Below are 50,911 nucleotides of genomic sequence, written 5' to 3'. Positions count from 1 at the left end.
TCGACAGGATCGTCGAACGCTTTGACCAACTCGCGAAGAAATGGTCCCCGCGGCTCGGCAAGCCCAAAGCACCCAAGCCCACTCCCTGAGCACGGACACCCGTCCGCGGCCTACGCCGGATGGTTACTGTTCATCACTGCCAGTGGCCGCTGGGATTACTATTACGTGCTGACCTCGGTGGCCTTGCTGTCGATTGCGGCGGCCGGGGTCTGGCTGACCTTCTATATTGGCCGGATCAATATCGGTCAGGGGGCCTATGCGCTGACGGGGGGCTATGTCTCGGCAGTGCTGATCACCCAGACCGGTGTCAGCTTCTGGCTGAGCCTGCCGCTGGCGGGTCTGTTCTGCGCGGTGGTTGCGGTGCTGATCGGCCTGCCGATCCTGCGGCTGCGTGGCGTTTACTTCGCCATGGTGACCCTGGTTCTGACCGAAGTCGCACGGCTGACGGCGCTTGCTTTGCCGGTCACCAACGGGGCGAAAGGCATCACCTCAATTCCGATGCCCGGAGAGGTTTCGCTGTTTGGCCTGACGGTTATTCCCGATTTTGCCACGCTGCAGAATCCAAAGCTGGCCTTTTATCTGCTGGCGGCAGGGCTGATGGTGCTGACCTATCTGGTGCTCTGGCGGATCGTAAACTCCCGTCTTGGTCATCTGTGCCGCAGCCTGCAGCAGAATGAGGAGCTCTCGGCCTCTATCGGCGTGAATACGGCGATGCTGCGGGTGATGGCCTATGCGATTTCCTCGTTCTTCGGCGGCATTTCGGGCGCGGTGTTTGTCGCGATCTCGCAGTCTATCTACCCCTCCTCCTTTGTGGTCCAGGACAGCGTGAACTTCATGCTTTACTGCTTCCTCGGCGGGCTGGGCTATGTCTTTGGCCCGATGCTGGGCACGCTGCTGCTCTATTTCGGCTGGGATCTGCTCTCAGCGGCGGGGCAATATCAGCTGCTGATCTATTCGGGCAGCATGATTGCGCTGATGCTCTGGCTGCCGAACGGTCTCTTGTCTTTGCTGGATCGTCGGGAGGGCCGCAAATGACCCCGGTACTTGAAGTCAGAGAGGTTACCAAAAGATATGGCGGGCTGGTGGCCAATAATGCCGTCAGTTTCAGCGTGGCCGAGCGTGAGATCCTTTCGGTTATCGGACCAAACGGCGCCGGAAAATCAACGCTGTTCAAGCAGATTGCCGGTTTTGTTGCCCCAAGCAGCGGCGAGGTTTTGTTCCGCGGGCAGCTGATATCGGGCATGAGCCCGCATAAAGTGGCCCGGCTGGGCGTGGTGCGGACCTTCCAGGAAACCACCATCTTCCGCTCGATGACGGTGCGGGAGAATGTCATCGTCTCGCATCACCTGCGGTCGCGCGCCAGTCTGCTGGGCTATTTCTTCGGCTCGCGCCTTGCCCGCTCCGATGAAGAGGAATTTGCGCGTTCGGCCGATGAGATTATTGATTTTCTTGGGTTGCAGGCGATCCGCAATGAACTGGCCTCTAATCTGCCGCAGGGCCATCTGCGCGCGCTTGGAATGGCGATCGGCCTGGCAACCAGCCCGGCGGTGATCCTGCTGGACGAGCCTTTCGCCGGGATGAACCATGAGGAAACCATGCGGATGGTGGCGCTGGTGCGCCGGCTGCGCGATGAGCGTGGCATGACCGTACTGCTGGTTGAACATGACATTCCGGCGGTGATGAAAATTTCAGACCGCATCGTCTGTATCAATTTCGGCGAGAAGATCGCCGAAGGTACGCCTGCCGAAATTCAGGCCGATCCGCATGTGATCGAGGCCTATCTCGGCTCTGAAGATGCAGCGATCGGGATGTGATGCCATGAGTAAAATGCTGAGCTTCGACAATGTCGAACTGTATTACGACCATGTCTACGCCCTTAAAGGCGTATCTGTGGAGCTGCATGAGGGCGAGATTGTCGCGCTGATCGGGGCCAACGGGGCAGGGAAATCCTCAATCCTGCGCGCCATAACCGGTTTGCAGAAAATCCGCTCGGGTTCGATCACCTATCTGGGCGAGCGGCTGGACGTCAGCCCGGCGGCGGCAATTGTGCGCCGTGGCATTGCCATGGTGCCCGAGGGGCGCCGGGTCTTTCCGCTGATGTCGGTGCGTGACAATCTGATGATGGGGGCCTTTACCCGCAGCGATAAAGCCGGAATTGCGCGTAGTCTGGAAAGCATCCTGACCCGTTTTCCGCGTCTGCGCGAAAGATACAGCCAGCAGGCCAGCACCCTTTCGGGGGTGAACAGCAGATGATGGTGATCGGTCGCGCGCTGATGGCACAGCCGAAACTGCTGCTGCTGGATGAGCCTTCGCTGGGGATCGCGCCCAAACTGGTACAGGATATTGCCCGCGCTATCGTCGCCATCAGCCGCGATGAGGGGGTCTCAGTGCTGCTGGTCGAGCAGAACAGCCGGATGGCGATGTCGATCTCAAACCGCACCTACGCATTGTCGACCGGGCAGATCGTCCTGTCAGGCCTGTCGCGTGATCTGCTCAATGATGAACGTGTCAAAGCGGCCTATCTCGGAGGGGAAGTCTGATCACTATGCGTATCCTTGTGCTGAACCCCAATACCACCGCGTCCATGACGGAAAAAATTGCCGCCGCCGCGCGTGAGGCTGCCGGGCCCGATACCGAAATCATCGCCCGCAATCCCCGCAATGGCCCGGCCTCAATTGAGGGCTATTATGACGAGGCGATGAGCCTTGCCGGATTGCTGGAGGTGATCCGGGCCACGCCCGAGGCGGATGCTGTTGTGCTTGCCTGTTTTGACGATACCGGGCTGGATGCGGCCCGCTGTCTGACGGATCGCCCGGTGATCGGCATTGGCGAGGCGGGGTTTCATATGGCCTCAATGCTGTCGAATAAATTCTCGGTGGTGACAACGCTGGCGCGTTCGGTTCCGGCGCTTGAGCATAATCTGCATCGGTATGGATTATGGTCGCGCTGTGCGCGGATCCGCTCTTCCGGAGTGGCAGTGCTGGAACTGGAAGATCCTGCATCTGATGCCAGTGCCCGTATCAATGAACAGATCCGGCTTGCAATCCTGGAGGACCGGGCCGAAGCTATTGTGCTCGGCTGTGCCGGCATGACGGATCTGGCGGCACGGCTGACGCGCGAGCATGGACTTCCGGTACTGGACGGGGTGGCCTGTGCTGTCACACTTGCGCAATCAATGCACCGGCTGCAGCTGCGGACCTCTCGTCTGGGTGGCTATGCCCCCGTGCCTGAACATAAGCGCGTATTTCCACTTTAATGCGGCGATTATGGCCTGACGATATCAGGCCCTGCGGTGGATCGGGGCAGATTTTTGATCTGTCCTGATCCATCGAAAGAGGGGTGGGGAAGACTGAAAATTCTGCCTGTGCCCCCCCCTGTTTTGCAGAGATTTTCGCAGGTCCTGAAACCAGGCGAACTCTGCCGTGCCTATCCGGATTTGTAAATTTACCTGAAGCAGGTGATGAAATTTCCCTAGCGTAAGCCGGATTCTGCGTGGAATTTTTTGACGGCTTTTTGGTGATTCTTTGATGGTTACGGGAAGAATATATAGTGATTCTTTCATCGTGAATTATCCCGGATTTGTCGATTCGAATGACCGGTTTTGCTATGTATGGGGCAAAGAGGCCTTTCGTGTGTCAACCATGAGTTGATATAAAATTGTAATATATGAATGCTCAATGATAAAAACTGGTCAGCATGGATCATTAGGGGATCCTGTCTGGCTATGACTTATTCATCTGAATCTTAACTGTTTTATCTGGTTTACTGTTACGACAGTATCTTTGGTGAACCCTGGGTCAATTCATTATTGGTTCCATAATATATTTACGGGATGTTTGTTTTGTGATAGCTTTAAAAATATCAATAAAATCAACGGCTTGATAATGTATTTTCCAGGGAGTCAAATGATTCCCGGGGTTTGATTTTCTTTTTTAACTGACGGCAGATCTGAATCCTGTGCCTCTGGCACCGGGATGTCCTGATATTGTCCTTTGTTCTGAGTTGCGAGTGAATGTAGTAGAAGGTGGTGGAATGTCTGGTAAAAAGTGGCGCAGGTTTAACGGGGCATGTCTGGTTTTTACCGGTTTCCTGCTTGCCTCAGCATTTCCCTCCTCTGCGCAGGTACAGCGCAGAATTGTTAACAGCAGTTTTGAGCAACCTCAGCTGAGATCACCGGGTACGCCTGAAGAGGGTTGCACAAGTTTTGCCGGTTCATCCGCCTTCCCTGGCTGGGAGACCACGCATCCCACGGGCAATCCCGACGGCTCCTGTGCAAGCAGACCGGGTGTCGGAGGGCCACTGCTTGAAGTATGGCGGACAGTGGCACCTGGTTTCACCGGTACACGATATCCCCCGTCCAATCTAAATCAGGCTGCAGATGGGCGTCAGTTCAGTGAGCTGAATGCCCATTCTCCCTCCCGGCTTTATCAGAATGTCTGTCTTCTGAGGGGCGAGACATTCACCTGGCGCTTCAGTCACCATTCGCGCACTGACGGACCCACGATCCAGCAGGCGAATTTTGAAATTGCGCCGAGGCCAGGTGGTCCATTCACGCTTCTGGGAAGCTCGAGGCGCGCCAACACCAATCAGAGCTGGAATAACGTTACCGGCAGATATACCCATAATGGGGCATCCGCTGTCTGGACGATCGGCTTCCGGGCTGTAAATGAAGGGGGTGCTGGTAATTTCCTTGATGCGATCCAGATCAATCTTCTGCCTCTGGTTGAATTTACGATTCCGGCAACATCTTCTCTGGAAAGAAACGGCAACGCCTCTCTGGCTAGGCTGAATCTGGTTGGTGATCTCGCCAGCCCGATGCCCGTTACGCTCAGGGTGGTCGGTGGGACTGCAACGCTTGGCGTGGATTATACAACACCAAGCGGTACCAATCAGTTCACGGTCAATATTCCGGCAGGAAGATATAGTGGAACCGGTAATATCGCGACCGGAATTAACATCATCAATGAAGCCCTGCTGGAAACAGGCGAAACCATCATTCTTGAGATTGTTCCTAATACCGGGCGCTACAATATTGCCAATACCAGGACCTGTGGGGCAAATCCGACCTCGCGCACGACTCATACAATTGTGGATGATGAAGCCGAAATCTTCATTTTAAAGGCTCTGCCCAATGGCCGTATGGCACCGCGTGACCAGTTTACGCTGAGCATCATCAATGCCAATGGGGGTGTGTTATCGCGTGTCAACACCACCGGTGCCAATAACCAGGTAGCGGGTCAGGCCCGCACGGTGCTGGGAAACCTTCCGGTTGACGGCACGGGCCGCCGTTATCAGATCTCTGAGGTGATGGCACCTGGCAGTACCAGCCCGCTTGCAGCCTATGGCTCGCAGCTCAGCTGCACGAACAGTAAGAATGGCTCTGCCACGCCAATGCCGTCAGGCCGGATGACGGCCGCCGGGCTGGTGCCGCGGGCAGGCGATCGGATCCGCTGCACATTCACCAACAGCTTCACAGCTGTCACTATCGTTCAGGCGCTGAAAACCGGCAGGTTTAACGACCGCAATGGCAATGGTCTGAGCGACCCCGGTGAGACCATCACCTATGTCTACCGGGTGCTGAATGCCGGCAATGTGACGCTGAATCAGGTCAGTGTTGCGGAATCCCGTGCCGTCTTTACCGGTTCCGGTGTACTGCCCGTTCCGGTCTGGGCGTCGAGCACGCGCGGCTCGGCTGCAGGATCCCTGCTGCCCGGCGAAGAGGCAACCTATACCGCGACTTATCAGCTGACCCAGCAGGATATTGACGCTGGTTCGGTCCACAATCAGATCCTGGCCCGGGGCGTAAGCTTCAACAGGCCAGCGGTCACCGATCTGTCTCACCCCACAAATCGCATCGCTGATGCCCCGACCGTGGTGCGATTGGCGGTTGCACGGCGCCTCGCGGTGGATAAACGTGCCAATGTCACCAAAATGAGTGCCCCTGGCCGGATCAGTTACCGCATCGATGTCACGAACACCGGCAATGTCGGTTTCCCTCAGGCGGGTGTTGTGGTCGGCGATACGGTGAGCACTCCGACCGGCCAGGTCGAGCTGCGCCCGGTGCTGCAAAACCCGAATACCGGCGATGTGAATCGCAATGGCCGTCTCGATCCCAGGGAGAGCTGGATCTACACCGCCTTTTATGATGTCACCCAGGCGGATTTCGATGCCGGGGATGAGGTTATCAATACCGCCCGTGCCGGAGTACCGAATGGCCCCAATCAGGTGCCGCCGGTCGTAAGCCGCGAAGTGCCGGTCGCCCTGGTGACGGAACCGGGTCTGGCGGTGGAGAAACGTGCCGATGTCACCGAAATGCGTGCCCCTGGCCGGATCAGCTATCAGATCGATGTCACGAACACCGGCAATGACAGTTTCCCTCAGGCGGGTGTTGTGGTCGGCGATACGGTGAGCACTCCGACCGGCCAGGTCGAGCTGACCCCGGAACTGGAGAGCCCGAATACCGGCGATGTGAATGGCGATGGCCGCCTCGATCCCGGGGAGACCTGGATCTACACCACCTTCTATGATGTCACTCAGGCGGATATCGATGCCGGGGATGAGGTTATCAATATCGCCCGTGCCGGAGTGCCCGAGGGTCCGAAGCCGGTGCCGCCGGTCGAAAGCCCCGAAGTGCCGGTCGCGCTGGTGACGGAACCGGGTCTGGCGGTTGAGAAACGTGCCGATGTCACCGAAATGCGTGGCCCTGGCCGGATCAGCTATCAGATCGATGTCGCGAACACCGGCAATGTCAGCTTCCCTCAGGCGGGTGTTGTGGTCGGCGATACGGTGACCACTCCGACCGGTCCGGTCGAGCTGACCCCGGAACTGGAGAGCCCGAATACCGGCGATGTGAATGGCAATGGCCGCCTCGATCCGAGGGAGACCTGGATCTACACCGCCTTTTATGATGTCACCCAGGCGGATATCGATGCCGGGGATGAGGTGATCAATATCGCCCGTGCCGGAGTGCCGGAGGGTCCGAAGCCGGTGCCGCCGGTCGAAAGCCCCGAAGTGCCGGTCACGCTGGTGACGGAACCGGGTCTGGCGGTTGAGAAACGTGCCGATGTCACCGAAATGCGTGCCCCTGGCCGGATCAGCTATCAGATCGATGTCGCGAACACCGGCAATGTCAGCTTCCCTCAGGCGGGTGTTGTGGTCGGCGATACGGTGACCACTCCGACCGGTCCGGTCGAGCTGACCCCGGAACTGGAGAGCCCGAATACCGGCGATGTGAATGGCAATGGCCGTCTCGATCCCAGGGAGACCTGGATCTACACCACCTTCTATGATGTCACTCAGGCGGATATCGATGCCGGGGATGAGGTGATCAATATCGCCCGTGCCGGAGTGCCCGAGGGTCCGAAGCCGGTGCCGCCGGTCGAAAGCCCCGAAGTGCCGGTCACCCTGGTGCCGGAGCCGGGTCTGGCAGTGGATAAACGCGCCGATGTCACCGAAATCCGTGGCCCTGGCCGGATCAGCTATCAGATCGATGTCGGGAACACGGGCAATGTCAGCTTCGCGGGAGAAGAGGTCGTGGTCAGCGATACGCTGAGCACCCCGAATGGCCCGGTCGAGCTGACCCCGGAACTGGAGAGCCCGAATACCGGCGATGTGAATGGCAATGGCCGTCTCGATCCCAGGGAGACCTGGATCTACACCACCTTCTATGATGTCACCCAGGCGGATATTGATGCCGGGGGCGAGATCACCAATACCGCCCGTGCCGGAGTGCCGGATGGCACGAACCCGGTGCCGCCGGTCGTAAGCCCCGAAGTGCCGGTCACCCTGGTGCCGGAGCCGGGTCTGGCAGTGGATAAACGCGCCGATGTCACTGAAATCCGTGGCCCTGGCCGGATCAGCTACCAGATCGATGTCGAGAACACCGGCAATGTCAGCTTCGCGGGAGAAGAGGTCGTGGTCAGCGATACGCTGAGCACCCCGAATGGCCCGGTCGAGCTGACCCCGGAGCTGCAATCTCCCAACAGTGGCGATGTGAATGGCAACGGCCGCCTCGATCCGAGGGAGACCTGGATCTACACCGCCTTCTATGATGTCACCCAGGCGGATATTGATGCCGGGGGCGAGATCACCAATACCGCCCGTGCCGGAGTGCCGGATGGCACGAACCCGGTGCCGCCGGTCGTAAGCCCCGAAGTGCCGGTCACCCTGGTGCCGGAGCCGGGTGAGTTTGTCATCGAAAAATTCGCGGATGTTCAGACTGCACTGGTCGGAGATCTGATCCCGTACCGTATTGTGATCCGCAATCTGGGCGGACGCAGGGCGCAGGTGCGGGTCACCGACAGCCTGCCCGTGGGCTTTGTCTACCGCATCGGCACGGCGCGGCTGGACGGAGAGCCTGTATCGCCGGAGGTGACTGGCCGCAGTGTTGTCCTTGACGATGTCAGCATTGCGGGGGGGCAAAGCCGTGAACTGGTGCTGCAGGTTCTGGTCAGCTCTTCGGTGCGCCCGGGCAAGCATACCAACTGGGCGCGGCTGACGGATCCGCGGACCGGCGAGGAACTGGCACCCCCTGCTCCGGCAGTGGTGCGGGTGCTGGCCGATGCGGTGATGCAATGTTCGACCGTGCTGGGCCGGGTGTTTAACGATACCGATCAGAACGGCCATATGAGCCGCGCCGAAGAGGAACGTGGTCTGCCGAATGTACGGCTGATCGCCCCCAATGGCCTGAGCATCCTCACCGATGAATATGGCCGCTTTAATGTGCCCTGTGCGGCCATGCCGCAGGCGATCGGTTCGAACTTCATGCTCCGGCTGGATGAGCGGACCCTGCCTTCGGGCTATCGCCTGACCACGGAAAACCCCCGTGTGGTGCGACTGACCCAGGGCATGATCACCCGGATGGACTTCGGGGCCAATCTGGCACCGCTGGTGCGCATTGACCTCGCAGCCGGGGGCTTTGTGAGCGGGCCCGATGGCACCAGCCTCAAGCCCGAGCTGCAGGCGGGCCTGCAGAAACTGGTCGCGCAGATCCGCAAGCAGGTGGTGATGCTGCGTATCACCTATCAGCTGGCGGACGACGAGCCTGCACCTGTGGCCCGCCACAGGATCAGGCTGGTGGAGAAGGTCCTGCGACAGATGTGGCGCGCCACGGGCCATTCCAAGCTGAACATCGAGACACGGATTGAACGGACGGGAGTGCGGCAATGAGTTTTGTTCTTAGAGATCTGGTTTCGCTTGATCTTCTGCGCCGGACGCGTCGGTTTGTGCTGGCCGGAACGGTCACCTCATATGAGATTTTCCTGCCTTCTGCAGCGCTTGCAGAAGTCTGTCGGGCGGATGGTCTTAATTATGCGGGTGATTGTGTTCACTCTGATGCCGGGACGGTGGTCACGGGTCCGGTCGCGCCGAATGTCGATATCGGCCAGGCCCCCGATCTTGGCGAGACCGGCTTTTCGATTTCAATCGAAGGGATTGGGGGCAGCAGTGATGCGGCACCGACAACAATCGCAGGCGTCACTGCCGGACCGGACCGGCTGCGCCAGATGGACCGCCTGCTGGAGCTGGCCGGGGTTGATCTGACCTATGACGGGCTGGGCGGCAGGCCGCGCCTCGCGATTGCAACCCAGGATCTGCGCGAAGGCTTTGTTGCGGGCGAAACGGTGACTTTCCGCGCCTCCTCAAACTATCCGGGCTGGATTGCTGCGGCAGAGGTGGTGATCACCGATCTGCGCGGGCGCAGTATTGCCAGAGTGCCGATTGCGGCCAATGGCACCGGGATGTGGCAGATGCCTGCAGCCACCAATATGCCGGAAGATCACGGCGAGTATCTGTATTTCCTGCGCGTCTCTGATGCCGAGGGGCGCCGTGATGAGACAAAGAGCCTGGCCCTGAAACGCCTGGCCCGGGCGGAGGCGCCGGATCTCAGCGGGCCGGTCATCGCTGCGGGTGAGGGCAATGATATGACGGCGCAGCGCGGCATTCCGGTGCGGGGCGGTGCTATCACCGTTTCCGGACGATCGGGCAGCGGGCAGCCGGTCACCGTACTCGGCGAACGGGTTCCGGTGGATCGCAATGGTAGCTTTGTCATCCAGCGCATCCTGCCGCCGGGAACCCATGCCGTGGCGATTTCGATCGACGGGCGCCAGCTCAGCCGCTCGGTGACAGTCGAGCGATCGGAATGGTTCGGAACCGGGATCATCGATCTGACACTTGGCCGGCAGGAGGGCGAGACCTGGCGGCTTGGCCGGATCGCCGGATTTGCCCAGGGGATCCTGGCCGATGGCACCCGGATCACAGCTTCTGTTGATACACGCGAGGAAGAGCTGCGCGACCTCTTCCGCAATTTCGGCCGCAAACATCCCGATCAGGTGCTGCGCGAGATTCAGGCCGAGGATGTGTTTGCCACCTTTGGCGATGACAGTCAGATGACAGATCTGGCGCCCAGTTCGGGTAAGTTTTTCCTGCGCGCCGAAAGGGATAACAGCCATCTGCAATGGGGGGATTTCAAGCCGCGCGAAAGCACCGGCCTCAGCGTGCGCAGTGATCGCGCCCTTTATGGTCTTTCCGGTGAATACCGCTCGCCGGGGATCACCGGCGAGGGCGAGAGCCGGCTGCGCATCACCGGCTTTGCCGCCCAGGCCGACAGCCTGATGCAGCGCGATGTGATGCGCGCCACCGGCGGCAGCGCCTATTTCCTGTCACGCCAGGATCTGCTGGTCGACAGTGAAACCGTCTTTGTCCAGGTGGTGTCACGGACCACCGGGCTGGTGGTCGAGACCCGGGTCCTGACCGAAGGACGGGATTACCGCATCAACCCGGTACAGGGGGTGATCATTCTGAATGCGCCACTGTCTTCCGGCATGGCGGGCGACGGGCTGATCCGCGACAATCCGCTGGGCGATTATGATGTCAATCTGGTGGCGCAATATGAATATGTGCCGACAGTCGGCGATGTCGATGGATATACGGCGGGCGCGCGCAGCGAGGTCTGGGCGAATGATCAGCTGCGGTTCGGGGCTTCGGTGATCCGCGAAACCTCGGGTCTGGCCGATAATACCCTCGCCGGGGCCGATATTCTGTGGCGGCAGGGCGAAAACCGCGAGCTGCTGATCGAATATGCGGTCAGCGAGGGGCCGGGCTTTGGCTCAAGCTTCTCGCTGAATGGCGGGCTGGATCTCGAGCCCACCGATCCCAGCTATGGATTGCCGGGGCTACGGGCCGGGTCTTTGCGGGTTGCCGGCAGAACCGATCTTGGCTTTGCCGGGATGAAGGGGGAAATCGCCGGTTTCTATGACCGCAAGGAAAAGGGCTTTTCCTCGCCCGATCAGGACTTTGGCTATGATCAGCAGGCGATGGGGCTTTCGGGGCGGCTGGCCATCTCGGCCCGGACCGATCTGACCTTTGGCGGCGAGGCCCTGAAACGCGATGACGGTCTGCGTGAAGAGGTTGCGCGGATCGGGCTTGTACATCGCTATGATGCGGTCTGGTTGCTGGAGTGGGAGGTGGCGCATGACCGGCGTGTCGCCGGTACCGCGCAATATGACGATCAGGGGCGCCGGATTGATGCGGCGCTGCGCCTGACCTGGCGCCGCGATGAGGCACTTTCGGCCTGGGTCTTTGGTCAGGCCACAGTGGCGCGCGATGGCAGCCGCCAGCGCAATGACCGGCTTGGGGTTGGGGCGCAGCTGCAGCTCAGTGAAAAGCTTGATGTGCTTGGGGAGGTCTCGCATGGCAGCCTCGGCGGGGCGGGCAGACTGGAGCTGAACTACCGGCCCAATGCCGATACTTCCACCACAATCGGCTACCGGCTCGATCCGTTGCGCCGCTTTGACACCACCGATTTCAGTGGCCGCGACCGGGGCAGTCTGGTGTTTGGCACCACGTCAAAGATCAATAACAGCTGGAGTTATACTTCGGAAACCAATTACAGCGCTTTTGGCACCCGGCCTGCCCTGACCTCGGGCTATGGGGTGAGCTATACCCCCTCGGAGCGCTGGAATTATGATGCCATGTTCCAGTATGGCGGCAGCCGCGAAAGCGATGGCAGCCAGCTCGACCGGCGCGGTGTCTCGCTGGGTCTGGCCTATAAGGGCGGAGAAACGGTGGCGGCCCGGCTGCGCGGTGAATGGCGCCAGGAGGAGTCTGACCGGCCGGAGAATGAGCTGGACCGCGACACCTGGCTGCTGAGCGGTGCCTATGAATATGCGCTGTCGCCGGACTGGCGTTTCCTCAGCTCGGTGGATGCGGTGTTTTCTGAAAGCGACCAGTCCTCGTTCCGCGACGGGCGCTATGTCGAGGCCCGGCTGGGCTATGCCTGGCGGCCGGCAAACGACGACCGGGTGAATGCGCTGCTCAGCTACAGCTATCTCTATGACCTGCCCGGGGCCGATCAGGTGAATATTGACGGTGATATCAATGGGGCCCGGCAAAAGAGCCATATTCTGAATGCTGCGATCAACTGGCAGCTCAATCCGAGCTGGACCCTGGGCGCGAAATATGGCTACCGCCTGCGCGAAAGCGCAGAGCGCGGCAGCGATAATTTCGTCACCAGCGAGGCGCATCTGCTGGTGCTGCGGGCCGATTATCATATCGTGCACAACTGGGACGTTATGATGGAAGTCCGCAACTTTTATGCTCCGCGCTCAGATACCACAGAACAGGCAGCCCTTCTGGGAGTCTACCGGCTGTTCGGCGACAATCTGCGGGTTGGCGGCGGATATCTCTGGGGCGAGGTTGATGATGATCTGCGCAAAGTCGAGGCGCCTAATAAAGGCTTCTTCCTCAATATAACCACGCAGTTCTGAGCGGGGCAGCAAAGATGCAGGCGGCGGCTCGCCTGCATCTGGCGGATCGGGTGAAGGACAAAGCCACCGGGCCCGACAGGGTCGGTTCTTTTTCCCGCCCGCCTGACAGTGCCGGGGCGGGCGGAGCTGTCTCGCACTGGCGCAGGAGGAAATATCCGGCTGATTAACCCGGGCTGCGTTGCAGCCCGGGTTTCTCGCGTATTCTGTCAGCTTTCGCCGGGCTGGGCTGCAGCCGCCAGGGACCTGACTTCTGCAATCATGCTGATGAGGCTATGGGCACCAAAGCCGATGCAGAGCGCGCTCAGGCTGCAGGCAGAGCGGGAGCGGGCAGCCCGGCGAAGGGCTGCCCGTGACGATTTCTCAGACCGAGGGTGCCAGAGCGGGGCGGGTTTTCTGCCAGATCCAGTCGAGCAGGACCATCACCACAAGCGAGGCTCCGGTCAGCGGGAAGATCACGCCGCCAATGCCCAGAATGGCGAACAAGCCACAAAACACCTTGCGGTCTGATGGCAGGGGCGGCACCCCAAGACGGCCAGAGGGGCGGCGTTTCCACCACATCACCGCCGCCGAAACCGCAAGGAACACGATCCCAAGGCAGGCCAGCAACAGCAGGATCTGGTTCAGTAAACCGAATGACTGGCCCATATGGGTGTTGATGCCGAATTCCAGCCAGCGCCCCAGCGGGCCGTAATCGCCATAGCTCATATCGATCAGCGGCCGGCCCGAATACTGATCGAGATGGACCACCCTTTGCTGGCTCAGATCGTCAGGATAGACCGAGCCGGAATAGACCCCGGTTGCCGTTTGCGGCAGGGCGACCGAAAAGCCCCGGTGCAGTCCGAGCCTGGTAAAGCTGTCAACCGCCGCATCGAGGCCAATGGGCGTCATACCGGGCGCTGGCGCTGCGGTTTGTGGGATCCGGGCCTGTTCAAGCGACCAGGAAGTTTTGGCAATATGGTCGAGATGCTCGTCCGACATTGGCACTTCGGTCCGAAGACCTGCAGGATAGCCGAAATTGCTGCCATTCGCCCATTCATTGACCTTTGCTCCCCAGACCGATGACCATGGCATGCCCGTCACGGCCAGAAAGACGATGAAGCCAGCGGTGAAAATACCGGTCACGGCATGGCTGTCGCGCCAGAAAACCCGTCTTCTGACCGGGCCGCGCACGGAAAGAACGCCCTCTCTGCGCCCTCTGGGCCACCACAGCCAGATCCCGGTCAGGACCAGCAGGATCGACCAGCCGCCCACGATTTCGATCATCATACGCGGTGTTGCGCCAAAATATCTGAAGGAATGCAGATAGCGCAGGGTCCAGGAAAAAGTGCTGCGGTCCGGGCGGGCCTCCAGTACTGCTCCGGTATACTGATTGACATAGACGGCCATGCGCCCGCCGCTGTCGGGCTGCACGGTCACCTCGGTGGACAGGGTGTCATCCGCCGGATCAGTATATTTTATCGCTCGCCCGGGCTGAGCAGACAAAGCCGCCGCAATGATCTCAGAAGGTGCCAGCCGGTGGGTGGCAACGGGGTCAATCTGCATAAAACCGGCATGTACAAACCGGTCGACTTCATCTTTGAAAAGGTAGATCGCGCCGGTGACGGACAAAGTGATCATGAAGGGCAGGATCAGCAGGCCTGCGTAAAAATGCCAGCGCCAGACGGCACGATAGAGATCAGAGGCCTGCGCATGCCGGGCGACGGCCTTCGGGAGCGCTGCCCCGTTGGTTTCAGTGGACATTGGGATCTTTCGTTCTGATGTTTCAGGTTTTGAAAACGTCAGAACCAGTGCGGAGGCCCCGTCGCAGGGGGCAGGCCGGTCGCATCGGCCATGCGCAGAACCGTGTCGAAATGGTGCGGTGCAGTGACACTATAGCCCGTGATCCTGGCCGGAAGGGATGATGCGAGCGGCGCATCGGCCGCCGGATGCGATCCGGCCCAGACGCAATGCACCGGATCACTGTCTTTGGGCTGTCTGTCACCTGCATCTGGGACAGGTTCCATGGTGACCGGATCGAATGCGATTTCGGTCATGGTTCCGCCGGAGCAGATGACCAGCATGACAGCGCCATCTGCCGCAGCAACAGGCATCACGCCCTTTGCAATCAGCGATGTGCCCATGAAAGGAAGCAGCATCACCCACATAAGGATCAAACGCAGTTTTTGTCGGAAGCCCGGTCCCATGCTGTCCAGCTACAGTTTTGCTGCCTGCCCCACAACTGCGGCAAATCGTTCTGCCTGGCTGAGGAAGAAAGGGCGCTCATGGCCCCTCTCGCCCTGCGGCAGAGCGGGGCAGGGCGAGAGGGGCCTGCCGCTCTGCCGCAGGGCAGGTGCTTTTCGCCCTGTCCGGCTCTTGATCCACCCAGAATATTGCAGTCGGGCCGTGCGGGCTGGCCCCGGTTCTGATCGGCCTTCTGTGCGGCCGGTGCTGCGGGGAAGGTCCGGGTCGGGCGCGTCTTTTACGCTGCCCCCTCTGTGAGGCGGGGCTGATCCGCGGCTAAGGAGGGGGGACAGAGCTGGCAGATCGCCTCGTGATGGCTGAGGAAGACCTCGCCCGAGAGCTGATCGACAAAGGCGGTGCGCTTCAGTCTGTCCATCACCGGGCCCTTCACCTCGGAAAGATGAAAGCGGATACTGGCGGCCCGGAGACGGCGATTGATCTCTTCAAGGCTTGCCAGCGCGCTGCTGTCGATGCGGTTCACCGCGGGGCACATCAGCACGACATGGCGCAGCCCGGGGCGCCCGGCGGTCAGGGCGGCTACCCGGTCCTCGAGAAAGCGGGCATTGGCGAACCACAGACTTTCATCAACGCGCAGTGACAGGACGCCTGGGCAGGTGCTGACCTGGTGGCGCTCTATATTGCGATAATGTTCGGTGCCCGGCACCTGGCCGACCACCGCCGAATGCGGCCGTGTCGTCTGCCACAGATGCAGAAACAGCGAAAGCGCGACGCCGGTGGTAATGCCCGGCTCTACCCCATAGCCAAGGGTGACAAGGATCGTGGTCAGCATGGCTGCGAAATCGCCGCGCGAATAGCGCCAGACCCGCCTCAGCGCCGGGAGGTCCACCAGCGAGAGCACCGCGATAAGAATGGTCGCGGCGAGGGTGGCCCGGGGCAGATCCGCCAGCAGCGGGGTGAGGAAAAGCGTTGCCAGCGTCAGGCCGCAGGCGGCAAAGACCCCGGCGGCCTGGGTTCTGGCGCCTGCATCAGCATTGACAACCGAGCGTGCAAAGCCGCCGGTCACCGGAAATCCCGAGGTGAAAGCGGCAGCTATATTGGCGGCGCCAAGCCCCATAAGCTCCTGATCCGGTTCAATCCTTTGCTGGTGCTTTGCGGCCAGCGTGCTGGCGACCGAGACCGATTCCACAAAGCCCACCAGCGAGATCAGGCAGGCGGCCGGTGCGAGCGCGAGCACAAGGGCGGGGGCAAAGGGGGGCAGGCCGGGGACGGGCAGGCCCGGGGGGATGGCACCGGTCAGGGCAAGCCCCTGTGCTCCGGGGCCGAGCAGACGCGCGGCCAGAATGGTGCCAAGAATGGCTAAAACCGGCGCGGCCCGGGCACATGCCGCGGCCAGTGCGGGTGACAGGCCAGCGCAAAGCAGCCATGCGCGCAGCCGGCTGCGCGACAGCCAGAGGAAACCGAGCACGGCCAGGCTCATGACCAGGGTCAGGGCATGGATCTCGCTGGCCCGCGCACAAAGCGAGGCCAGGATTTCAGGCAAAGTGTCGCCACCGCCGCCGACCCCGAGCAGATGGCGCAGCTGCCCTGCCGCGATCAGCAGACCCGAGGCGGTGATAAAGCCCGAAATCACCGGACGGCTGAGGAAATTGGCCAGAAATCCCAGCCGCAACAGCCCCATGATGATCAGAGCTGCGCCCGAGAGCGCCGCAAGGGTCAGCGCTGCCGCAGGGGCATCAGCAAGCCCCGCCTCGACCACCGGCGCCACAGCCGAGGCCGTCATCAGCGAGACAATGGCAACCGGGCCGATAGCCAGAACTCTGGAGGATCCGAAACAGGCATAGGCCAGCAGCGGTACAATCGAGGCATAGAGCCCTGTTTCCGGCGGCAGCCCCGCCAGCATGGCATAGGCGAGGCTTTGCGGGATCAGCATGATCGTCACGATCACCGCCGCCAGCAGATCCGCGCTCAGATCCGCGCGGTTATAGCCCCGGATCCAGGCGAAGAGGGGCGGCAGCAGGGGCGCCCGTTGCCCCGGGCTCACCAGGGCGCTTTCAGCAGATCGAGCGGGATCTTCAGATAGCTTCTGCCATCGGCTTCCGGCTCGGGCAGGCGGCCCGCGCTGATATTCACCTGCAGCGCATGCAGGATCAGCTTGGGCATGGGCAATGTCGCATCGCGGGCCTCGCGGGCGGCGACATAGTCCGCTTCGGTCAGATATTTCGAAATATGGCTGTTGGTGCTGCGCTGCGCCGCCACGGTCGATTCCCAGGCGGGTGCCCTGCCGCCCTGGCAATAATCATGGCCGGTAAAGATCCGGGTCTCATCGGGCAAAGCGAGAATGGCCTGGATAGAGCTCCAGAGCGCTTTCGCCGAACCGCCGGGGAAATCTGCCCGCGCCGTGCCGCTGTCGGGCATGAATAAAGTGTCATGCACAAAGGCGGCATCGCCGATCAGATAGGTGACCGAGGCCAGGGTATGGCCCGGTGAAAACATCACCCGGGCCGGGATCGTGCCGAGCATGAACCTGTCGCCGTCGGCGTAGAGCCTGTCCCATTGCGAGCCATCCGCCGCAAAGCCGCTCAGGTTGTAAAACCCTTTCCACAGCCGCTGCACCCCGACCACCTCTGCCCCGATACCCGTCGGTACGCCGGTTTTGCGTTTCAGGTAATCGGCGGCAGAGAAATGGTCGGCATGGGGATGGGTGTCGAGGATCTGCGTCAGCCGGTAGCCTTCGGCGGCGATGAAAGCCAGAAGGCGGTCGGCTTCTGTGGTCGCGGTCGCGCCGGATTTCTCATCATAATCGAGTACCGGGTCGATGATGAGGCAGTCTTTCGTCACCGGATCGGCGACCACATATTGCACAGAGCCAGTGCGGCTTTCGTAGAAAGCGGTGACGGTCGGGATGCTCATCGGGCGGACTTTCGCGGGATCTTGTGCCGGGCTGCGGCAGGTAAATTCAGAGATGTAGCCTCACAGGCTGGCCTCGCGCGCCCCGGGGGCTGATGTCTCAGCGGGTCCGGGGCGCGCGGCTGGCTGGATCAGGCGAGCTGCTTTTTCTCGATCAGTTCGATGATCAGCCCCTCTTCCGGGGTGCGGAAATAGACGATCCGCGAGCCGGTATTCGGGCCCTGGTCGATGACGATGATCTCGCCGACCTGATCCATCGGCCAGGCCCGGACCTTGTTCAGCATGTCATCCATATCGCTGACATTCATCGCCATATGCAGCGAGCCGAGATCGACCGGGCGCATCCGGTAATCCTTGCGGTCATCCGGTTTTGAATAGCACAAAAGCTCGATACTGGTCGTGCCGTTGCGCATATAAACGATCTCGACCTCGGTGCCGGGCACACCGATCACGGCCGAGATGACGGCCGGATCGCGCGGCGCGCGCGAAAAGGTCTCAAAGCCGAACAGATCGCGGAACATTGCCTCGGCCCGGTCGAGGTCTTTAACGGTGATGCCGGTATGATTGACGGTAACGGTCATGGGGGGTCCTCTTCGGGAGTTCAGCGCCCGCCGCTGACAGCGACGGAGGTTCCGGTGACATAGCTTGCCGCATCCGACAGCAGCCAGGTGATGACCGAAGCGGTCTCTTCGGCCGAGCCGATCCGGCCCAGGGGCACGTTGGATTTCAGCCGTTCGGCCCGGCTGGCATCGCCGGCGCTTTCGTGGATTTCGGTGGCAATCAGCCCTGGCCGCACTGCATTGACGCGGATCTGATCGGGACCAAGTTCTTTTGACAGGCCAATGGTCAGCGTCTCGACCGCGCCTTTTGAGGCGCCGTAATCCAGAAATTCACCGGCTCCGCCAAGGGTCGCGGCCATGGACGAGACATTGACGATGGTGCCGCCTTTGCCGCCATGGCGCGGCGCCATCAGCCGCACCGCCTCACGGCAGCACAGGAATGCCCCGGTGGTATTGATCGCCAGGGTCTCCTGCCAGCGGGCCAGCGAAATGTCTTCGAACCGACCGATGCGGGGCAGGATACCGGCATTATTGACCAGCCCTTCCAGGCTGCCATGGCGCGCCCGGATGGCAGCAAAGATCGCCAGCACATCCTCTTCGCGCGAAATATCCCCGGCAACGGACCAGGCCTCGCCACCGGCCTCGCGGATCGCCTCGACCACTGTGTCTGCACCGGCTTTGGCAGAGCGGTAATTCACCACCACCTGCCAGCCATCGCGGGCGGCGGCCAGGGCCGTAGCGGCACCAATGCCGCGTGAGCCGCCGGTAATCAGGAGGGTTTTCACCATGGCTGGCTCCTCAGTGGCTGATGCGTTGTACGGACAATTCGCGCGACTCGGCGGCGAAGTCGAAGTCACAGCCCAGATCGGCCTGTTCGACATGGTCGCGGTAGAGGCGCTGATAGCCACTGTTCACCGGCGGCAGCACGGGGACAAAACCCTCGGCGCGGCGCGCCAGCTCCTCGTCAGACACCTCCAGATGCAGGCGGCGGGCCTCGATATCGACCTCGATCCAGTCACCCTCGCGGACAAAGGCCAGGGGGCCACCCGCCGCCGCTTCGGGCGCGACATGAAGGATGACCGTGCCATAGGCAGTGCCGGACATGCGCGCATCCGAAATGCGGATCATATCGCGGATGCCCTTATCCAGCACTTTCTTCGGCAGGCCCATATTACCGACCTCTGCCATGCCCGGATAGCCTTTGGGGCCGCAGTTCTGCAGCACCAGGATCGAATTTTCATCGACCTCAAGATCGGGGTCATTGATGCGTTTGTAGTAATTTTCGATCGAGGAGAAGACGACGGCGCGGCCGCGGTGGCGGAACAGCTCCGGCGAGGCGGCCGAGGGTTTAAGCACCGCGCCGCGCGGTGCGAGATTGCCGCGCAGCACGGCAATGCCGCCTTCTTTGCACAAGGGTTTATCCCAGTCGCGGATCACTTCGGTATTATGGATCTCGGCCTCGCGCACCTGCTCCCAGACCGGGATTCCGGCCACGGTCAGGGCTTCCTTATGCAAAAGATCATGTTCACCAAGCGCGCGCATCACCGCAGGCAGGCCACCGGCATAATAGAAATCCTCCATCAGGAAGCGGCCCGAGGGCATCAGATCGACGATGGTCGGCACGCCCCGGCCCAGCCGGTCCCAGTCATCAAGGCACAGATCGATGCCGACCCGCCGCGCAATCGCGATCAGATGCAGCACCGCATTGGTCGAGCCGCCGATGGCCGCATTGACGCGGATGGCATTTTCAAAAGCCTCGCGGGTCAGGATTTTCGAGATCGTGATGTCCTGTTTGACAAGATTGACGATCTGCCGCCCGGCCAGCTGCGACAGCACCCGGCGTCTGGAATCCACTGCCGGGATGGCGGCATTCTGGAACAGGCCAAGCCCAAGCGCCTCAACCATCGAGGCCATGGTCGAAGCCGTGCCCATGGTCATGCAGGAGCCTGCCGAGCGCGAATGCCCGGCCTCGGCGGCCAGAAAATCGGCCTCGGACATTTTGCCGGCCTTCAGCTCTTCTACCCAGCGGAACACGGCGGTGCCGGATCCGACACGCTCGCCTTTGACGACGCCGTTCAGCATTGGTCCGCCCGATACCACGACCGCAGGAATGTCGCAGCTTGCCGCCCCCATCACGAGGGAAGGCGTGGTCTTATCGCAGCCCGCCATCAGCACAACGCCGTCAACCGGATAGGCGCGGATACATTCCTCGACATCCATGGCCGCGAGATTGCGGTGCAGCATTGCGGTCGGGCGGGTCTGGCTTTCCGAGGCGGATAGCACGGGGAATTCAACCGGGAAGCCGCCGGCCTCATAGACGCCGAATTTCACTTTTTCGGCGAGATCGCGCAGATGGGCATTGCAGGGCGTCATCTCGGACCAGGTGTTGCAGATGCCGATCACCGGGCGGCCGTCGAAGGAATCTTCGGGCATGCCCTGGTTTTTCATCCACGAGCGGTGCATGAAGGCGCTTTTGGAATTGCCACCATACCACTGACGCGACCGCAGTTCTTTTTTATCGCTCATTTCCCGCGTCCTGCCATATCCAGTGCCACATCGACGATCATATCTTCCTGCCCGCCAACCATCTCGCGCCGGCCCAGCTCGACCAGCAGCGCCCTGGTATCGACGCCATATTGCGCGGCGGCGCGTTCGGCATGACGCAGGAAGCTGGAATAGACCCCGGAATAGCCGATCGAGAGCGTTTCACGATCGACCTGGACGGGGCGGTCCATCAGCGGCCGGACGAGATCATCGGCGGCATCCTGAATGCGGAACAGATCCGCTTTATGGCTGAAGCCCTCGCGTTTCAGCACGGCGACCAGCGGCTCCAGCGGGGTATTGCCCGCGCCCGCCCCCATACCGGCCAGCGAGGCATCGACCCGGGTCGCGCCTTCCTGGAGCGCAACAATGCTGTTGGCGACCGAGACCGAAAGGTTCTGATGCGCATGGATGCCGATCTCGGTTTCCGCAAGCAGTACGTCGCGATAGGCGCGGATGCGTTCACTCACCCCTGCCATGGTCAGCGCGCCCGCGGAATCAGTGACATAGACGCAATGGGCACCATAGCTTTCCATCAGCTTCGCCTGGCTGGCCAGCAGGGCTGCCGGCGCGCGATGCGCCATCATCAGAAAACCCGAGACATCCATGCCAAGCCCGCGCGCGGCCTCGATATGCTGGCGCGAGACATCGGCCTCGGTGCAATGTGTGGCCACCCGGACCGAGCGGACGCCAAGCGCATAGGCCTCGCGCAGGTGCTCGATGGTGCCGATACCTGGCAAGAGCAATGTGGTCAGCCGCGCCGATTTGCAGGCTTCAGCTGCCGCCGCGATCCAGTCATGATCCCTGTGCGATCCGAAGCCATAATTCAGCGAAGAGCCGGCAAGGCCGTCGCCATGCGCGACCTCGATGGCGTCGATGCCGGCGGCATCCAGCGCGGTCACAATCGCCGCCACCCGCTCAGGGGTAAGCTGATGGCGGACTGCATGCATCCCGTCACGCAGGGTGACATCCTGAAGGTATACCTTTTTCATGCCTTTTCCTCCGCAGCCAGAACAAGGCGTTCGGCGGTGCGCAGGGCGGCCGAAGTCATGATATCGAGATTGCCGGCATAGGACGGCAGGTAATGCGCTGCCCCCTCGACCTCGAGGAAGACGGTGACCTTCATGCCGGAAAAGCGGATATCGTGATCGGCAAGGATCAGCGGCTCATTGGCCGGGATTTTTTCGACCTGGACCTCATGTTTGAGCCGGTAGCCGGGCACGTAGCGGCGCACCTCCTCGACCATTTCGCGCACCGAGGCGCGGATGGCTTCGGGATCAGCATCACCACAAAGACACAGCACCGTATCGCGCATCGTCAGCGGCGGCTCTGCGGGGTTCAGGATGATGATCGCCTTGCCGTGTTTCGCGCCGCCGATCTGCTCAATCGCGCGCGAGGTGGTCTGGGTAAATTCATCAATATTGGCCCGGGTGCCCGGCCCCGCCGATTTTGAGGCGATTGCGGCCACAATCTCGGCATAGCTCACCGGGGCGACGCGGGAAATGGCTGCGACGACCGGAATGGTAGCCTGGCCGCCGCAGGTGACCATATTCACATTCGGAGCCGCGAGATTGGCCTCAAGATTGACCACAGGCACCACGAAGGGGCCGATGGCGGCGGGGGTCAGATCGACCATGCGGATGCCGCGCGCCGCCAGCATTTCGGCATGTCTGGCATGGGCACCGGCGCTGGTCGCATCAAAGGCGATGACAATCTCATCCGCCTCGGGCATGGCAAGGAAGCCCTCCACCCCGGTGGCGCTTACCGGCACGCCAAGGCGTTTTGCCCGCGCCAGCCCGTCGGATTCGGGGTCAATGCCGATCATTGCGCCCATTTCCAGTACTTTGGAAAGGCGCATCACCTTGATCATCAGATCGGTGCCGATATTACCGGATCCGATGATCGCAACCTTGCGGCGGGTCATTCTTCATTCCTTCGGAAGAGGCGCCCTGCCGGATCGTGGCAGAGCGGAAGTAATCACAGGGGAAGGGATTTTCTCGCCAGGCGGCGTTCGGAGGCCAGCTTGCGCTCCTGTCCGTCGCGGCCCTGGCTGGCAACCCGCACCGCCGAGCGCAGCTGGCGGGGTTCAAAGGCGGGATCGATCTGGGCGATGATCGTCAGCGCGATACGCGCATAGTGCTGGGCCAGCAGGGCCGCGACTTCCTCGCCGTCGCGGGCGGCACAGGCCACCATGATCGCGCGATGCTCGTCGCGCGATTGCTGGTACGAGCTGGGCTGCGTCATATAGAGGCGGCGGTAGCGCTCGGCATGTTCGTTCAGCTGGGTCGAGTAATCCGCATGGCGGGTCCCGGCGAGGCGGATCGGAATCATATGGAATTCACGATGCGCGGCGTCGAACTCGGCAAAAAGGCCAGGATCGCTGGCCTCATCCATGGTGGTAAGACAATCAGACATCGCGGCAATATCCGCATCGGTCAGTTCCGGCACAGTAGCCCGCACCGTCGTGGTATCAAGTTTGATCCGGAGCGCGTAGAGTTCATCCAGATCTGCCATGGATGTCTGCGAAATCACCACCTGATGACCGCGCTTTGAGGTGATCAGCCCCTCTTTTTCGATCAGCCGCAGCGCCTCGCGCACCGGGGTGCGGCTCAGGCCAAGCTGATCGGCAATTCTGACCTGGGAGAGGCGTCCGCCGGGCGGCAGCACGCCTTCGAGAATAGCCGAGCGGATGCGCTCATAGGCATCCGACATGCGGATGGCCGGTGCAGATTCTGGCTCTCCCGGGGTCTGGTCGCTGGAGAGAGAGGGCTGTTCCGGCATAGTATGGCCTTCCGTCGGTTGTGTCTCTGAAGTCTATCCCTCCGGAGCTGGTCCGTCAATAAACTGTATGCAGAATTTGAAATCATCTTTGGTGGTGAGGTTCAGGTTTCATGACGGCGTGCCAGGCGTTCATCTGAGGTATGTTTATAATTTACTGGTATTTATAATTAATTTTAGAATCTCTTGAGGTGTTGGTTTGCTTTCCGGCAAGGGCTTTCTCTCGCTTTGCTGGAAAACTGTATTACAGTATATTATCTGAAGCGCCTGAATGGCTCGCCGTTACTGCGGCTTTACCAGCTTTGGCGTATCGTCCTGCTGGCCCCATTCATGCCAGGAGCCATCATAGAGCCGCCATTGCGGATGGCCGATGGCCTCGAGCATGAAGCCGAGAATCGAGGCGGTGACACCCGAGCCACAGGTGGTGATCACCTCGCCGGAGAGATCGACACCTTTTTCGGCAAAAATCGCGGCGGCGCGTTCGGCGCTGACAAAGCGATGCGAGGGAGCAGGCTCGTAGAAAAGTGCCCAGGGGGTATTGATGGCCCCGGGCATATAGCCGGAGGCGACCCCGGGATAGCCTGACCCCTCATGTCCGTCGAAGCGCGCGGCGGTGCGGGCGTCGATGATCGAAGCCCCCTGGTCGACGAGCTGGCGCATCTCGGCCAGAGAGACGGCCTGGTTTGGCGCCAGCCGGGCAGGGAAGTCCTGCGCGGCGGGCGGGATGAAATCGCCGGTCGCGACAGGGCGCTGCTCGGCCAGCCAGCGCCGCCAGCCGCCGTTCAGGATCTTCACCCGGTCATGGCCAAAGCTGCGCAGCATCCACCAGAGCCGGGCCGAGACATAGCCGGCATCATAAAGAATTACCTCTGTTTCCGCGCCGATACCAAGGGCACCCATTTCGCGCGCGAAGACCGGGGCTTCGGGCAGCATATTCACATAGGGCGATTGCGGATCTGAAATTGCATTGAGATCCACGAAAAGCGCCCCGGGGATATGGCCGGCCCGGAAATCCTCATGCCCGTTACGGCCAGCATCCGGCACATACCAGGAGCAGTCGAGGACCACCCGGTCCGCATCCGGCCCGGCTGCCAGCAGGGCAGCGAGAGCCTCGGTTTCAATCAGCCATTTGCTCATAGCGCCCTCCTTCAGCGGGTGATGCCCGGGCGGCGCGGGGCCTCAACCCAGGAGGCGCCGGTCAGGACGCCGCCGTCGATGACTACATTCTGCCCGGTCACATAGCGGGTTGCCGGGGCCACCAGATAAAGCGCCGTGGTCACCAGGTCTTCCGGCACGGCAAGCCGGCCCTGAGGGATGAAATTGGCGAACCATTCCGCGCGGTAATCGTCATTCCAGAGCGGTTTGGTGAATTCGGTCTGCACAAAGCCGGGTTCGATGGCATTTACCTGAATATTGTCATCGGCCCATTCATGCGCCTGCGACCGCGTCAGGGAGGTCACCGCGGCTTTGGTTGCGGCATAGACCGAGATCGTGTCGAAGGAAATATTGGCGGAAAGCGAGCTGAAATGCAGGATTTTCCCGCCGCCCTGGGCCTTCATCACCGGATGCACGGCCTGCGACAGGAAGAAGACCGAGCGCAGATTGACCGTGGTGATCAGGTCGAAATCCTCCGGGGTGACCTCGGTGATCGGTTTGCGGCGATTTGCGCCCTGCAGGTTGATCAGGATATCGATGCGGCCCGTGACGGCTTTCGCGCGGGCCACCAGATCAGCTGCGGCCTCGGCGCTGCTCAGATCGGCCTGAAGGCCGGTGAAGGTCAGACCCTTTGCGGCAAAGTCCTGCGAAAGCGTATCGAGCCGCTCCTGTGCGAGGTCATGTACGATGACGGTAGCGCCGGCGCGTGCCAGTCCCTCCGAGACGGCCGAGCCGATGGCTCCGGCGCCGCCGGCGACCAGGGCGGTCTTTCCCGAGAGCGAAAAGAGATCGGCAAGATAGCTGGTCATGTCACTTTTTCCTTATGGTCTGCCGGTCTGCGGCCCTGGTGCCGGTCCGGGTGGTATGGAGACACTTCTCAATTCCAGACTACAGTAAATGCAAATGTTTTTTACATGCTGCATCGCGGAAACTGAGGATTTTCTTGCTGCATAGCAGCGTAATTCTAAGATCTTCCCACAATTACGCATCTTATTAGGCTGAAATACAATATAAAATATTGTACTCTTGCAAGGTGCAAGCGCAGCAACGATTTTCCTTTGCAAAGCAAAAAGAAACCATATTGTACGCTTTACTAAAAAGCCCGCAGAGGCAAACTGAATACAGTTTAACCAACAGGAATCACCATCATGCTGAAACGCACGTTTCTTCTCGCGGCTTCGGGTCTGGCTTTGGCCGGTGCGCTCGGGCTGCCTGCAGCGGCTGAGCCTAAGGGTAAAGATGCCGAAGTGACCATTCTCGTCTCGCCGCTGACTTTCGCCTTTCCGCATTTCGTCTTCCTCACTGAAGAGCTGAAAGATGAGGCAGGTAAGCTGGGCGGGGTGACCGTGGTGGTCGCCGATGGTCAGCTTTCGGCGCCAAAGCAGATCGCCGATATTGAGGCCGCTATCGTCCAGGGAGTCGATGGGATCATCCTCGCACCCGTCGAGGCCGATGCGCTGGCCCCGGTGGTACAGCAGGCCATCGACGCGGGAATCGCCGTCGTTACCGTCGACCGTCCGGTCAATGGCGTGGCCGATGTGCTGGCCAATGTTGCGGCCGATAATTTCAAGGGTGCCGAAGCCCAGGGCGAAGCGGTCGTCAAAGCCTTTCCCGATGGCGCGACCATCGTAAACCTGCAGGGTATTCCGGGCGATAAGACCGCGAATGACCGCAATGGCGGCGCGCATAAGGTGCTCGACGCGGCGGGCGGGAAATATGTCTTCGTGGCCGAACAGGCGGGTAATTTCTCCCGCGATAAGGGTCTGGAAGTGACCGAGAATATCCTGACCGGCCTTGCAGAAGTGCCCCAGGTCATCATCGCGGCCAATGACGATATGGCTCTGGGAGCCGCCCAGGCCGTTGCGGCGCGCGGGCTGAAGGGCAAGGTCGCGATCTATGGCTATGACGGTTCGGAAGATGCGCTCAAGGCCGTAAAATCGGGCGATCTGGCCGCGACCGTTGATCAGTTCCCGGGGCTGCAGGGCCGCACCGCCGTCTCGACCCTTGTCGCCTTCATCCGCGAGGGAACCCGGCCCGGGAGCAATGACGTTCTGGTCGCCCCGGTCGCGATCACGGCCGATAACCTCGGCCAGGCCGAGCGCGTCGGGCAGATCGGCGAATGAGCCAGCCGTCCTCTCTTTGCGGGACGTATCAGCAGGACCCGGGGCGCGCCGCAGCAGGCGGCCCCGGCATCCGGCCTGTTGCGCCCGGTGCGGAAACCCCGCTGCTCGAGGCCCGGGGCCTTGTGAAGCGTTTCTTCGGGGTCACCGTTCTTGACGGTGTCTCCCTGAGCCTTGCTCGGGGCGAGGTGCGGGCGCTTCTGGGTGAGAATGGCGCGGGCAAGTCCACCATCATCAACCTGCTGTCGGGGGTGCACCAGCCCGACGGCGGGGCGCTTTTGCTTGACGGCGCGCCGGTGCGTTTCAGCCGCCCGCTCGAGGCCGGTCATGCCGGGATCAGTGTCATCCGTCAGGAACTGTCGCTTTTCCCCGAGCTTTCAGTGGCCGAGGCGATCTTTGCCGGCCATCTGCCGCGCAACCGGCTGGGGCTGGTCGACTGGCGGCAGATCCGTGAAGTGGCGCGTCAGGCTCTGGCCCGGCTCGGTCTTGCGGTCGATGTGGGCGCGCCGGTGGCGAGCCTTTCCATCGCCGAGCAGCAGATGGTCGAGATTGCCCGGGCGCTGACACGCAAGTCACGCGTGGTCATCATGGATGAGCCTACCGCCTCGCTCTCGCCCAATGAGGTGGCGCATCTGGGCACGATTATCGCGCAGCTTTCGGCCGAAGGGGTGGCGGTGCTTTATGTGAGCCACCGCCTCGACGAGATCCGCGCCTTCTGCCGGAGTTATACGGTTCTGCGGGACGGTAAGGCGGTTTCCGCCGGACTGGTCTGCGAAACGGATATCCCCTCGCTGATCCGCGATATGGCGGGCCGCGAGGTCGCAATCGGCGCCTCCGGCGCGCCCCGGCAGAAGGGTGCACCGGTGCTGGAGCTGCGCGGGCTTGCCTCGCTTCCGGCAAAACGGGGCGGGCAGAGGGTGCGTGCTGTCGATCTGGTGGTGCATGAGGGCGAGATTCTCGGCCTCGCTGGCATTGTTGGCGCAGGCCGCACCGAAACGGCGCGGATGATCTTTGGCCTTGATCCGATCGGCGCGGGCGAGATCGTGCTGAATGGTCAGCCTTTCCGGGCCGGTTCACCCTCGGCTGCGATGGCGGCGGGGATCGGCTATGTGCCCGAGGACCGTAAGGGGCTGTCGATCCTGCCGGAGCGTTCGGTCGCCGAGAATTTTGCGCTGACCGGCGCGGTGCCTGCCGGCCCCTTTGGCTGGAATGACCGGCCGGGCGAGGCAAAAGCCCTTGCTGGTTTTGTGAAAAAGCTTGGCATCCGCGCAGTCAGCCTGCGCGCGCCGATCACCACGCTTTCCGGCGGCAATCAGCAAAAGGTTATCCTGGCCCGCTGGATCGCGCTGAAACCAAAGCTGCTGATCATCGATGAGCCAACGCGCGGTATCGATGTCGGTGCCAAGGAAGATGTCCATGCGCTGATCCGCGAAATCGCCGCCGAAGGTGTGGCGGTGCTGCTGATTTCTTCCGATCTGCCGGAGGTGCTGACGCTGTCTGACCGCATCGTCACCCTGCGGGAGGGCGAGACCACCTCTGACCAGCCTGCCGCCCGGGCGAGTTCTGAAGGGCTGATGGCCCGGATGACCCGCCATGACTGACCTGCTGCCGTTCTGGCGCCGCAGTAGCGGCAGATGAACCCGACGCGCGACTGACTTCAAGGAATCCGACCATGACCAAAGCCCAGGCCGACGAGCTGTCCCGCGCCCGGATCTATGCCCTGCTTGGCAGGCTTGCCCCGCTGATCTTCCTGCTGGCCCTCGTGATCATCTTCGCGAGTCTGCAGCCCCGTTTTCTGATGCCGCTGAACCTGTTCAACATTCTGCGCCAGGTCTCGATTTACGGCATCATTGCCGTTGGGATGACTTTCGTCATCCTGATCCGTGGCATCGATCTTTCGGTGGGCGCGCTGATCGCAATGTCCGGCCTTTGTGCCGCGGTCGTGGCAAAAGGCGGCATCGAGGGGCGTTTCATGCTCTCGGCGGATGGCAGCGGCTTTCACTGGACCCTTGCGGCGCTGGCCGCGATCCTGGCCGGAACGGCGGCAGGGCTTTTGCAGGGGATGGCGGTGGCCTGGCTTTCGGTCCCGGCCTTTGTGGTGACCCTCGGCGGGATGACGGTTTTCCGTGGCATTGCACTCAGCATTGGCAATGGCGGGCCGGTCTCGGGTTTTGACGAGGGTTTTGGCTGGTGGGGCCGCGGGATGATCGGGCCGGTGCCCGTGCCGGTGCTGATCTTTGCCGCTGTGGCGCTGGTCGCCTGGGTGGTTCTGACCCAGACCCGTTTCGGACGTGCCGTCTATGCCGTGGGTTCAAACCCCGATGCGGCGCGGCTTTCGGGCATCAATGTCAGCGGCGTCACCCTCTCGGTCTATGCTCTGATCGGCTTTTGCTCGGGGCTGGGCGGCTTTGTGCTGGCCTCGCGCCTGAACTCGGCCGAAGCCGTTGCAGGGACCGGCTATGAGCTGACCGCCATCGCGGCGGTGGTGATCGGAGGCACCAGTCTTTATGGCGGCACCGGCGGAGTTGGTGGCACGGTCATCGGCGCGCTGCTGACCGGGGTACTGCTGAACGGTCTCGTGATTTTGAATGTCTCCCCCTACACGCAGCAGATTCTGGTCGGGCTGATCATTGTCGCCGCCGTAGCTTTCGATCATTTTATCAAGAGGCAGAGCAGATGAACCGCGCCGTCATTCTTACCGGAACCGCGCAGGCCGAGGGGCCGCTGCGGGTGTTGCGGGCAGGGCCGCTCGAGGCCACGCTCGATAATGGCGGCCTGCGCTGGATCCGCTGGAACGGGGTCGAGGTGCTGCGCGGCGTGATGTTTCTGGTGCGAACGCCGGGATGGGGCACCCCCGCTCCGGTGATCACGGCGCTGGATATCCTGGAAACCGCCGGGGGGTTCACGGTCAGCTATGAGGCGCATTATGGCACGCCTGGCAGCGGCGTTACCGTCGGCATCCGTTTGCGCGGCGAAGCGGTCGGGGAGCTGCGCGCCGAGGCGCTGATCCGGGCCGAAGCACCTTTTGAGACCAATCGCACCGGCTTTGTCATCCTGCATCCGCTGGATGGTTTCGCAGGCACCGCGGTGACGGTCGGCCATGCCTCGGCCCCGGCGCGCAACCTGGTGATCCCGGCGCAGATCTCGCCCGGCCAGCCGGTGATGGATATAGAGCGGATCACCCATAGCCCGGTGCCGGGCCTTAGGGTCGAGACCCGGTTCGAGGGCGATATTTTCGAGATGGAGGACCACCGCAACTGGTCGGATGCCTCGTTCAAGACCTATAGCCGCCCGATCGGCCTGCCCTATCCCTATCTGCTCGAACCGGCTGCGCCGGTGGCCCAGGCAGTGACAGTCAGCATGACCGATACCGGGGCCAGCGCCACCGTGGCTCCGGCTGTTGATCTGCCGCCGGCGGCGGGACAGAGGCTGCCGGATTACGCCCTTCCGCTTGATCATCCGGGCGAGGCTGCAGCCGCGCTTGCCTATGCCGGGGCGTTGCAGGCGCTGGCCCCGGCATGGCTTTTGCTGCGCCATAATGCGGCGGATTCCGCTCAGGATCTGGCTCCGCTTGCCGCCTTGCTGGAGCTGACCAGGGCAAAGCTGGAACTGCAGGTAATTCTGGAGGGCCCCAGCGCCGCCGAGGCTGATGCCGGACTGGCCACGCTGGCCGCAAGGCTTCGCGCTGCAGGTATCGTCACCCACCGGATCGGCGCGTTTGCAAAGATCGATGAGCAGAGTTTCCAGCCCGGTGAGGCCCGCCCGCCGCATCCTGCCGAGGCCGATATTGCCGCAGCGCTGGCGCAGCACTTCCCTGAGAGCGAGAAGATCGGCGGCTCACCGGCCTTCTTTACCGAGTTTAACCGCAAACGTCCCGACCCCGCGCTCTGGCAGGGGCTGAGCTTTGCCACCACGCCGGTGGTCCATGCCGCCGATGATGCGTCGGTGATGGAGACGCTGCAGGCGCTGCCGCATATTATGGCCTCGGCCCGGGCGCTTGCAGGCGGGCGGCCGCTGCTGATCGGGCCGACCGGAATTGGCGCCAGGATCAATCCCTATGGCCCGGGCCCTTCGGAGAATGCTGCCGAGGCACGCGAGGGCATGGCGGCGCGCGACCCGCGCCAGCGCGGGCTATATGCGGCGGCCTGGACGGTGGGCTATCTGGCGCAGATCGCGGCTTTCGCGCCGCAACGCTTTGCCTTTGGTGCGGCCACCGGGCCATTTGGCCTGATTTCGACCCGCCAGGATTATGCGCGCCCCTTCTGGGACGGCCAGCCCGAAGGCGCGCTCTATCCACTGTATCATGTCGCAAAATGGCTTGCGGCGGCGGCGGGCGGCCAGCTTATCTCGGCCCGGACCGAGGCAGGACTGGCATCGGTGATCTGGGAGAAAAATGGCCAGCGCAGCGCGCTGATTGCCAATCTGACACCCGCAGCCCTGACACTTTCAGCCCTGGCGCTGCCCGGCACCGGGCTGCGCGCGCCCCGGGCCGAGCTGCTCGACGCGTCCATGCCCACAGGCCCGGTGGCTGTCGGGTTGCCCGACCAGCTCGACGCCTATGCCGTGCTGCATTTGACACAACAGGAATGATTGCTGTGAGCCAGAACCTCAAAGGTCTTTTCATCGGAGCGGGCTTTTTCTCGCGCAACCATCTTCATGCCTGGGCTGAGGTCGAGGGCGCGGAAATTGCGGCAATCTGTGACCGCGATCCGCAGCGGGCTGAAGCGGCGGCGAAAGAATACGGTATTGCGGAATGGGGCACCGATGCCGCAATGCTGCAGTCGGGGCGCTTTGATTTCGTCGATATCTGCACCACAATGGAAACCCATGAAGCCCTGATTGCTCTGGCGGTTCAGGCCGGGGTGCCGGTCATTGTGCAAAAGCCCATGGCCCCCGATCTGGCAACCTGCCTGCGCATTGAGGCCCAGGCCCGCGCCGCGGGCGTGCCGGTCATGCTGCATGAAAACTTCCGGTTTCAGAAGATCTTCCGCCGCCTGCGGGAAATCCTGTCCTCGGGGGAAATCGGCGAGGTCACCTTTGGCCGCCTGAACTGGCGCAATGATATCGATGTCTATACCAATCAGCCCTATCTGATTGAAACAAAACGTTTCATGATTATGGATGTCGGCATCCATATGCTGGATCTGGCGCGCTATCTTCTGGGCGATGCCTCTGAGGTCAGCTGTTTCAATCAATCGGTGAAAGAAGGCATTGCCGGTGAGGATGCTGCCACCATGCTGTTGCGGCATGACAATAAAGCGGTCTCGGTGGTGGATGTGAGCTATGCCAGCCATAAAAGCCCGAACCTCTTCCCGCAGACCCTGGGCGAGATCGAGGGCCGCCTTGGCACGGTTGAGATCCTCGAGGGCCAGGTGCTGCGCATCCATACAGCCGCCGGACGGCGCGATGAGGTTCTGGCGGCAGATGGCCGGAGCTGGACCTCGGAACCCTGGACCCAGATCCAGGATTCCGTGCCCCGCACCCAGCAGCATTTTATCGACTGCCTGCGCAGCGGGCGGGACTTTGAGACCTCGGCCGGGGACAGCCTGAAGACCTATGCCCTGGCCGAAGCCGCCTATTGCTCGGCCGCAACCGGCCGGACTGTGGCCATCGCCGAACTGGTGAAGGAATTCTGATATGACCCCTGCAATGCGTCGTGAGGTCGGACGGACCGGCCTTGATATTCCGGTTCTCGGCCTCGGAACCTGCCCGCTGGGCGGTGTCTATGCAGCCATCGGTGAGGCCGGGGCCCGGGCGACCTATGAGGCGGCCTGGGCGGGCGGCATCAGATTTTATGATACGGCGCCCTGGTACGGGCTTGGCCAGGCCGAGCATCGCACCGGCCGCGCGCTTTATGAGCGGCCGCGTGGGGATTATGTCCTGACCACCAAGGTCGGCCGCGTCCTGCGCGCCCCGCGCGACCGGGCCGGTTTCACTCCGCCGGCCTGGCAGGCCCCGCTGGCATTCGAGCCGCACCACATCTTTACCTATGATGCGGTGATGCGCTCTTACGAGGACAGCCTGCAGCGCCTTGGCATCAACCAGGTTGATGCCCTTTATATTCATGATCTCGACGGTGGTTATTTCAGAACCCCCGAAGCGCTTGAGGCCAGGCTGCGCGAGCTGGATCAGGGCGGTGGCTATCGCGCGCTGGATGAGCTTAAACGCTCAGGCGAGATCCGCGCCATCGGTGCCGGTATTAATGAGCGCGGCATGATCCGGCGTTTCCTCGAAGCGACAGATCTGGATCTGTTCCTTGTGGCCTCGCGATATACTCTGCTGGAACATGACATTTATCAGGATGAAATCACCGCGGCCGGGCGTCGTGGTGCCTCCATCGTGGTTGGCGGGGCGTTCAGTTCCGGCATTCTGGCCACTGGCCTCGTTGAGGGGGCGAAGTATGAATATGGCGCAGTGCCGCCTGGTGTCGCCGATAAGGTCCGCCGCCTGAGCGCGATCGCCGCTGCGCATGGGATCTCGCTTGCAGCGGCAGCGCTGCAATTCCCACTGGCCGCGCCCGAGGTCTGCTCGGTGGTTTTCGGCGCGGTGACACCGGCGGAGGTCACGCAGAATATCGCGCATTTTGGCGCAGAGATCCCGCAGGGTTTCTGGTCAGATCTGCGCAGCGAGGGGCTTGTCGCGCCGGACGTGCCGTTACCCTGATGCAAAACCGACCTGCCCGGATCATTCCCGGTCAGGTCCTTATTCCATGCGGCGCTTTCTGCGAAGAGGGCGGGCCGCATCGCGCCTGCACCTGCGGTCTGCCGTCAGCAGCAGAGCGGGCAGATGGCAGGTCGCGCAATTCCCTTTAGCGCTCAGCTGAATGCTGAAGCGATGCACTCTGTGGCGGCTTTCTGCTTTGCTCAGCGCAGTATTGCACGCCCTGCGCTTTGTGGTGCTTGCCGCCTGGCTGGCATTCTGACCTGCACTCCTGCCAGCATCACCCGGTCTTTGACGGGGCGAAGCTGGCAGGATGCGCTGTCACAGGCCCATGACCTGCGGCAACCAGAGTACGGTTGCCGGAACGAAAGTCACCAGCATCAGGATGATCAGCATAATCCCCAGCAGCGGCAGGCCTTCTTTCAGGATCGCGCCCATAGGCTCTTTGGCGATGGATTGGGTGATCAGCAGGTTCAGCCCCATGGGCGGATGGATCAGCCCGATCATCAGATTAATCACCACCACAAGACCGAAATGCACCGGGTCGATCCCGAGCGCGATGGCTGAGGGCAGCACAATCGGCACGATGATGATGGTGGCGGGGGTGGAATCGAGGAAGGCTCCGGCGATCAGCAGGATCACGTTGATCAGCAACAGGAAGACCACCGGCGAGAGCTGCGCCTCCTGGATCCAGCGCGACAGATCCTTGGGCACGCCATGCACCACCATCAGATAGGCCACGAAGGAAGAGGTCGCGACCACCAGCATGATATTCGCTGTCTGCATCCCGGCTTCGGTGAGAATGCCGGGCAGCTTGCCCCAGCGAAATTCGCGGTGGATCACCCAGCCGACAAAGATCGCATAGACGACCAGAACCGCGCCGATCTCGGTGATGGTGAAATATCCGCCCCGCGCGCCGATGATCAGCAGGATCGGCATTGACATGGCCCAGATCGAGACCCGGAATTTCTTCCAGATCACCGCCCCGCCCTGGCGACCCCGGCGCGGCAGGTTGTGCTTTCTGGCGTGGTGATTGACCACGAATACCAGCGCCGCCACGATCATCAGCGCCGGGATATAGCCGCCGATGAAGAGCTTGACGATGGAAACCTCGGCAATCACCCCATAGATCACCAGCGGGATCGAGGGCGGCAGGATCGGCCCGAGCAGCGCCGCCGTTGCGGTCAGCGCGGCGGCAAAGGCCCCCGAATAGCCCTCTTTCTTCATTTCGGGGATCAGAAGCGCCCCCGTTGCCGAGGCATCCGCTACCGAGGAGCCGGAGATCCCGGCGAGAAACAGGTTCGTGCCGATATTCACCTGGCCCGAACTGCCGCGCAGCCGTCCCATGGCCGAGCCAAGCAGATCGACGATGCGGGTGGTGATGCCGCCCGCATTCATGATGGCCGCGGCAAGAATGAAGAAGGGTACGGCCAGCAGCGGAAAACTGTCGATGCCGTTGAGCATCTTTTGCGCCAGAACAAAGCCCGGCGTGCCCCAGAGCAGGACAATGACCAGCGAGGCGATGCCCAGCGAAATCGCAATCGGCACCGCAAGGAACATCAGCGCAAACAGAACCAGCGCAAGCGTCAGAAGCATCAGCATGGATCAGGCCCTTTTGTCACTGTTGTCGGGGAGCATCGCGAACAGCCGCGTCTTCACCGCGCGCTCGATGACGAAATAAATCCCCGAGAGGCAGAAGGCGGGCAGGGCCATATAGACCCAGCCATAGGGGATGCCGGTTGCCGGTGCGCGTTTGATCGCCACCACATCGAGCAGCTTTTGCGAATAGATCAGCAGGGCGGTCAGCAGCACAGCAATGCACAGATCGGTAAAGATCATCTGCAGCCGCTTGCCCTTCGGGCCCATCTGCACCGAGAAAAAGTCGATCGCGATCAGCTCGCCGCGTGAAATCAGCCAGGCCGATCCGGCAAAGACCAGCCAGATAAAGAAGAAGCGGGCGATTTCAGCCAGCTGAGGTGTGGCCGTCCCGGTGAAATAGCGGGTGATGACCTGATAGAAAACCAGCACCACGATCATCAGCAAGGCGATCGCGACAAGGGTGGCAAGAGCGGCGCGTAACAGATCGCCGATCCGGAAGAGGGTTCTGCTCATCGGGGGTCCGGGTATCAGGTGAGAAGGGGCGGCAGCAGGCTGCCGGGAAAAAACCGCCCTCCGGGATGCGGAGGGCGGCGAATGCACGGGGATTTACTCGACGGCGCGCACCTTTTCGATGATCGGCTGCAGCGAGGCATCATATTGTGCCGTGGCCGCGCGGGCGATGAAGGGCGCGATATCGGGGCGGGTCACAACCGCACCTTCGGCTTCCAGCTCGGCCAGCAGGGCTGACTGGGATTGCTCGGTATAGCTGCGATACCAGTCAGCGCTGTCGACGGCCGAGGCCTCAATGGCGGTGCGGGTGGCCTCATCAAGACCGGCGTACCAGTCGCTGTTGCACATGAAGCCCATGGTCTCGGCCATGTGATTGGTCAGCGCGAGGTTTTTTACCACCTCATGGAAGCGCTTGTCACTGATCGCGGTCAGCGGCTGTTCGACCCCGTCCACCACATGGCTCTGCAGGGCGGCATAGACTTCCTCGAAGGCGACCGTGGCCGGGTTTGCCCCCATGGCGCGGATCGATTCAATATAGGCCGGAATGCCCGGTGCGCGGATTTTCAGCCCGTCCAGATCTTCGGCCTTTTCGACCGGCACATTGGTCAGGATCTGACGGAAGCCATGGAAGGCCGGGCCAACGACACGGAAGCCCGCCTCATCCGAGATCGACTGCAGGATCTCCTGGCCAACCGGGCCGCGCCAGATGCGGAAGAAGTGATCCACATCGTGATAGACATAGGCCACGCCCTCGATATTGGCGGCCGGATGGAATGAGCCCAGCACGCCCACGCTTTCATACATGCATTCCAGCACGCCGCCCTTTACCTGCTCAACCATTTCATCAACGGTGCCCAGATGCGAATTCGGGAAAAGCTCAACCGCGACGGCCTCGCCCAGCCGCTCGTTCAGCTTTTCAGCAAAAACCTCCATTGCTTTGGTGTCGGGGCTGGAATCAGAGCCCGCGCCGCCAATGCGCAGCGTCACTTCGGCCTGAGCCGCGGTCCCGGCCAGCAGGGCAAAAAGCGAGAGGGAGATCAGAGTCTTCATAGCAGTCTTCCTGTCAGATGTTGTTTATATTGTTGTCGTCTTACTGTGCAGCCGGCCCGCGCAGCTCCTGCGACAGGCTGGTCAGAACCTCGTCGAGCGTATCGATCAGCCTGTCGATTTCCCCCTCACTGATGGTGAAAGGCGGGCTGATCTGGATGTGATCGCCACCCTTGCCGAAATTCGCCCCCGGAACGCCCCCGCCGACAATCACGCCGCGCTCCCGCATCATTGCGACCAGGCGCGCGGTGAAATTAGCGCTTTCAGGGAAGGGGTCGCGGCTGGCGCGATCTGCCACAAATTCGAGCCCGGCGTAAAGCCCGCGCCCGCGCAGATCCCCGATCACCTCATGGCGCTGCTGCAGCACGCCAAGGCGCTGATGCATATAGGCCCCGGTCACAGCCGGGCGGCTGAACAGATCTTCACGCTGCATGATCTCGAACACTTTCTGGCCAACAAAACAGGACATTGCATGGCCGGAATAGGTGAAGCCGTGGACAAACCTGCGTTTGCCCTCGCGGAAGAAGCCGGTGATTTTTTCCGAGACGATGACCGCACCAAGCGGCGCATAGCCCGAGCCGATCGCCTTACCGCAGGTGATCATATCGGGCAGAATTCCCCAGTCCTGAATGGCAAAGGCGCGCCCGGTGCGGCCATATCCCATCAGCACTTCATCGCAGATGAACAGAATGCCGTAGCGGTCACAGATCTCGCGGACCCGGCGATAATAATCCGGGCCGGGTGTCACGCCCGAGGCGGTGGTGCCGATGATGGTTTCGGCAAAGAAGCAGGAGATCGTCTCCGGCCCTTCCATAAGGATGGTGCGCTCGAGCTCCTCGATGCAGTGATCGGTGCAGTCTCCGCCCTCGCCACAGATATTGCAGCGGTAATTATAGGGTGGGCTGATATGCACGACCGGCAACATATAGGGGTCATAGGGTGCACGCCAGGAAGTGCGGCCTGACAGCGATAATGTGGCGATGGTCACGCCGTGATAGCTTTGCCAGCGGGCGAGCATTTTATGGCGGCCGGTTTCGCCCCGCGCCACATGATACTGGCGGGCCAGTTTCAGCGCGGTCTCATTCGCCTCAGAGCCGCCCGAAACGAAATAGACCCCGGACATGCCTTCGGGCGCGACCGAGAGGACCGAGGCCGAGAGCTGCTCCTGCCAGGGATGGGTGAAAGAGGCGGTATAGACATAACTGACCTTCGATCCCTCGGCGGCAAGCGCCTGATAGATCTCGCTGCGGCCATGGCCGATGCCGATCACACCTGCACTGCCCATAGCATCAAGGTAGCGCCGGCCATCCGCACCGTGAATCCAGACACCCTCTGCACGCTCGACCAGCGGCGTGGAAACCGCAAAATCTCGGGAAAACACGCCGCTCATCAGTCACTCCTCGTCGGGGATTCACGCTGCGCGATTGATTAATGATTATCAATAATAATGGCAACGGGTCGCAAAAATTTCAGGGGCAGGGCAAAAAATGCCCAAAAATTACGCAGAGCAGATCCTATCCAGAGGGTGACACCAGGCGTGAAGCTGGCTATCGAGGGAGCGAGTTGATTGCGAAGGACAGACCCGTGCGGCATTCCCAGGACGCAGCCCATGTCCGCCCCAGCCTCGAAACCGAGATTGCAACGGCAATCCAGGAGGGCATCCTTGACGGGGAATGGAAGCCTGGCGACCGGCTGGTCGAGATGGAGCTTGCACAGAAATTCGGCGTCAGCCAGGGCACGATCCGCGGCGCGCTGAAATATCTTCAGGCGGATGGCCTGATCGAGCACCGCCCGCGGCGCGGCAATTTTGTCATTACCGTCTCCGAAGAGGATATCCGCGATATATCTCTGATGCGCGACATTCTTGAATCGGCTGCGGCGCAGCTTGCTTCCGACCGGATCACCGATGTCGGCCGCGCCCGGCTGATGGCGGTTGTCGAAGACATGCGTCTGGCATCAGACAACCGCCAGCGCCGCAAACTGCTGGAACTGGATCTGCGCTTTCACCGCACCGTGGTGGAGATTGCCGGAAGCCGGATGCTGCTGGATATTTACAAGCGGCTTGAGGGCCCCGCCTTGCTGTTTTTGCTGCTGGCAGATGAATTTTACGAAGAATCACAAGTGATTGTCGATCTGCACGAGCCGCTGCTGGCGGCGATCTGTTCAGGCGACAGCGCGCGCGCCCATGACCTCGCAAGGCGTCATACCGATCAGGATGCGATCCGGCTGACGGGCCCGCTTTCGGGCGGGCAGGCCGGCTGACACTCACAGACCCTGGGGCGGCTCGCCCGCTCGCGAACAGAGTGTCTGCGGCTTTCAACCGCCGCCCACGCCTGGAGAGAGGCGGCGCGGGGCGTGATACCAGGCAGGGCGATGGCGGTGCTTTGATGATTGCAGACCAGAACCAGCAGCCGGTAGCAGTCTTCTCTGCCTCTTCTCTGGCCTCAACATCTGGCCCGGTCACGGCGCAAAGGGACGATCGGGGCCGCTGCGCAGCGGCCAGGGATGGGCGCGGGTCAGTGCCATGCCCGCCCCGGTCCAGTCATCGCTGCCGCCCGGGAACCAGCAGACCTTTTTCAGCCCCATGCCGGCGATCCGTCTTGCCGCGTTCCAGCTCAGCCAGCAATCGGTTTTGCAAAAAACCACGACAGGGCGTGCCGGGTCCTCTGCGGTCAGATCGGCGAGGCTCTGGCGCAGGTAATCCTCCTGCCAGGGCTCGAGCGCACCCCAGCCGACCACCGGCAGCCAGATCGCGCCGGGGATGGTCAGATGCCCGCCGCCGGGCCCTGGAGGGGTGATCCATCTGCCCGCCGCGTCGATGTGGAATCGCTGCGCCCCCATCACATCGATGAGCACCGCGCCGGCGGCCTGCAGCGCCTGGACCTCGGCAAGAGTAACGGTCTGCGCCCCGGGGGCAATGGCCGGAACCGGAGCACGGTAGTCTTTCAGACGGTAACCCGCAGCATCAAAAAGCCCATCCGCCCCGGGGGCAGAAGGAATTGATTTTTCGATAATTTCTGTCTCAGATGGCCCTGCAGGAATTTCATCGGCCCTGGCCTGCAGAGCCAGACCGGCCAGCCCCAGCGCCACGATTGCGCCACCCCGCCACAGCCTACGACCTTTGGACAATTTAACCCTCTCCCGGTTTCAGCGAAGTCTGAACTCTGTCCACGCATGCCCGCCATGCCACTCCTCGGGAAGAGACCAGCATGAACCGCAAGATCATTCCTATAGCACTTTCGGCAGCCCTGACGCTGGCTCTGCCCGTACCGATGCTGCTCGCGCATGGTGATGCGGTACCGCAGGCGGTCGATACCACCGGACTGCCCGACCTGCCGGAAGAAATGGCGAAAGAGAACCCATGGCGCGCGGCGAGTGGTGATCTTTTGTTCCGCGCGGTCGAGGTTGGTGCCAAGGGGTTCAACTCGAATTGCGCGCGCTGCCATGGGCTTGAGGCGATCTCGGGCGGCCTGGCCCCGGATCTGCGTTTCCTTGAGGCCAATGATTTCGGCGATGAATGGTATCTCGACCGGGTTCTGCATGGCTATGAGCAAAACGGCGCCGTCAAAATGCCGCCCTTCGCCGATATCTTCAGCCAGCAGGCGGTCTGGGCGATCCGCACCTATATCGAGACCCGGCCCGATGCGGATGAAATGGCCGCGAAAACCGACGAGATCCATTCGTTGCTCGATAAGGTGAAAGCGCTCGAAAGCGGCGCGGATGTCACCACGGCCGGCGCGGTCGCGGATGAGCTGGATGCGGTAAATGATCAGTTCGAGGCGCTTTCGGGCGCGCCGCGCGCCGTCACCGTGCTGGCTCAGGCAGCGCATATTCTGCGTGCAGATCCGGCCCGGGCCGCAGTGGCGGCCGAGCTGATCGCTGGCTCGCTCAGGGACTGAGCGCAATGGAAACGCTCCTCACCCGGCTTCTGCCCGGCGGCGACAGGCCCCTGATCCTGCCCGTCACCGGCGCGGCTGCGGTGGGGGGCGATGCTTTCGACAGCGGCATGTGGCCACTGCATCGTGAGACCTGGCTGGGCGGGAATGCCCTCTGGTCCAACGATCCGGCGGTGGCGGTTCTGGCGCCGAAAGCGGCCGAGGATTCGGCCCATGTCCCGTTTCTGATCGACGCGACCGCGCTGCAGGGCCGGGTGGAAGAGATCGTCGTGACCATCGATTACAGCCCCTTTGCCCATGGCCTGACCTTTCGTCCTGGCCGCGCCCGGCCCTTGCTGGGTTTTGGGGTGAAATATGAGAGTGCCGGTGCGCTCCGGGCCTCGGCCCGGCTCGGGGATGGCTGGCATGTCGGCGCGGCCTGGGTCTCGGCGCTTGGCGGCGGCTGCTCGGCGCCTTCGGTTGCCCATGCCCGTCCCGACTGGCAGCAGGGCTTTGGCGAGATGCGGGCGCGGATCTGGCCGGAAACCGGGCGGCTGCGGCTGAAAATCCGCCATCCCCAGGAGACCGGTCTCGCCGATGGTATCCCGGCGCATTTCCTGACCGGGCTGCAGCTGAGCGACGGGGATGGCGTCGAGATCGCCGCGCTGGATCTGTTCGAGCCGCTCGAGGAAAACCCCTCGCTGACCTTTCTGCTGCCGCCTGATCTGGCCGCAGGCGAGGTGAGGATCAGCGCCCGGGATAATCTGGGGAACAGGTTCAGTGGCCGTGTCGGGGGGCAGACATGACCCTTCCCTCGCTGACACGCCGCAAAGCCCTGACGGGTATCGCCTCAGCAACGCTGAGCCCAACACTGCTGGCGTCAGTTCCGGCCCGGGCAGAGGCCCGCCGTTATCACCTCGCGCCGCAGGAAGTGGCCGATGGGGTCTGGATGATCGAGGGGCTGCGCGAGGTATTTGCTGCCTCAAACGGCGGCAATATCGTCAATATTGCGCTGGTGCAGACCAGCCAGGGCGCGGTGGTGATCGATACCGGCTCGACCCTCTCGATGGGGGCGGAAATTCGCGCCTTTGCCGATCAGCGCATGGGCGGGGTCGCAATGGTGGTCAATAGCCATCACCATCCGGACCACTGGTTTGGCAATGCTGCCTTTGCCGATCGTCAGATCGTGGCACTGCCACAAACCAGCGCGGCCTGCGCGCAATATGGCCAGGATTTCGCGGAATCGCTTTATGCGATCCTTGGCTCCTGGATGTCGGGCACGACGCCGCTGCCCGCCACCGGCCAGACCGGGGCCGGAGAGGCGCGGATCGGCGGCAGGTCTTTGAAATTCATGGCGCTTTCCGGCCATACCGCCGGTGATCTGGTGATGATGGATGAACAGACCGGCACGCTGATCGCCGGGGATCTGCTGTTTCTTGAGCGCGCGCCCAGCCTGCCGGATGCGGATTACGGGGCCTGGCTTGCTGCGCTCGACACTCTGGCCGGGCTGCAGGCCTCGGGCACCATTCCTGGCCATGGCGCCTTTCACCGCTCCAGCGCGGCTCTCGCCCAGACCCGGGCCTATCTGACGGCAACCCGCGCCCGGCTGGACGAGGCGGCGCGGCTGGGCCTCAGCCCGGTTGAGGCGATGGCGGCGGGGCCGGTTCCGGAATTTGCCGCGCTTGGCGCCAATCCCGAGGAATATCTGCGCTCGGTTGTCCGGAGATGGGCAGATCACGAGACAGAAGCGCTCCCGCTGGTGGGGCGGTCGTAAAGTGCAATGCCGGTTCATGGATGGAGGAGACGACATGACCAAGCTTAAGAAACTGACCACCGCCAGTGCGATTGCGCTGATCGGCATGGCAGGGATGGCGCTTGCCGAGGGGCGCGTCACCAAGGATGTCACCTGGGAGGATATTCAGGCCGACAGCGAGACCACCCAGGATGTGCTGATGTATGGCATGGGCAATAAGGCTCAGCGCTATTCGACGCTGGATCAGGTGAATTCGGATACGGTCAAGCATCTGCGCCCGGCCTGGGCCTTCTCCTTCGGCGATGAGAAACAGCGCGGCCAGGAGACCCAGGCCATTGTCCATGACGGGGTGATTTATATCACCGGCTCCTATTCGCGGATGTGGGCGCTTGACGCCAAAACCGGCGAGCGGCTGTGGAAATTCGAGGCCCGTCTGCCCGAGGATATCCGGCCCTGCTGTGACGTGGTGAACCGTGGCGCTGCGATCTATGGCGACAAGGTCTTCTTCGGCGGGCTGGATGCCTCAATCTATGCTCTGGACAAGAATACCGGCAAAGTGGTCTGGCGTGAGAAGTTCGAGGATCACAAGATCGGCTATACGATGACCGGCGCGCCGACCATCGTGAAAGATAAGGTGACCGGCAAGGTCATGCTGATCCACGGCTCTTCGGGCGATGAATTCGGTGTGGTCGGCAAGCTTTACGCCCGCGATCCCGATACCGGTGAAGAAATCTGGATGCGCCCCTTTGTTGAGGGTCACAAGGGCGCGCTGGCAGGCGCCGAAGGCACGATCACCGGCGATCCCGCCGCTCCGAGCTGGCCCAATAATGCCGATGGCTCCAAGGTCGAGGCCTGGAACCATGGCGGCGGTGCCCCCTGGCAATCGGCGGTCTATGACGAAGAGACCAATACGATCATCGTTGGCGCCGGTAACCCCGCGCCCTGGAACACCTGGGCCCGCACCCCGGGCGACAGCCTCTATACTTCGGGCCAGGCCTATGTCGATCCGTCGAATGGCGAGCTGGTCGGCTTCTACCAGCATACCCCGAATGATGCCTGGGACTTCTCGGGCAATAATGAGATCGTCCTGTTCGACTATACCGATAAAGAGGGCAAGAAGCATCGCGCCGGTGGCCATGCCGACCGCAACGGCTTCTTCTATGTCACGGATATTGATGCGCTTTCCAAGCGTGGTGGCGATATCAACCGCCCGACCGCTCTGCTGAATGCCTTCCCGTTTGTTGATAATATCACCTGGGCCAAAGGCATCGATCTTGAGACCGGTCGCCCGATTGAAAACGAAGGCCAGCGTCCGCCGCTGCCGAAAGAGGGCGAAGACAAAGGCGCCACGATCGAAGTCTCGCCGCCGTTCCTCGGCGGTAAGAACTGGAACCCGATGGCCTATTCGCAGAAATCCGGCCTGTTCTACATTCCGGCCAATAACTGGAAAGAAGACTACTGGACCGAGAATGTCACCTATCAGGCCGGGGCCGCCTATCTGGGCCAGGGCTTCCGGATCAAGCGTATGTATGACGACCATATCGGCACTTTGCGCGCCTATGACCCGGCCACCGGCGAGAAGAAATGGGAGCATAAAGAGAAGTTCCCGCTCTGGGCCGGCACCCTCGCAACCGCAGGCGATCTCGTATTCACCGGCACTTCGGATGGCTATGTGAAGGCCTTCCATTCCGAGACCGGCGAACAGCTCTGGTCCTTCAACACCGGTTCGGGCGTCATCTCGCAGCCGGTGACCTGGGAGCTGGACGGCAAGCAATATCTCGGTATCGCGTCGGGCTATGGCGGAGCGGTGCCGCTCTGGGGTGGCGATATGGCGACGCTGACCACCCAGGTCAGCCAGGGTGGCTCGTTCTGGGTCTTTGAGATCCCTGATGAGCTGCTGGCCTCGGCCAACTGAGCCCTGAACTCCCGGGCGGGCAGGTCTGACCTGCCCGCCTGTTCCGCTGCAGAGGATCTGACCGATGAAACCCTGTCTTCTGGCCGCTCTGGCCCTTTTTTGCACATCTTTCATCGCGGCAGCGGATGTGCTGAGCGGCAATAGTGATGCGCTTGGCTTTCCGGTGATCGTCGATACCGATGAGCCGCAGCAAGGCCCGCTGGTGATCGGCGGCTGCGAGCTGAAGCCGGGCGCCTCCTGCCAGGGTGCCGATCTGCGTCATGCCGATCTGCGCGGCCAGAAGTTGAACGGTATCGACCTTTCCGGCGCGAAACTGACACGCGTCAATTTTTTCGGAGCCGAACTGAAAGGTGCCAATCTCTCGGGGGCGGATCTGACCGGGGCCAGTCTGGAAATGGCCCAGGCCCAGGGGATCGACCTGCAGCGTGCCACACTGGTCGGGGCAAACCTCACCTCTTCGCGCCTTGCCGGAGCCGATTTTTCGCAAAGCAATCTGACCGGCGCCAGTCTTGAGGCGGCCACAGTCCATAAAGGCAAATTTGTCGGCGCCACCATCATCGGTGCCAATCTGATGGAAACCAAATTCTACAATGCTGATTTCGCCGATGCGGTGCTTGAGGGCAATTTCGCGCCCTATGCCATCTGGGAGGGCGTCCATATGGAGAATTGCACCGGATGCCCGTTCAACTGGTAAAGCGGCGCAATATCGCGCTGGCGCTGCTGCTGGTGCAGGCAGCACCGGCCGGAGCGCAGGATCTGACGGCGGGCCTCATGGCCTGCCGCAGTCATTCCGGCGCTGCGGCGCGGCTGGCCTGTTATGATGCGCTGCCGCTCCAGGCGGCGATCCGCAGGTTTCAGGGCGCTGGCAGCCAGGTTACCCCTTCCTTTGACATCACCGCCCCGACGCTGCTGCAGTTTGAAAGCATGGATGCGATCATGGTGATCTATCTGCTCGATGCCAGCGGCGAGGTGGTACAGAATCTGCACCAGGCCGGGGCGGGCACCGGCTCTTTCCTGATGGCCCAGCCCGGTCGCTACCGCCTGCAGATCAATGCCTCGGGCGGCTGGCGGATCAGCCTTGAGGCCCCCTGAACCCTGTTTTCCTGCCGCGACTGCTACGACTATGGTCGAATACTTTTTCTGCCCGGCGCATCGGATGTTTGCTCTGTGCGACTGTTCTCTTTGCGCGGGGGGGCGGGGTCGCGCTAGACTCCAGATTTGAGCGGCTCAGCCGGGGAAGATGACCCGGCATCCGCAGCCCCGGGGAGGGAAGGCATGGCGCAGGCATTCGGTATTTCGGACGCGGATTACCCGCTGCGCTCGGCGCTGATCGTCGATGATCATCCATTGTTCTGCGACGCATTATCGATGACGCTGACCGGACAGGTCGGGATCGACCAGGTGGATGCGGTGGGCAGCCTCGGCGCGGCGCTGGACCGGCTGGCAGGCGGAGACATGCCCGATGTTATCGTGCTGGATCTGAACCTGCCGGATGTGAACGGGCTGGACGGTGTGGTCAGGATGCGCCAGGCGGCGCCTGCGACACCGATCATCGTGGTCTCCTCGATGGATGAACTGCGGGTGGTGCGCTCGGCGCTGCGCGCAGGGGTCAGCGCTTTTGTCCCCAAACATGCCGAACGCGGCGCTTTTCGCGAGGCTTTTGACACGATTGCCCGGGGCGAGGTGCATTCCAGCCGCCGCATTCTGGAACAGACCGCTGCCACTCCGGCCGAAGAGGCGGTGGCGCGGCTGGCGCTTCTGACCCGCCAGCAGGGCAAGATCCTGCAGCTGGTCAGCGCCGGGCTGATGAATAAGCAGATCGCCCATGAGCTTTCCATCGCCGAGACCACGGTAAAGGCCCATATCACCGCGATCATGCGCAAGCTTGGCGTGCAGACCCGCACCCAGGCGGTTCTCTTTGCCCAGGAACTGAGCTTCACCCTGACACCCCCGCCGGGATGACGGGGGCTGGATTTTCGCGCCCGCCCGGGGTTCCATGGCGGGCAGGGAGACAGCAAGGGGGAAGAGGTGCAGCTGACAGGCGATCAGATCGTGGCGCGGGCCAGCGTCTCAGTCCGCGAGGCGGATGTGGCGGGCCAGCTGACCCGGGCGCTTGGCCCCGGACCCTTCGCGCTGGTTCTGCTGCTGCTGTCGCCCGAGGCCGATCTGACCGGGATCGCGGGCGCGGCCAGATCGGCCTGGCCGATGGCCCGGGTGGTGGGCTGCACCACAGCAGGGGAAATCACCGGCGCGGGCTATGAAGAGGAAACCATCGTTGCAATTGGCTTTTCCAGCCGCCATTTCCTGGCTGAAACCCTGTTGATCCCCGATCTCGACCGCCTGTCCCGTAACGATATTGCCGCCGATCTGTTGCAGATCCGCCAGCGCCTGTCTTCCGGCCAGGCAGCTCTGCCCTATGAATGCGGGCTTTTGCTGGTCGACGGGCTGTCGGTGCGCGAGGATGAGCTGGCCGCCGCCCTCGCAGGGGGGGCGGGAAATATGCCCCTGGTTGGCGGTTCGGCCGGAGATGGCACCCGCTTTGAGCGCACCTTTATCCTCCATGATGGCATAGCGATGCGTCATGCGGCGGTGCTTTGTGTGCTGCGCAGCGATTGTCCGGTCCGGGCGCTGAATATGGACCACCTGCATCCTACCGGGGTGCGGATGGTGGTCACCGATGCCGATCCCTCGGCCCGGATCGTGCGGCAGATCAATGGCGAGCCGGCGGCGCAGGAATATGCGCGCCTGCTGGGCCGGGATCTGGCGATGCTCGACAGTTTCACCTTTGCCGCCTATCCGCTGGCTTTGCGCATCGGCGCGCGCCACCATGTCCGCGCTATTCAGCGCATGTTGCCATCGGGCGAGCTGCTGTTTTTTTCGGCCATTGCCTCTGGGGTGGTGCTGTCTCTGACCGAAGCGCATGATCTGGTCGGCCATCTCTCTGCCGGGCTGGAACGGCTGCGGGCCCCGGCCGAGCCGGTTGCCGTGCTGGCCTTTGACTGCATCCTGCGCCGGATCGAGGGGCGCGAGAAACAGCTGACCGATAAGGTCTCGGATGTGCTGCGCCGTCACCGGGTCTGGGGGTTTTCCACCTATGGCGAGCAGATCGGCCCGATGCATGTCAACCACACGCTGACCGGCTGCGTCTTTTATCCGCCCGGCACCCGGCTGGAGGAAGAGGCATGAACCCGCAACCGCCGATCACCGCAGGGCTGCTTGATCCGAAAGACAGCCCCGCCCGCCAGATCGAAAAACTCCTGACCATTGCCGCTGCGCTGATGAGCCATGCCGAGCAGGGCCAGGGCGACCGGGATGCCGCATTTGAGGAGTTCCGCCGCGCCGCCGTGCTGGAAGAACATGTCCGCCAGCGCACCCGTGAGCTGGAAGCCGCGCTGCGCCTGCTGCATGAGGCCAACAGCACCGCCGAAAGCTCGCGCCGCCAGCTGAGCCAGGCCGTCGAGGCCATCGAGGAGGGCTTTGCCCTGTTCGACCCCGAGCAGCGCCTCGTGCTGCACAACAGCCGGTTCTGCGGCGATCTGCCCGATGCCCGCGCCCGGCTGCATCCGGGGATCAGCTTTCCCGATTATATCCGCGCGGTCAGCCATTCAGAAAATCTGCGCCTGCCCCCGGACGAAGGCCCGGAAGCCTGGGTGGAAAAGCGGATGGCGCTGCACCGCTCGGACCGGATCTTTTACGTCGATCTGACCGGCGACCGCTGGCTGCAGATCAGCGAGCAGCATATGGAGGATGGCAGCACGGTCGTTTTGCAGACCAATGTGACCGAGATCATCCGCGCCGAACGTTCGGAGCGCGGCAAGCTGCTTGATGACCAGGCCCGGATCATCCGCGCGACCCTGGACCATATCAACCAGGGGGTGGCAATTTTTGATGCCGAGCGGCGGCTGGCGGGCTGGAACTGGCGGCTGGCGCAGCTGCTCGATATCCGCGCGCCGCTGTTGCGCCGGGGCGTGGATTACGATGCGCTGATCGCGCCCGCATTGTCTCACACCGCTTTTTCCGATGGTTTCAGCCCCGAGCGGCTCAGGGCCTGGATCTGGCAGTCCGGCCCCTGTCCGCCTCTGTCCTTTGAGATCGAGCAGCCCACCGGCATGGTTCTGGCCGTCTATGGCCAGGAAATGCCCGGGCGCGGCTTTGTGCTCTCTTTCACCGATGTCAGCCGCGAGCGCCTCGCCATCCATTCGATGCTGCGCGCCAATGCCACGCTCGAAGCGCGCGTCGCCACCCGCACCGAGCAGCTGGCCGCTGCCCTCGCCAGCGCCGAGCGTGCCAATGCCACCCGCTCGCGCTTTGTCGCGGCGGCAAGCCATGATCTGCTGCAGCCGCTTTCGGCCGCCAAACTTTTCGTGGCCGCCGCCCGGGATGAGGCTGGGCCGGGCCAGTCCACCACCCTGGAAAAAGCCTATAATGCGCTGATCAGCGTCGAGGGAATTCTGGGAGCGCTGCTGGATATCTCGCGGCTTGAGGCGGGCTCGGGGTCAATCGACGTGACCCCGCTGCCGCTGTCTTTGCTGCTGGCGCAGCTGACCGATGAATTCGTGCCTTTCGCGGCAGAAAAGGGGCTGCGGCTGACCATCCTGCCCTGCGCCCTGGCGGTGGAAAGCGATCCGGCCTATCTGCGCCGGATCCTGCAAAATCTGATCGGCAATGCGCTGCGCTACACCAGCCAGGGCCGGGTTCTGGTCGGGGTGCGTCGCCTGAAGGGCGCGGTGCGGGTCGAGGTGCATGACACCGGCCCCGGCATCGCCCCCGAGGATCAGCAGGCGGTGTTTCGCGAATTTCACCGCATCGGTGGCTCGGCCTCCGCCGCTGCCGGAATGGGGCTCGGCCTTGCGATTGTGGAACGCGCCTGTGCCCTGCTGCGCCATCCGCTGACCCTGCGCTCGCGCCCCGGCCTCGGCACCTGTTTTGCGGTGGAGCTGCCGGTCGCGCCGGATCTGCCGCCAGCGGGCCTGGCACCGGCGCCGCTGCAGATGGAGGATGCGCCCTGCGGCCGGATCGCGCTTCTGGTCGAGAATGATGAGGGGCTGCGCCGCGCCATCGCCCTGTTGCTTGAGCGGCGCGGCATTGATGTGCTGGAGGCAGCAAGCGGCCCCGAAGCCATCGGGCTGCTCGAGGAGATCGGCATCGTCCCCGATCTCTATCTGATCGATCAGCAGCTTGGCGCGGGGCCGACCGGGGTCGAGACCGCCAGGATCCTGCACCGGACATTTGGCCAGCGCCCGACCCGGATCATCACCGCCGACCGCACCGCCGCCACCCGTACCGCCGCGGGGGCGGCCGGGCTTGAGATCATGTTTAAACCGATCGACCCCGACGCGCTCGGTGCTTTTGTGCTGCAATCGGACTGAAACGCGCCAGAGCCGCCCGGCTTACTCCGGGAGCGCTCACAGACCGCCTTCTGGTCCGGGTGCCAGAGGCTGCCCCTTTCGCAGCAATGCCAGCTAAGCTGACACCACCGGGCCAGGCTCTGCCATCCAGCCTGGCCTCTCCGGTCGTCTGTCACGGCCCGGGGGGCTGCCCCCGCTCTCCGTATCGGCGCATAGCCCGGCTTCAGCTGGTCTTTTCTGCAGGCTTTTCGCAAGCAGATCTGCCCGGCGGCCGCAGATTGGCCAGCCAGAGGCCCTCATTTTCGTTGCAGTTTTCAGACCCTCCAGCCCATGCGTGATCAGCGTTTCCATTGCGGAAATGGCAGCCTCGTCACTGAAGCGCGCTTCGGGTTTCGAGGTCACCTCTTTCACCCGGTTGACCATATCGTTCTTTTTATTGGCCGGGATCAGGTCTTCGTTCGGGCGGGCGAGCTATAGCCGCGCCCCCCAGTTCAGCGCCCGAGCTGCCAATGATGACCATAAGCGTGCAGACCGGTCCGGTGAAACGCAGCCGGTCTGCACTGAGGTCAGTGAGCTTTGGCTCAGCCGGGGTCGGCGGTAAAGCCTGCCTGTTCAATGGCGAACACCGCGCAGGCCTCGTCATTGTCCGAGGTGTCGCCGGTGATCCCCACCGCACCAATGATCTTTCCCGCTTGGCGGATCAGCACGCCCCCGGGCACCGGGACCAGGGATCCGCCGGCCAGCGCATTCATCGACTGGATGAAATAGGGCTGTTCCTGTGCCCGGTTGTAGAGGGCACGCGAGCCGAGGCCCATGCCGACCGCCCCTTTGGCTTTGCCCTGGGCGATTGCCGGGCGCAGCAGGCTGGTGCCGTCCTGGCGCAGCAGCACCACCAGCTCGGCCGAGGCATCAACGACGGCGATGGTCAGCGGCTTCAGCCCCATTTCGGCGGCGCGGGTAATACAGGCGCGGGCGATGCTGTCTGCGGTTGCAAGGGTCAGGTCCATATTAACTCATCCAGTAAAGATCAGGGAAATCCGGCCGGTTCAGAGGCCGAAAGCGGTGCAGGTCAGCAACTGACCAGGGTCGGCCGGAGCAGTGACGGGGCATGGAGCGGGCAGAGATTTCACAGTTAACCCATCGCCCGTCAACTGGCGGCAGAATTCCTGTTTATCAACTCCTTAGGCTTTGACCAGTG

At 62.3% G+C, this 50,911-nt stretch carries 39 protein-coding genes and 1 pseudogene; 22 read left to right on the top strand and 18 right to left on the bottom strand.

All coding sequences use genetic code 11. From position 1 onward, the window contains the following. Positions 1 to 165: 165 nt before the first annotated feature. The 6 genes and pseudogenes from H0485_RS15090 (at position 166) to H0485_RS15065 (ending at position 12,764) form a co-directional block, all read left to right on the top strand. Positions 166 to 1,035 carry a branched-chain amino acid ABC transporter permease gene (locus H0485_RS15090; RefSeq protein WP_226936780.1) on the top strand — a complete coding sequence of 290 codons (870 nt, stop codon included), beginning with the start codon at positions 166 to 168 and terminating at the stop codon, positions 1,033 to 1,035. Next, positions 1,032 to 1,814 carry an ABC transporter ATP-binding protein gene (locus H0485_RS15085; protein WP_226936779.1) on the top strand — a complete coding sequence of 261 codons (783 nt, stop codon included), beginning with the start codon at positions 1,032 to 1,034 and terminating at the stop codon, positions 1,812 to 1,814. Before H0485_RS15090 ends, H0485_RS15085 begins: the two co-directional genes overlap by 4 nt. 4 nt (positions 1,815 to 1,818) lie before the next feature. After that, positions 1,819 to 2,540: pseudogene (locus H0485_RS15080) on the top strand (ABC transporter ATP-binding protein). 5 nt (positions 2,541 to 2,545) lie between these two features. Beyond that, positions 2,546 to 3,256 (top strand): aspartate/glutamate racemase family protein, encoded by a 711-nt coding sequence (locus H0485_RS15075; RefSeq protein ID WP_226936778.1) that lies wholly within the window; start codon positions 2,546 to 2,548, stop codon positions 3,254 to 3,256. Positions 3,257 to 4,815: 1,559 nt separating this feature from the next. Next, on the top strand, positions 4,816 to 9,168 hold the full coding sequence (locus H0485_RS15070) for a DUF7507 domain-containing protein (RefSeq protein ID WP_226936777.1): 4,353 nt from the start codon (positions 4,816 to 4,818) through the stop codon (positions 9,166 to 9,168). Next, entirely contained in the window at positions 9,165 to 12,764 is a 3,600-nt protein-coding gene (locus H0485_RS15065) for a transporter (RefSeq protein WP_226936776.1), read from the top strand. The genes H0485_RS15070 and H0485_RS15065 overlap by 4 nt, the downstream gene beginning before the upstream one ends. Positions 12,765 to 13,124: 360 nt before the next feature. Here H0485_RS15065 and H0485_RS15060 read toward each other — a convergent pair whose 3' ends face one another. From H0485_RS15060 to H0485_RS15005, 12 genes are all read right to left on the bottom strand, one after another. Then, complete coding sequence (locus H0485_RS15060; RefSeq protein ID WP_226936775.1) at positions 13,125 to 14,504, bottom strand: PepSY-associated TM helix domain-containing protein; 1,380 nt, start codon at positions 14,502 to 14,504, stop codon at positions 13,125 to 13,127. 38 nt (positions 14,505 to 14,542) lie between these two features. Continuing rightward, entirely contained in the window at positions 14,543 to 14,899 is a 357-nt protein-coding gene (locus tag H0485_RS15055) for a hypothetical protein (RefSeq protein WP_226936774.1), read from the bottom strand. A gap of 323 nt (positions 14,900 to 15,222) precedes the next feature. Then, on the bottom strand, positions 15,223 to 16,986 hold the full coding sequence (locus H0485_RS15050; RefSeq protein ID WP_226936773.1) for a SulP family inorganic anion transporter: 1,764 nt from the start codon (positions 16,984 to 16,986) through the stop codon (positions 15,223 to 15,225). Further along, positions 16,983 to 17,855, bottom strand: coding sequence for an MBL fold metallo-hydrolase (locus tag H0485_RS15045; protein WP_226936772.1), 873 nt, complete (start codon positions 17,853 to 17,855; stop codon positions 16,983 to 16,985). The genes H0485_RS15050 and H0485_RS15045 overlap by 4 nt, the downstream gene beginning before the upstream one ends. 128 nt (positions 17,856 to 17,983) lie before the next feature. Next, positions 17,984 to 18,433, bottom strand: a complete 450-nt coding sequence (locus H0485_RS15040) for a VOC family protein (protein WP_226936771.1) — start codon at positions 18,431 to 18,433, stop codon at positions 17,984 to 17,986. Positions 18,434 to 18,453: 20 nt separating this feature from the next. Further along, entirely contained in the window at positions 18,454 to 19,200 is a 747-nt protein-coding gene (locus tag H0485_RS15035) for an SDR family oxidoreductase (RefSeq protein ID WP_226936770.1), read from the bottom strand. Between the two features lie 10 nt (positions 19,201 to 19,210). Then, positions 19,211 to 20,938 carry an IlvD/Edd family dehydratase gene (locus H0485_RS15030; RefSeq protein ID WP_226936769.1) on the bottom strand — a complete coding sequence of 576 codons (1,728 nt, stop codon included), beginning with the start codon at positions 20,936 to 20,938 and terminating at the stop codon, positions 19,211 to 19,213. Beyond that, the gene (gene dmpG / locus H0485_RS15025; protein WP_226936768.1) at positions 20,935 to 21,945 is read right to left on the bottom strand and encodes a 4-hydroxy-2-oxovalerate aldolase; all 1,011 of its coding nucleotides are present in this window, start codon (positions 21,943 to 21,945) and stop codon (positions 20,935 to 20,937) included. The genes H0485_RS15030 and dmpG overlap by 4 nt, the downstream gene beginning before the upstream one ends. Then, entirely contained in the window at positions 21,942 to 22,877 is a 936-nt protein-coding gene (locus H0485_RS15020) for an acetaldehyde dehydrogenase (acetylating) (RefSeq protein ID WP_226936767.1), read from the bottom strand. Before H0485_RS15020 ends, dmpG begins: the two co-directional genes overlap by 4 nt. Before the next feature lie 53 nt (positions 22,878 to 22,930). Continuing rightward, positions 22,931 to 23,734 (bottom strand): GntR family transcriptional regulator, encoded by an 804-nt coding sequence (locus H0485_RS15015; RefSeq protein ID WP_226936766.1) that lies wholly within the window; start codon positions 23,732 to 23,734, stop codon positions 22,931 to 22,933. A 279-nt stretch (positions 23,735 to 24,013) separates the two neighbouring features. Continuing rightward, positions 24,014 to 24,868: a sulfurtransferase gene (locus tag H0485_RS15010; RefSeq protein WP_226936765.1), complete on the bottom strand. Its 855-nt coding sequence runs from the start codon at positions 24,866 to 24,868 to the stop codon at positions 24,014 to 24,016. Between the two features lie 11 nt (positions 24,869 to 24,879). Further along, positions 24,880 to 25,695 carry an SDR family NAD(P)-dependent oxidoreductase gene (locus H0485_RS15005; RefSeq protein WP_226936764.1) on the bottom strand — a complete coding sequence of 272 codons (816 nt, stop codon included), beginning with the start codon at positions 25,693 to 25,695 and terminating at the stop codon, positions 24,880 to 24,882. A gap of 339 nt (positions 25,696 to 26,034) precedes the next feature. On the opposite strand from H0485_RS15005, the gene H0485_RS15000 reads away from it, so the two are divergent. The 6 genes from H0485_RS15000 (at position 26,035) to H0485_RS14975 (ending at position 33,669) form a co-directional block, all read left to right on the top strand. Next, positions 26,035 to 27,009: a substrate-binding domain-containing protein gene (locus tag H0485_RS15000; RefSeq protein ID WP_226936763.1), complete on the top strand. Its 975-nt coding sequence runs from the start codon at positions 26,035 to 26,037 to the stop codon at positions 27,007 to 27,009. Continuing rightward, on the top strand, positions 27,006 to 28,607 hold the full coding sequence (locus H0485_RS14995) for a sugar ABC transporter ATP-binding protein (protein WP_226936762.1): 1,602 nt from the start codon (positions 27,006 to 27,008) through the stop codon (positions 28,605 to 28,607). The genes H0485_RS15000 and H0485_RS14995 overlap by 4 nt, the downstream gene beginning before the upstream one ends. Positions 28,608 to 28,678: 71 nt before the next feature. Further along, positions 28,679 to 29,686 (top strand): ABC transporter permease, encoded by a 1,008-nt coding sequence (locus H0485_RS14990; RefSeq protein WP_226936761.1) that lies wholly within the window; start codon positions 28,679 to 28,681, stop codon positions 29,684 to 29,686. Continuing rightward, entirely contained in the window at positions 29,683 to 31,596 is a 1,914-nt protein-coding gene (locus tag H0485_RS14985; protein WP_226936760.1) for a D-apionate lactonase family protein, read from the top strand. Before H0485_RS14990 ends, H0485_RS14985 begins: the two co-directional genes overlap by 4 nt. Positions 31,597 to 31,601: 5 nt before the next feature. Continuing rightward, complete coding sequence (locus tag H0485_RS14980) at positions 31,602 to 32,642, top strand: Gfo/Idh/MocA family protein (RefSeq protein ID WP_226936759.1); 1,041 nt, start codon at positions 31,602 to 31,604, stop codon at positions 32,640 to 32,642. 1 nt (position 32,643) lies between these two features. Next, positions 32,644 to 33,669, top strand: a complete 1,026-nt coding sequence (locus H0485_RS14975) for an aldo/keto reductase (RefSeq protein WP_226936758.1) — start codon at positions 32,644 to 32,646, stop codon at positions 33,667 to 33,669. A gap of 318 nt (positions 33,670 to 33,987) precedes the next feature. Here the strand turns inward: H0485_RS14975 and H0485_RS14970 are convergent, their stop codons facing one another. From H0485_RS14970 to H0485_RS14955, 4 genes are all read right to left on the bottom strand, one after another. Beyond that, positions 33,988 to 35,268: a TRAP transporter large permease gene (locus tag H0485_RS14970; protein ID WP_226936757.1), complete on the bottom strand. Its 1,281-nt coding sequence runs from the start codon at positions 35,266 to 35,268 to the stop codon at positions 33,988 to 33,990. 3 nt (positions 35,269 to 35,271) lie between these two features. Next, a complete protein-coding gene (locus tag H0485_RS14965) occupies positions 35,272 to 35,778 on the bottom strand; it encodes a TRAP transporter small permease (RefSeq protein ID WP_226936756.1) in 507 nt (168 codons plus the stop codon). A gap of 93 nt (positions 35,779 to 35,871) precedes the next feature. Next, a complete protein-coding gene (locus tag H0485_RS14960) occupies positions 35,872 to 36,825 on the bottom strand; it encodes a TRAP transporter substrate-binding protein (RefSeq protein WP_226936755.1) in 954 nt (317 codons plus the stop codon). A 40-nt stretch (positions 36,826 to 36,865) separates the two neighbouring features. After that, entirely contained in the window at positions 36,866 to 38,212 is a 1,347-nt protein-coding gene (locus tag H0485_RS14955; protein ID WP_226936754.1) for an aminotransferase family protein, read from the bottom strand. A gap of 194 nt (positions 38,213 to 38,406) precedes the next feature. Here H0485_RS14955 and H0485_RS14950 point away from each other — a divergent pair, with 194 nt between their 5' ends. After that, complete coding sequence (locus H0485_RS14950) at positions 38,407 to 39,084, top strand: GntR family transcriptional regulator (RefSeq protein ID WP_226936753.1); 678 nt, start codon at positions 38,407 to 38,409, stop codon at positions 39,082 to 39,084. Between the two features lie 198 nt (positions 39,085 to 39,282). On the opposite strand, the gene H0485_RS14945 is transcribed toward H0485_RS14950, so the two are convergent. Further along, the gene (locus tag H0485_RS14945) at positions 39,283 to 39,951 is read right to left on the bottom strand and encodes a rhodanese-like domain-containing protein (protein WP_226936752.1); all 669 of its coding nucleotides are present in this window, start codon (positions 39,949 to 39,951) and stop codon (positions 39,283 to 39,285) included. A gap of 80 nt (positions 39,952 to 40,031) precedes the next feature. On the opposite strand from H0485_RS14945, the gene pedF reads away from it, so the two are divergent. From pedF to H0485_RS14900, 9 genes are all read left to right on the top strand, one after another. Beyond that, a complete protein-coding gene (gene pedF / locus H0485_RS14940; protein WP_226936751.1) occupies positions 40,032 to 40,721 on the top strand; it encodes a cytochrome c-550 PedF in 690 nt (229 codons plus the stop codon). 5 nt (positions 40,722 to 40,726) lie between these two features. Further along, on the top strand, positions 40,727 to 41,503 hold the full coding sequence (locus tag H0485_RS14935; RefSeq protein WP_226936750.1) for a quinoprotein dehydrogenase-associated SoxYZ-like carrier: 777 nt from the start codon (positions 40,727 to 40,729) through the stop codon (positions 41,501 to 41,503). After that, a complete protein-coding gene (locus H0485_RS14930; RefSeq protein WP_226936749.1) occupies positions 41,500 to 42,471 on the top strand; it encodes a quinoprotein relay system zinc metallohydrolase 1 in 972 nt (323 codons plus the stop codon). The genes H0485_RS14935 and H0485_RS14930 overlap by 4 nt, the downstream gene beginning before the upstream one ends. 34 nt (positions 42,472 to 42,505) lie before the next feature. Next, positions 42,506 to 44,365, top strand: coding sequence for a PQQ-dependent methanol/ethanol family dehydrogenase (locus tag H0485_RS14925; protein ID WP_226936748.1), 1,860 nt, complete (start codon positions 42,506 to 42,508; stop codon positions 44,363 to 44,365). Positions 44,366 to 44,429: 64 nt separating this feature from the next. Beyond that, complete coding sequence (locus H0485_RS14920) at positions 44,430 to 45,059, top strand: pentapeptide repeat-containing protein (RefSeq protein WP_226936747.1); 630 nt, start codon at positions 44,430 to 44,432, stop codon at positions 45,057 to 45,059. Further along, a complete protein-coding gene (locus H0485_RS14915; RefSeq protein WP_226936746.1) occupies positions 45,041 to 45,457 on the top strand; it encodes a hypothetical protein in 417 nt (138 codons plus the stop codon). The genes H0485_RS14920 and H0485_RS14915 overlap by 19 nt, the downstream gene beginning before the upstream one ends. Before the next feature lie 183 nt (positions 45,458 to 45,640). Next, positions 45,641 to 46,327, top strand: coding sequence for a response regulator (locus H0485_RS14910; RefSeq protein WP_226936745.1), 687 nt, complete (start codon positions 45,641 to 45,643; stop codon positions 46,325 to 46,327). 66 nt (positions 46,328 to 46,393) lie between these two features. Further along, complete coding sequence (locus tag H0485_RS14905) at positions 46,394 to 47,551, top strand: FIST signal transduction protein (RefSeq protein WP_226936744.1); 1,158 nt, start codon at positions 46,394 to 46,396, stop codon at positions 47,549 to 47,551. Continuing rightward, complete coding sequence (locus H0485_RS14900) at positions 47,548 to 49,734, top strand: hybrid sensor histidine kinase/response regulator (RefSeq protein ID WP_226936743.1); 2,187 nt, start codon at positions 47,548 to 47,550, stop codon at positions 49,732 to 49,734. The genes H0485_RS14905 and H0485_RS14900 overlap by 4 nt, the downstream gene beginning before the upstream one ends. Positions 49,735 to 50,294: 560 nt before the next feature. On the opposite strand, the gene H0485_RS14895 is transcribed toward H0485_RS14900, so the two are convergent. Beyond that, positions 50,295 to 50,720, bottom strand: coding sequence for a GlcG/HbpS family heme-binding protein (locus H0485_RS14895; protein ID WP_226936742.1), 426 nt, complete (start codon positions 50,718 to 50,720; stop codon positions 50,295 to 50,297). Between the last annotated feature and the right edge of the window lie 191 nt (positions 50,721 to 50,911).

The sequence above is a fragment of the Pseudogemmobacter faecipullorum genome, from assembly GCF_020539525.1.
Taxonomy (GTDB): domain Bacteria; phylum Pseudomonadota; class Alphaproteobacteria; order Rhodobacterales; family Rhodobacteraceae; genus Pseudogemmobacter; species Pseudogemmobacter faecipullorum.
Note: the sequence above shows the minus strand (reverse complement) of the source record. Positions and strands in the feature narration are given on the sequence as shown.

Coding starts and splice junctions, on each gene's coding strand:
- H0485_RS15035 (WP_226936770.1), bottom strand. CDS start 19,200: ATGGTGAAAACCCTCCTGATTACCGGCGGCTCACGCGGCATTGGTGCC.
- H0485_RS14915 (WP_226936746.1), top strand. CDS start 45,041: ATGCCCGTTCAACTGGTAAAGCGGCGCAATATCGCGCTGGCGCTGCTG.
- H0485_RS15020 (WP_226936767.1), bottom strand. CDS start 22,877: ATGACCCGCCGCAAGGTTGCGATCATCGGATCCGGTAATATCGGCACC.
- H0485_RS14925 (WP_226936748.1), top strand. CDS start 42,506: ATGACCAAGCTTAAGAAACTGACCACCGCCAGTGCGATTGCGCTGATC.
- H0485_RS15030 (WP_226936769.1), bottom strand. CDS start 20,938: ATGAGCGATAAAAAAGAACTGCGGTCGCGTCAGTGGTATGGTGGCAAT.
- H0485_RS14910 (WP_226936745.1), top strand. CDS start 45,641: ATGGCGCAGGCATTCGGTATTTCGGACGCGGATTACCCGCTGCGCTCG.
- H0485_RS14990 (WP_226936761.1), top strand. CDS start 28,679: ATGACCAAAGCCCAGGCCGACGAGCTGTCCCGCGCCCGGATCTATGCC.
- H0485_RS15060 (WP_226936775.1), bottom strand. CDS start 14,504: ATGTCCACTGAAACCAACGGGGCAGCGCTCCCGAAGGCCGTCGCCCGG.
- H0485_RS14900 (WP_226936743.1), top strand. CDS start 47,548: ATGAACCCGCAACCGCCGATCACCGCAGGGCTGCTTGATCCGAAAGAC.
- H0485_RS14955 (WP_226936754.1), bottom strand. CDS start 38,212: ATGAGCGGCGTGTTTTCCCGAGATTTTGCGGTTTCCACGCCGCTGGTC.
- H0485_RS14995 (WP_226936762.1), top strand. CDS start 27,006: ATGAGCCAGCCGTCCTCTCTTTGCGGGACGTATCAGCAGGACCCGGGG.
- H0485_RS15070 (WP_226936777.1), top strand. CDS start 4,816: ATGCCCGTTACGCTCAGGGTGGTCGGTGGGACTGCAACGCTTGGCGTG.
- H0485_RS15065 (WP_226936776.1), top strand. CDS start 9,165: ATGAGTTTTGTTCTTAGAGATCTGGTTTCGCTTGATCTTCTGCGCCGG.
- pedF (WP_226936751.1), top strand. CDS start 40,032: ATGAACCGCAAGATCATTCCTATAGCACTTTCGGCAGCCCTGACGCTG.
- H0485_RS14960 (WP_226936755.1), bottom strand. CDS start 36,825: ATGAAGACTCTGATCTCCCTCTCGCTTTTTGCCCTGCTGGCCGGGACC.
- H0485_RS14965 (WP_226936756.1), bottom strand. CDS start 35,778: ATGAGCAGAACCCTCTTCCGGATCGGCGATCTGTTACGCGCCGCTCTT.
- H0485_RS14895 (WP_226936742.1), bottom strand. CDS start 50,720: ATGGACCTGACCCTTGCAACCGCAGACAGCATCGCCCGCGCCTGTATT.
- H0485_RS14930 (WP_226936749.1), top strand. CDS start 41,500: ATGACCCTTCCCTCGCTGACACGCCGCAAAGCCCTGACGGGTATCGCC.
- H0485_RS15005 (WP_226936764.1), bottom strand. CDS start 25,695: ATGACCAGCTATCTTGCCGATCTCTTTTCGCTCTCGGGAAAGACCGCC.
- H0485_RS14985 (WP_226936760.1), top strand. CDS start 29,683: ATGAACCGCGCCGTCATTCTTACCGGAACCGCGCAGGCCGAGGGGCCG.
- H0485_RS15000 (WP_226936763.1), top strand. CDS start 26,035: ATGCTGAAACGCACGTTTCTTCTCGCGGCTTCGGGTCTGGCTTTGGCC.
- H0485_RS15075 (WP_226936778.1), top strand. CDS start 2,546: ATGCGTATCCTTGTGCTGAACCCCAATACCACCGCGTCCATGACGGAA.
- H0485_RS15055 (WP_226936774.1), bottom strand. CDS start 14,899: ATGCTGCTTCCTTTCATGGGCACATCGCTGATTGCAAAGGGCGTGATG.
- H0485_RS14970 (WP_226936757.1), bottom strand. CDS start 35,268: ATGCTGATGCTTCTGACGCTTGCGCTGGTTCTGTTTGCGCTGATGTTC.
- H0485_RS15085 (WP_226936779.1), top strand. CDS start 1,032: ATGACCCCGGTACTTGAAGTCAGAGAGGTTACCAAAAGATATGGCGGG.
- H0485_RS15015 (WP_226936766.1), bottom strand. CDS start 23,734: ATGCCGGAACAGCCCTCTCTCTCCAGCGACCAGACCCCGGGAGAGCCA.
- H0485_RS15045 (WP_226936772.1), bottom strand. CDS start 17,855: ATGAGCATCCCGACCGTCACCGCTTTCTACGAAAGCCGCACTGGCTCT.
- H0485_RS15040 (WP_226936771.1), bottom strand. CDS start 18,433: ATGACCGTTACCGTCAATCATACCGGCATCACCGTTAAAGACCTCGAC.
- H0485_RS14935 (WP_226936750.1), top strand. CDS start 40,727: ATGGAAACGCTCCTCACCCGGCTTCTGCCCGGCGGCGACAGGCCCCTG.
- H0485_RS14975 (WP_226936758.1), top strand. CDS start 32,644: ATGACCCCTGCAATGCGTCGTGAGGTCGGACGGACCGGCCTTGATATT.
- H0485_RS15010 (WP_226936765.1), bottom strand. CDS start 24,868: ATGAGCAAATGGCTGATTGAAACCGAGGCTCTCGCTGCCCTGCTGGCA.
- dmpG (WP_226936768.1), bottom strand. CDS start 21,945: ATGAAAAAGGTATACCTTCAGGATGTCACCCTGCGTGACGGGATGCAT.
- H0485_RS14920 (WP_226936747.1), top strand. CDS start 44,430: ATGAAACCCTGTCTTCTGGCCGCTCTGGCCCTTTTTTGCACATCTTTC.